Consider the following 57,671-nt stretch of genomic DNA (forward strand, 5'->3'; position numbering starts at 1 on the left):
ATCCCTTAAAGCAGGAAGAGCACTCCAACCTCTAAAGCCAACCCAATCCGACCAAATGAAAGGAGTTGAAAGATAAATAATGCCAACAGCCTACGTTCTTTTGAACACTGAGATTGGATCAGAAGACGAAGTTTTGAGCGCAATAGAAAAAGTTGAAGGCGTAACCGAAGTCCATTGCCTTTGGGGCGTCTATGATATTATCGCGACCGTTGAAGCAGAAAGCATCGAAAAATTAACCCACATAATCACCAAAAACATCGGAAACATCAGCCATATAAACTCAAAACTAACTATGCTAATCCACGACGAAACATCCACTCTGCGAGACGGCTTATTGGAAGAAACACCGCTTATCCAATAAGGCCCACAAAATTTTTTTAGTCCCCCCGTACCCTTCTTTCTTAATATCTTAGGAGCAGCCACCCTTGACAAGCCATCATACAATGCATATTGGACTCGACGACACAGACTCAACTAAAGGCGGCTGCACTACCTATCTTACCGCTTGCCTAATCGAAAAACTCGAACCGTTCCACGTTAAATTTCTTGATTATCCACGACTTATCAGACTAAACCCCAACGTTCCTTGGAAAACCCGTGGCAACGGAGCTTTATGCCTAAGCTTCGCCTACAATCCCCAAGACGAAGAAGCCATTAAAGAAACAGCCTACAACTTCTGGGAACAACATGCCGCCGTAAAAATGAGGGGCACCGACCCGGGAATCGTCATTTACCAACAGGATGAAATTCCCGCGGAACTAAAAGCATACGCCAAAAAAACTGAAACCACCGTTATCAAACTCAAAGAAGCTATGGCGCTCATCAAACGTTTGGGCGCGGAAGCTTGTGGATACAACACCTGCCGGGGCATCATTGGCGCATTGGCAGCCATCGGCGAAACTCTCGAAGGCGACTACACTTACGAACTCATCGCTTATCGTACCCCCGAAAACTTGGGCACGAAACGTCGCGTCGATGAAGCATCGATTTTTGAGATGGACAAACAGACCACGCCATACACGTTCAATAATGTTGACACAGAGAAAGGTCGTGTTATCATTACTCCGCGAGGACCTGACCCAATTCTCTTTGGAATCCGAGGCGAATCCGCAGATATCGTGAAGAAAGCCTTTGGTATAGTGAAGCCTCAAGAACCCGTGGAGCGCTGGGTAATTTTCCGCAGCAACCAAGGCACCGACGCCCACCTCACCCCCCTGCCAACTCTCTCAGAGCTTGCCCCCTATTGTAGCGTTATCGTCAAAGGAACTGTATCTAAACCTCCCCGAATTGTTCCAGTCCGCCATGTAATCTTTAGCATCAAAGACGCAACAGAGGAAGTTGACTGTGCCGCCTACGAACCAACGGGCGACCTCCGAAAAATTGCGCGAGAACTCCAAATCGGCGATACCTTAGAAGTAACGGGTGCCGTCCACAAAGCCACCGCTACTAAACCCCAGACAATTAACCTTGAAAAAATCCGTATCCTCACCCTAAAACAGCAAACAGTCGCCTCAAACCCGCTGTGCCCTAACTGTGGGAAACGCCTCAAATCCATGGGCAAAAACCAAGGCTTCCGCTGCGACCGCTGTGGCGGCAGATATACCGAACTTAAAAAAACCGAGGTGCCGCTACCCCGAACCCTTAAACCTGGACTATATGTACCTTCTACTCGGAGCCAGCGCCACTTGACTAAACCTTTGCGGCGTTATGGACAGGAAAAAAGCTGCAACAACACACCTCGTCTGATTAATGAGTGGCATTTGCCATAAGCTGCCGTTAACAGACAAGATTTGTGGTTTTTTGACTCACTATAAGTGAGTGAGGCTTATTACGGTGGGCAGAAGGTTCTTTGAGAGAATATCCTATGAGAGGAGAATAGGGAAAGTGACCGTGAAGAGTAAAATAACGCCGATAGAAATCGGGAAATTAAGCAACGTGAAATGCTCTATTTGCGGTCGTTTTCTTTCTGAGTACTCCATCAAAGGCAATGGCAAGTATCCGACTATGTGTACCCGTTGCGTCCTGAATACACCTGCAGTAAAAGAAATCGCCAGCACAGGCAATAACGAGCGAATACTTGCAGCATTGGTTAAACAATGGGACATCGACTACGAAAAAGAGCTAGAAAAAAAGTTTGCTAAGATTATCAGGCGCAAACCCACCGCTGTTGAACCACAATAATTCCAATTAATTGAAATATCCTGATAAGGTTTGAGGCGACGTGAAACTGTTACCATTACTTGTGGTGAGCGTTAACGAGTAGCCTCCCCCATAAGAGAGCGCAACATTGTTTTGGTTGATTGTGAGTTTTTTTACGGTTCCATCCGCGGGAAGGATGCTTTGGACTGTCGTGTCGGTTGCTAGGGTTTTTCCGTCTGCGTCCTTGAGCGTCAACTGCGTCACAATTATTTCTTGCTCAGACTCTGAGTAGGCTTCAACCGACAAAGCACTGCTACTGTCGACGCTCACTGATTTGAAGGCAATGGTCTCTACGGGGGTAGCCGTTGGTGTAGGCGTAACTTCAGCAGTAGGAGCAGGAGAGGCAGAAGGGGTTGCGGTAGGGCTGGAGTCTTTTTGGGGAGCCCAATCAATCTGGGAGGCGCCGACAAGCACCAAAATCACTACGATTAACGTGGTGGCGACAGCTATTACAGTTTTTTGTTTCATTTTAACTCAAAGCAGTTATCAACAATCTTTGTATATTAAACTAATTAAAAGAACAGCACACAAACGATTCAGGATATATTCTCAAGTTTGATTTCTATCGACTTGCATTCGAAAAAGTTATTGAAAGTCTTTAAATCCGACAACCCCATAAACCCCTTTCACAACAAATCAAACTCCAACGACTAGAGGCAAGCTCACATGGTTGAAAAAACGTTCCCAGCAGAAGCCTACCAGCTTCCCTTCTTCAAACAAGAAGGCTTCATACGTAAACATTGCCCAAAATGCGGCGAATGGTTCTGGACGCAAAACGCAGAGCAGGAAACCTGCGGCGAATCAGGCAGCGACGAATGCGGCTGCTACAGCTTCCTTGGCAACCCCGCCACATCCAAAAAATTCACTCTCAGCGAAATGCGCGAAGCGTTCCTGAGCTTCTTTGAAAAAAACGGCCACACCCGCATAAAACCCTACCCAGTTGTGGCCCGCTGGCGCAAAGACATCTACCTAACACACGCCAGCATAATCGACTTCCAGCCCTATGTCACCGAAGGCATTGCACCTCCACCAGCGAACCCCTTGGTGATTTCACAGCCATCCATTAGGCTAACGGACATATCAAACACGGGTCCAACTTTTGGCAGGCACTTAACCATTTTCGAGATGGGAGGCGCCCACGCTTTCAATTACCCTGATAAAGAAGTTTACTGGAAAGACGACACGGTACGCTTCCACCACCGCTTCGCAACCGAGTGTCTGGGCATTAAATCTGAAGAAGTCATTTACAAAGAAGGCGTCTGGGTAGGCGGCGGCAACGCTGGTCCCGATGTGGAATGCATCTGCCGCGGACTCGAAGTTGGTACCCTTGTCTTTATGCAATACAAAGTAGTCGGCGACGACTTCGTAGAGTTGCCTATCCGTACAGTCGACACAGGCTATGGCATTGACCGCTTCACATGGATTAGCCAAGGCGTCCCAAGCCTATTTCAAGCCATCTACGGTAACCTGCTTGACAAAGTCATGAGCATGGCAGGCATAACTAACATAGATAACGACTTCTTGTTTCAAGTCGCAAAGTACTCTGGGCTGGTCAGCGTGGATAAACGAGCTAACCGTATGGTTGCCCGTCGACGCGTCTCCGAACTAACTGGCATAGACCTCGCGACACTCGAGAAGGTCTTGGTCCCGATCGAAAACGCGTGGGCAGTCACCGACCACACCAAAACCCTTAGCTTCATGCTATCTGAAGGCGTGGTGCCCTCAAACATCCAAGAAGGCTACCTCGCAAGGCTCCTCTTCCGACGCGTCTACCGCCTCATGCGCACCCTCAACATTGAACCCGCCAAACTCTACGACATCATCGACATGCAAGCAGACTACTGGGCAAAAGACTTCCCTCACATAAAAGAAATGCAAAACGAAATCATCGAAATGCTCAAAGTCGAAGAAGAAAAATTCGTAGAAACCCTCAACCGCGGAGAAGGCATGGTTAAACGCATCGCAACGGACCTTAAATCCAAAGGCACAGGCAAACTCTCCAACGACCTGCTTGCCGAACTCTATGACAGCCACGGATTACCCCCAGAAATCGTCAAACAAGCCGCAGAAAAAGAAGGCGTCGAAGTTGATGTCCCAGAAAACTTCTATGCACTAATAGCGAATCGTCACATGGCGGCATCTAAACCTGTTGAGGAAGAAGAGGCAAAAGCAGAGAAGACGATTGAAGAAGTCGTCGAGCAACTTCCCCAAACCGAACCTCTCTACTACACTGACGTTTATCAGCGTGAATTTAACGCTACAGTCCTCAAAATCGTCGGAGGCATCTACGTCGTGCTGGGCAGTACCTGCTTCTATCCTGAAGGCGGCGGCCAACCCAACGACCTAGGCAAACTGGTCTACGACCACACTGCCTACGACGTTGTGGATGTTCAGAAAATCGGCAAAGTTATAGTCCATAAACTAAAAACCCCCGCAACATTCAAAGAAGGCTCCACCGTGCATGGCATACTGGATTGGGAACGACGATACAGTCTCATGAAAGCTCACACCGTCACGCACCTAATTAACGGCGCAGCTCGACGCGTACTGGGCGAACATGTCTGGCAAAGCGGCACCCAAAAAGGGCTAGAAACCTCACGCCTCGACATATCCCACTACCGCAGATTAAGCCAAGAAGAAATCCACAAAATCGAAACCCAAGCAAACCAAGCCATCGCCGCCAACATGAAAATCGAAACCAAATGGTACCCCCGCAACGAAGCTGAGAAACTCTACGGATTCCGACTCTATCAAGGCGGCGCCGTCCCAGGCAAAGACATCCGCGTCGTTAAAACCGGCGATTGGGATGTGGAAGCCTGCGCGGGCACTCACCTTGGCAGCACCAGCGAGGTCGGATTGGTCAAAATCGTCTATACAGAGCGTGTTCAAGATGGCGTTGAACGATTGGGCTACGCGGTCGGCTTAAAGGCGCTCAAAGCGGTGCAGGATCAAGAAAGTCTGCTTTGGAAAGTCAGCGAAACCCTCAGCGCACCAATCGACAAGCTCGATAAAACCGCCGAAAAAATGCTCTGCGAACTCAAAGACGCCCGAAGCGAAAACAAACGCCTACTAAAAGAACTCGCAGCTAAAGAAAGCGACCTCGGCCAAGCTCAAGCAGCAGAAGCCGCAGTTGAAATCAACGGAGTAGCCCTCGTCAAGCGGGATTTCGGAGATTGCGTCGATACTAATCGCATGGTTCAGACCGCCTCAGAAGTACTCAAACGCAACCCCGCAGCTGTCACGCTGTATTATGGCTGTGATGGGAAAAGCTGTCGGCTTATGGTTATGGCTGGAGAGGCTGCTGTGCAAAAAGGCGTCCACGCAGGCAACGTCGTCAAAGAAGCAGCGCCGATTATGGGAGGCGGAGGCGGCGGAAGACCTAACTTTGCGCAGGGCGGCGGCACTCAATGCCAAAAACTCGCGGATGCAGTGGCGGCAGCGCTGGACGTTGTCAAAAAGCAGCTGAAAACTTAGCTGGCTTTCTTTCTCTTTTTTTGGTTTCTCTCTTTGTGTGGGTGTAGCGGTTTACGGGGTGCCACAAGACTGCCAAAGGTTTAAGCCCTGTTTTGTTGCTGCATTGTTTTTCTGCGTCTGTTATGGTGTGGGGTGCGGCGTGTTCCTTCACATCCTGCATGGTTTCGGTTGATTTTGCGTGTGGCGGCATGCAGCGACCGCACAAAACCATACAAGAATTGCAGCTTCCTTGGGCATGCATAAGGGAAGGCTTCTTGACGAATCCAAGCTAAAGGTTCTTGACTACCCCGCCGCTTTACTCGTCCCTTTTTGCCTGCGTGTAGGCTTCTTGGATGACTGAAAAGTTTTTCTCCGCCAAGTCAACTCGGAAACGTTTGTGCAGCGTTTTTTCCATGCCCTCGAGCGTGACAATGTTGGTTGCTTTGGCAACAACAGCCAACAATGCGGTGTTAGTGATGGGGACGCCGAGGATTTTTAGGGCAATTTCGGTTGCTGGAACGGTCCAGACTTTTCCTTTGTTGACTCCGAGGGCTTCTTTTAAGACCGCGGGGTCTTTATTTGAGTTGATGATTAAGCAGCCGCCATTGTGTTTTAGCCCCGCAGTCACTGGTAAATTCTTGATTAGCGTGTTATCTAAAACAATTACAACATCAGGGTAGTAAACTCCGCAATGCAGCCTTATGGGTTCGGTGCTGATGCGGGTGAAGGCAGTTACGGGTGCACCCATGCGTTCAGTTCCAAACTCGGGGAAGGATTGGATGTATTTGCCTGTTTCGAGGGCGGTACGTGCCAGCAGGTCACTTGCGGTCCAAGCTCCCTGCCCCCCTCGTCCATGCCACCTGAACTCTACCATTGTTTTCAAAGGTACAATCGCTCCGCTGAGGGCATCACTGACATGTTACTAAATACAGAGATATACATTTTTCCGTAAAAATTCCCAAAAAAATAAGCCAATGTAAATTCAAGTAGGAGCAAATGGAAAACTAAAATTTACATAATAATTTATTACGGAAAGCATTTGACTTAGAAAACGCCAGAGGTCAAAAAAGTATCCTAGCAAACAACACCTCATAAGATGCAGCCATACTAGATGGTGAGGTTGGGCAGCATGGTTTTTTTTATTGTAGTTTGTTCATGGTTTTATGCATATTTTTTAGGCAATATATTTTTAAGCGAGCATGCACAGGTGTGCTTAAGGTGAAGCGTGCATGAGCACGCGTACACAGGTGAATATGAGTGCGTAGAAGTTTAACCGTAACCCCAGAAAACGACAAAAAAATCCTACTCACCAAAGGCCTCTTCCTAACAGGAGACGACCCCTTCGACATAGACTACACCACACTCGTCAACATCTTTCTCGAACTCGGACACAAAGTCATGGCCAGCGCCCTAAACGAACCCAACAACCCCACCTTTACCATGAACAAAAACGAAGTCTTCGAAGTCTTCAAGAAATACGCGTTCAGCAACGAACTAAAAGAAGACGCTGTCGGAGACCAATTCGCCGAAATCGTCATACGCAAACTCATCGAACAATACAACAAATCTGTAACCCAAGCCCTCAAACAACCCCAAAACCCCGAACTATCACCCCAACCGCCCCAAGAGGAACCACAACCCGACGCCGCCCAAGCAGAAACCAAACACCACGTCTACATAAGATAAACCGAGGAAAAACAATGCCCACCACAAAAAATACTCCAGCAAAAACCACAATATATGCAAAAAATCCATCCCCCTCCCAAAGGTTACGTAAAAAATGCAGTTCCGCCACAGAACAAATTTTAATTCCCCGACGGGTTTGTTCTGTTATAACTGGAACTGGAGGGCAAATGTGACATGGTTGAAGACCAAGTGCCCGCGCCAGATAGTTTTGAGCAGCTTCTTGAATGTGAGAAGAAGCGTTCCCAAGATTATCTGACTCGGCTAAAATATATGCAGGCAGACTACGAAAACGCAAAGAAACGCTTTGAACGTGAAGCTGAACAAATCCGAAGTCACTGCAACGAACGCATAGTGTTGGAGTTGCTTGATGTCGTGGATGAGTTAGAATTAGCCACAAAAAACGGCTCTGATTCGCCTTCTACGCAGTGCCTCATACAAGGGGTCGAAATGACTCTCAAGAAATTACGGAAAGTTCTTGAGCAGGAAGGAGTCAGCGAGATTCCTAACCCAGAAGGCAAATGCTTTGACCCCAAACTCCACAACGCCATATGTGTTGTGGAATGTGACGATAAAGACGAATCCACAGTCATGGAACAGATCCGTAAAGGATACCAAATGAGGGACCGTGTGATTCGACCAAGCATCGTCAAAGTTTCCGTAAAACCAAAAAATCAAAGTAATCAAACGGAGGAAAAACAAAATTGAGTAACCAAAAAACAAATGAAAAAATATTAGGAATCGATTTGGGAACAACCAACTCGGCAGCCGCCATCTATGAGGGGGGACACTCAACCGTTATCCCCAGCGCGGAGGGACCAACGATGGCTGGAAAAATGTTCCCATCCGTCGTTGCCTTCACAAAAGATGGACAGCTCCTCGTCGGTGAACCCGCTAAACGCCAAGCAACCACCAACTCAGAGGGCACCTTCTTTGAAATAAAACGCAAAATGGGCCAAGACGTCAAGGTATCCGCCTATGGCAAAGAATACAGCCCCCAACAAATCTCAGCATTCATACTACAAAAAATCAAAAAAGACGCAGAAACCTACCTCGGAGGCACCATAAACAAAGCCGTCATCACCGTCCCAGCCCACTTCAACGACAACCAAAGACAGGCAACTAAAGACGCTGGCGAAATCGCAGGCTTCCAAGTCATGCGCATCATCAACGAACCCACCGCAGCCTGCCTCGCCTATGGCATCGACAAACTACAGCATGAAATGAAAATCCTCGTCTTCAGCTTCGGCGGAGGCACCCATGACGTAACCCTCATGGATTTCGGCAAAGGAGTCTTCCAAGTACTATCCACAAGCGGCGACACCCAACTCGGCGGAACCGACGTGGACAAAGCAGTCGTAGGCTACCTCGTAGAGGAATTTAAACGCCAAACTGGCGTAGACATCTCCAACGACCGCATGGCTATGTCACGGCTCAAAGACGCGGCAGAAAAAGCTAAAATCGAACTATCAACCTTGATGAGCACCGACATCGACTTACCCTTCTTAACCGCAAATGCCTCAGGACCCAAACACCTACACATGACACTTACCCGAACCAAACTCGAAGCCCTCGCCCAACCCATCGTTGAGAGAACAAGACCAACCTTACTCAAGGCGCTTGAAGACGCTAAACTCACACCCCAACAGGTCGACAAAATCATCCTCATCGGCGGCATGACCCGCATGCCAATGGTTCAACGCTTCGTAGAGCAGCTCCTTGGCAAAGCCCCTGAACGTGGAATTGACCCTATGGAATCCGTCGCTATCGGCGCAGCCATCCAAGGCGGAGTCGTCACAGGCGAAGTCACTGACCTCTTGCTCCTCGACGTTACCCCCCTTAGTCTAGGCGTTGAAACTATGGGCAGCGTCATGACCAAAGTCATCGAGAAAAACACCACCATACCCACCAAACGCAGCCAAGTCTTCACCACCGCAGCCGACTTCCAAACCGCAGTCACCATCCACGTACTACAAGGCGAACGCGCCATGGCAAGCGATAACGTGTCTTTAGGCATGTTTAACCTCGTAGACCTACCCCCCGCACCTAGAGGTGTACCTCAAATCGAGGTTACCTTTGACATTGACGCAAACGGCATCCTAAACGTAACCGCCAAAGATCGCGGCACAGGCAAAGAATCCAAAATCACCATAACCGCATCCACTAAACTCTCTAAAGAAGAAAAAGACCGACTCATCAAAGACGCAGAGCAATTTGCTGAGCAAGACCGCAAGAAGAGAGAAGAAGCCGAAACCCGCAACACCGCCGACAGCCTCGTCTACACTGCTGAACGCACAAAGCAAGATCTTGCAGGCAAACTCTCGGCAGAGGAAACAGGCAAAATCGACGCAGCAGTTACCGAACTTAAAAACGCCCTGGCAAGCAATGACATGGCACAAGTGAAAGCCAAATCTGACGCGCTACAAAAGGTGCTCCAAGAAGTCGGAACCAAAGTCTATCAGCAAGCAGCCGCAGAAGCAGCCAAACAGCAACAGGCCCAAGGCCAAACAGGCCCCGGACCCCAAGGCGGCGCGGGACCCACCATGCCCCCAGGCGGAGAATCTGGACCTCAAGGACCAGAAGGCGACAACGTCGTCGACTCAAACGACTACAAAGTAAAGTAACCCAAGTCTGCCCCTTCTTCTTTTTTCTTTTTTAATATAACTCGAATACTCAATTTTTCTTTGTGCACAAATTATTAACTTCTCACTTCAATAGTTTGTTTTATAAGCGCTATCTGACGAAATTTTTATTTTTTTAACAATTCAAAAAGTATTATTGCATCAGAAATGCAAACCGTTAAATATTGAGAGCAAGCGATAAGCCTCTATAAGGAAAAGGTTGTTATGTCACAAAGAAAAACCAAATTGCCAAAAAGCATGCTACTCCTATCTTGTCTGCTTCTGTTACTTGTTTGTCTTGTGCCATCTGTGCAAGCAGCACCAGTTTGGGTTATTGAAACTGCGGACTCAACTTCAGATGTTGTTAGTTCCGCCACGTCACTTGCATTGGACTCAAATGGTGACCCACACATCAGCTACTGTAACGATCCACATGATTTGTTATACGCAAAAAAAACAGGCAGTAGTTGGACGATTGAAACAGTTGATTACCTCAAGGTTGTAGGTGAAGACTCGTCTATTGCGTTAGACGCTGCTGGAAATCCCCACATAACCTATGTCATGAGTTCGCCTTCAACTAACATCTCTTATGTAACAAAAACTGGCTCAGGTTGGCACCATGAGACAATCGCTGCACGCGGCAGCCTAATGTATACATCACTTAAGTTGGATTCAAGCGGAAGCCCACACGTGGTCTTTCTAAACAATACCGACAGCGTCTTGAAATATGCAACTAAATTAGGCGGCGGATGGACCATTGAGAACGTTGACACCAATGTTATGTCTAGTAACTCGCTTGCGTTAGACTCATCAGGTAATCCACACATAAGCTACTTTGACCAAACCGGCAGGGCTTTGAAGTATGCCACCAAAACATCCACAGGATGGATGATTGAAACAGTAGACGATACGGGCTATTCAGCAGGCCTATACTCTGGCATAGCCATAGACTCATACGATAATCCACACATAGCCTACTACTTCACGGAAGGCTCCACAGCTTGCTTAAAATACGCCAACAAAACTGCAACAGGCTGGACGACCGAAACAGTGGACAACCCTGGCAGTGGTAAGAATGTTGGTTGGTACATTTCGCTTGCCATCGATTCGGCAGATAGACCGCATATCAGTTACTATGATTCGTACAACGATGATTTGAAATATGCCACCAATACGGGCACCACATGGACTAAAACAGTTGTTGATTCAACTGGAAATGTCGGGATGTTCAACTCGATAGCAATTGATTCTTCGAATAAGCCACACATAAGTTACTTTGACTGGGACCACAGCTACCTAAAATACGCAAGCCTATGTGACCGTGAAACAATATCAACGGCCACTGGAACAGGAATCGCGGCCCTAACCACAAGCGTTGGAGAAATAACAAGCCTCACCGCAGTCTCAGAAGACTCTTTACCCGAGACAGGTAAACCAAGCATGGATTTCCCACATGGCTTCTTCTCCTACAACATTGAAGGGCTAACACCCGGACAATCCGTAACTGTCGAAATAACTTTGCCAAACAACGTACCCGTAGGTTCACAATACTGGAAATACCAAAACAACCAGTGGATCCAAATACCCATCGGCAGCGACAACGGCGACAATGTCATCTATATAGTCTTAACTGACGGCGGCCTAGGGGACTCAGACGGCTTGGCCAATGGGGTAATTTCCGATCCAGGCGGAGTAGCAGTCAACGGAGGCTACTTCGTCGTTCCCGAGACACCCTTTGCCACAGCTCTCATAAGCATGTTTGCGGCGCTGTCCATCTTTGTTCTCTTCAAACGGCAAAAACAGAAATCTCTGCTAGCTTAGAGCCAGCTAGCTCATTTTCCTTTTTTTAGCTCCATGAATCTTAGCGGATAGTTTACTTTGCTTTTTGGGGGTCTTTGGGCTGTATGGGCAACTGGATTTGGATTGTGGTTCCTAAGCTGGGTACGCTTTCGGCGCGGACTGTACCGTTGTGGGCTTCAACGTTGCGTTTACAAATCGCTAACCCAAAACCCATCCCCTTAGCCTTCGTCGTAAACAACGGTCCCCACAACTTTGAGAGCGTCTCCGCGGTCATCCCATGACCAGTGTCCTTAAACGTGAAAACCACTGATTCCCCAATTTGCTGCGACGCAATTTCTAGTGTGCCACCTTCGGGCATGGCGTCAAAGGCGTTTTTTATGATGTTAGCAAAGCCCCGGCAGATACGGCTCTCATCCACCCGTAGCGTCGGTACGTCTTGGGTGTGGTTTTCTACAGTTACGTCTTGTGGAATTTCGTTGTAGATTAAGGCGTCTCTGACAAGGTTTCGAGGCGTGGTTGTTTTTAGGTCCAGTTGGATTTCGCTTGAATAATCAACGAGGTCAGTGATGATTTTATTCGCGTAAACAATGCTTTTATCGATGCTTTCAAACATGGCTTCGTCTTCTTCATCAAGAATGTGGGCGTTGACGTATTTCTTTTTAAGAAAATAGGTTGCTCCCCTGATCCCTGACAACGGGTTGCGCATGTCATGACCTAAAATACCCGCTAATTCTCCAATCGATGCCAGTCTTTCCGTGTTAAGAAGTTTCTGTTCCATCTCCTTGTGGTCAGTAATGTCATGCAACACAAAGGAAGCCCCGACGTCTTGACCGTTGCTGTCGGTAACCATCGAGCAAGAAACCATCCCCGATTTCCGTTCCCCCGCCTTTGTGGTGAAGGTTATTTCTCGGTTCTTTATTTCCCGCTTTATCTTCAAATGCGCAATAATTTCTGGCCGCGCGTTATCTTTATCCCGGACCGTAGCTTTATACAGCATTGAACTTACGGATTGACCAAGGATTTCTTTTTCAGTATAACCGCAGAGTTCCGTGAGGGAAGGGTTGATTTTGATAATAGTGCCCTTCAGATTGACGAGTATGATGGCGTCGGGCATTGTTGAGAATACGTGTTCTGCCGCGAATTCTGACCTAAAGGTGAAAAGGCTGTATTTAGACATTGCATAGAGAACAAAAAAGGCAGTTGCGCTTCCTGCAATGTGACCAAGTACCGGAAAAGATATTCCCAAAAGGGCAATGAAGGAGTCTGTTACTATTGATGTGATTATGGGAATACAGAATCCTAGGGCTACGAATTCAGTTTGTTTCTTGCGAGTTTTATCTAAGACATTTCTGTGATAATTGATAAAGAGAAAAACCATTAGTAAACCCAGTGTGCATGCCCACAGAGCGCCAATGGCAGACACAATTGACGACTGGAAAGGAGCTGAGTATCCCCAGGGCTCAAGCACAGGAGTTGCTGTAATCCCGCCAGCGGTCAAATCAATTAAAGAGAACACTACCGCGGGCAAATAAATGGCTAGATAACTTAGTCTATGTCTTGAAAAGTCGCTTTCTGTGAAGACCAATGTGAAGTGCAGCATTAGCGCAACCAGAAACGGCCAAAATGAAAGAACCTTAGTCCACAAAAACGCATCAGCCACAGTGTGAGCTTGAGAGATCATTAATTGGCAAAACGCCCAATACGCATTTGCAGCCATAGTCAACAAGAAAAGTTTGTTCAGGGTGGCTTTTCGGTTGAGAAAGTACACACTTAACCCTAAAGCGATGGAGATTGCGCTGGCACATAGGGATACTATAGCGTAGATGTTCATAGTTCTCCTCGGTTTTTAGGCAAGTTACAGGTTTAAGTGAGCACAAATTTACTGGCGGTTTTAGTCATAAAATGGTGTGTGTGAATTTTTCGGTATAGACACTTTTAGCAGAACACTAACAGCCCTCAACGTGTAAGGTGTTGCTGAATCAGCACACTTTTATTGGTGACCCACAAACTACACTTAACAACATTCACACTGGTACCACGAAGGTTACATGTTATGGTTGAACTCCGAGCGCAAGAACAACAACTCCTCACCAGCCTACAAAAATTAAACGGCAAAGCCTCAGTCGAACAACTCATGGAAGCATGCCAATTTCCCGACGCCGCCGTTATGCGCTCTGGACTAACGCTGCAAGAAAAAAACCTGCTAACCATACATGCCGATACCCAAAATCTCATCAAACTCACCCCCGAAGGCCAAACCTACGCCCAAAACGGTCTCCCCGAACGAAAACTGATACTGGCAACGGCAGAAATGGGCGGTTCCGCAGACCTGCGCCAAGCCGCTGAGAAGGCGGGGATTCAGCAGCAGTTTATTCAGATTGCTTTAGGCTGGGTTATACGCAAAAAATGGGCCCTCTTAAACTCCCAAACAAACACCCTAAACATCTCCGAAACTCTACTTCATCAAACCGTAATTCCCGAGGGTTGCGACGAAACACTCCTCAAATACCTCTACAACAAAGAAACAACGGCGCTTGATGATTTAAGCAAAGACCTCAAGGACGCCGCTGAGCAGCTTAAAAAGCGTAAGCTCGTAACCATAGAACCCAAAACCAGCCGTGTACTCCAAATTACCGAAGAAGGCAAAATAGCCGCTTCTGAAGCAACCACCGCACCTCCAGAAGTCACCCAACTCACCCCAGAACTAATAATTACAGGCAAATGGCGAAACATCCGCATCCAAAAATACAACATAGAAGCACCCGTCGCCAAAACCTACGGCGGCAAAAAACATCCCTACCTTCAATTCCTCGATGAAGTCCGCGAAAAACTTGTCCAGTTGGGTTTTCAGGAGATGACGGGAACAGCGGTGGAAACCAGCTTCTTCAACTTTGACACGCTCTACGTGCCACAGGACCATCCCGCACGGGAAGATAGCGACATTTACTACATAAAAGACCCCCCGCTCGGTGATATAAACGAACATAAAAAAGCCGCCGAACACGTCAAGACAACTCACGAGAACGGCGACGCAACAGGCTCTACGGGCTGGGGTTACAAATGGAGCCTTGACGCCGCCCGACGCCTTATCTTGCGAGGCCACGGCACATGTCTTAGCGCCCGCACGCTCGAAGCACACCGCTACGCTGTGCCAAGCCGACACTTCAGCATAGCCCGCGTGTATCGCCCCGAAATCACCGACCGCACGCATCTTAGCGAATTCAACCAAGTTGAAGGCATCATCATCGATCAAAACCTAAATTTAAAAGACCTCTTAGGGGTACTTGGCAAATTCGCGCGTGAAATCGCTGGTGCCGACAAAGTGCGTTTCAAACCCGACTACTTCCCATTTACTGAACCCAGCGTTGAACTCTCCGCCTACAAGGAGGGGTATGGCTGGATAGAATTTGGCGGTTCAGGCATATTCCGTCCTGAAGTCACCCAACCCTTAGGCGTTAAGGAACCCGTCATCGCGTGGGGACTAGGCGTAGACCGTCTGTTTATGATGCGCGCGGGGATAGAGGATATTCGGATGATTTTTAGCCAAGATCTTGCTTGGCTTAGGAGTAAACAGGTGACCTAAATGCCCACAATCGACGTTGACTACAAAGAACTTGAAAGCTTACTCGGCGTGCAGCTTAATGGCGACATGGAAAAACTCGACGATATCTTAGCCTTCGTGAAAGCTGAAGTGAAGGGTCATGACCCCAAAGAAGGCACCGTAACCGTAGAGATGAAAGATACCGCACGCGCCGATCTCTGGAGCGTTGAGGGACTAAGCCGCGCCCTTCAAGGTTACATCGGCAAGGCCAAAGGCATCAAACCCTACAAGGTGGGCAAATCTGTTATTGATGTTTACGTGGACGATGACCTGCACAACATTCGTCCCTTCATCTGCTGCGCCGTCGTCAAGGGCATCCATCTAAGCGACGAAGTCATCAAAGGTATCATGCACCTACAAGACAAACTTGACCAAACTCATGGTCGAAGCCGCCGCAAAACCAGCATCGGCATCTACAACCTCGACCTCATCAAACCCCCAATCCAATACAAAGCCGTCAACCCAAGCGACGTGCGGTTTGTGCCGTTGGGCTTTACTGAGCAAATGGGACTTGATGAGGTTCTGGAGCGGCATCCTAAAGGCCTCGAATACGGGCACATCGTGAAACGTAACCCGCTCTACCCAATGCTTTTTGACAGCGAAGGCAAAGTCCTCTCCTTCCCGCCTATCATTAATTCCTGCGATTTGGGCAAAATCACCGAAGACTCCCGCAACCTCCTCGTCGAAGTCACAGGTACACTGCACAAAACTGTGCTGGACGTCCTAGACCTTGTAGTGTTGGCGCTCATAGACCGAGGCGGAGAAGCGTTTGGAGCAACCATCCACTACCCCCAAGGCAAATTCTACACCCAAGCAACCGTGCAAACCCCAGATTTCTGCAACCGCCGATATCAACTCAGCGTACAAGAGACCAATAGTCTCCTTGGATTAGATTTGTCAGTAGAAAAAATCCGCGAGTTGCTACTGGTTGCGGGTTTAGACACCGAAAAAGTCGAGGGCGACTGCCTCAACGTCTTGGTGCCCTGTTATCGCGTCGACGTCATGCACGCCGTGGACATAATCGAAGACGTTGCCGTCGCCTATGGCTACAACAACATCGAACCCGTCTGGCGTGAACTCGCCACTACTGGGCAGGCGAAACCCAGCCAACGCCTCATAAACGTCGCCCGTGACCTTATGGTGGGTTTGGGTTATCAAGAAACACTCAATACCACACTAACCAACCCCGAGGAGCTCTTCACAAAAATGAACGCAGAGCCCACGCCGTTTGTTGAGTTGGCTAACCCCAAAGTCGTCACCATGACCTGCCTACGAAACAGGCTCCTACCCAGCCTCATGGAGTTTCTCAGCATTAACCAATCCGTAGAGTTTCCTCAGAAAATCTTTGAACTTAGCAAGGTCACCATACCCGACTCTGAAGCAGAGACGAGGACACGCGACGAAGACTGGCTCGCAGCCGCTACTAGCCACCCCAACGCCAACTTTACCGAAATCAAATCCGCATTGGACTCATTCATGACCAACATGGGCGTACAATGGACCATAAAAGAAAACACTGACCCCAGCTTCATAGAAGGACGTGTCGGCAAAATCCTCGTCGGCGACGTCGAAGTCGGCTTGGTTGGCGAAATCAGCCCCGCAGTGCTGGAAGCATGGAAACTAGAAAACCCCACCGCAGCCTTCGAACTAAACTTCCAAACAATCCTCAACAAAAAACAAAAACAGCCATAGCCGACGCAGACTTAGAACCATGAGAGGGTTCCGTTTTTTCGCGCTGTTTTCAGACACCAAGCATACACCCCATACCCCAAAGGCACAATGATTGCGCATTCCAGCGCCAAAATCAGAATGTACGGCAGCACTGCGCCAATTGTTGAGCCTGTGAGCATGAGTCGTATTGAGGTGAAGAAGTAGTATTGGGGTATGATGTAGGCGATGGCTTGCAGAAAAGGCGGCATAATCTGCGGTGGAAACAGCACATTGCCAAAGAGGCTGGTGGCGAGGGTTATGAATGCGGTTACAGGGTCGCCTTGTTTGGTTACAATGAGGATACCTGCGCCTATCATGCTGAAACCGAGGAAGGTTCCGATGCCGAGCGCCAAAACAAGTAGGGTCCCCACAATGTTGACGCTTAGGTTTACTCCAAAGACCAGCACACCGATGGCAAGGTAGACTATGACGACGGCGGTGCTCCAAACGAATCCCCAAATCGAACTGCCGATGATGAATGTGGAGAGGCGCGTGGGGGAGACCAGCACCTCTTCGAGCGCCCAGGGATTAATGGTTTTCTGCACCAAAGTCAATGCCTGGTTGAGGTAGGTGCTAAACGCCACGCCGATGATGAGGTACGTGGTGAAGTTCATGCCATACAGGTCCATAACGGTCTGGCTTGTTGCGCTGGTGCCCAAAAAGGCAAAGGACAACGCGCCGAAGAGCGCGGTTAGGATGAGGATGGCGATGTTGGTTTTGTAGGTGGAGAAGCTAATCATGTCCCGTTTCATGAAGTACCAGATTTTTTCAAGTTCCGCCCCAAATCCCACCTCTAAGACCTCCGCGTAAGCTCGATAAATGCATCTTCAAGCGTGGGTTCAACCCGTCGAAAGTTAACAAGCTTAATTTTTTGCTCAAACAAAAACCCAAACAGCACCGGCAACTGGTCTATGTTGCGTAGTTTGATGCGCACGCCCGTCTGGCCGGGCAGGACGTTCTCGCTATGTTCCACGAGTCCTGTCACGCCTTGAAGCCCACTTATAGCTTCAACCTGTTGAGGTGTAACTGCCTCAAGGACGAGGAATATGCGTTCTTCTTGCTTAATTTTCTCAATTAGCGCGGCAGGGGTATCGCAGGCTATGAGGTGACCGTGGCTGAGGATGCCGATTCTGTCGCATATCTGCGCTGCTTCCTCGATGTAGTGGGTTGTGTAGAGCACGGTTTTTCCTGTTTCTTTGTTGACGGTATTCTTTACGAATTCACGTACGTTGCGGGCTGAAATGGCGTCTAAGCCAGTGGTGGGTTCGTCGAGGAGCAGAACTGCTGGGTCGGGAAGAAGCGTACGTGCCAAGGAGAGTTTTCGTTTCATGCCGCCGCTGTAGCGTTGATAGAGGTCAAAGGCGCTGTTTTCTAAGCCCACCAACTTGAGGACGTCTAGGATGCGTTCGCGGCGTCTGTGGCGGGGCACATTGTAGATGGCGGCGAAGAATTCGAGGTTACGGTACCCTGTTAGGCGCCAAAAAAACCCGCGCTCCCCGACGCTAAAAAGTGTGCCCAAAGACTGTTTGACTTTCATGGGTTGACTTTTTATGTTGTAGCCATTGATGAGGGCGGTTCCCGAGTCGGGGGGTAGGAGAGTGCAGAGCATTTTGACGAGGGTGGTTTTGCCTGCGCCGTTAGGTCCCAAGAGCCCGAAGAGTTCGCCGCGTTTGATGTTTAGGTTGAGGTTGTCTATGGCGTTTATGTGGACTGTTTTTTTGAGGTTCCAACGTGAGGCAGTGGGTGGTCTGGTTTTGTAGGTTTTGGTTAAATTGATTATTTGGATTGCGTTTACTTCCTGCACGCCTACCCCTCATTTTTTTGACGGATAAATTGTGTATTTTTCATCATTTTATGCGCTTTTATGGCTCAATTAGACGCTAACTTGCTCAATAAGCTTGAAATATCGAGCTCTCCAAAGTATGGGTATGTTGCCAAAAGTGGTTTTGTATAATTCTGTTAGCGTAGACGGCGCAATTAAGGATTTCGACGTAGACATTGGTTTGCATTACCAGTTGCTGGGCAAGCTGGCTGCGGATGCGTTGCTGGTGGGTTCTGACACTGCAAAAAGCGGGATTACCCTCTTTAACAAAGAGGTCCTACCTGAAGAAGCCAGCGACTTCAACAAACCCGTCAGAGCAACCGATGACACACGCCTCTTCTGGGTAATCGCTGACAGCCAAGGCAAACTCCAAGACCTCATGCATGTCCACCGCAAATCAGGCTACGCCAAAGACATCATCGTCCTCGTCTCCAAAACCACCCCCCAAACATATCTTGATTATTTGACGGCGCGGCACTACGACTTCATAATGGCAGGCGAAGACCATGTTGACTATCGCTTGGCGCTAGAGCAGCTAAACAGCCGTTATGGCATGGAAACGGTTATCACGGATTCTGGCGGTGCCTTATCGGGGGTTCTTTTGGAGGCAGGGCTGGTCAATGAGGTACAACTGCTGATTGCCCCCGAGATTGTTGGTAAAAAAGCTGTTAACCTGTTTAGAAACGTTAAAAACAAGGTTAAACTTAAACTGACAAAATGTTTTGTGGTCGACAAAAACCATGCTCTGCTGGTCTACACTGTGATAGGCAACTAGTGAGTTGAAAATAGGCTTTTTTTTAAAATCATTTTGCCATATATTGTTTGTTTATTCGATAAGGGCTTGGGGCTGGAATTTTGAGAAAGAGTATTATGTTACCATATCAGAATTGTGGGTATGGGCAAATTGCGTCTCACTCTGATTATACTTACCACATTACTCGTGGGGGTCGTTGCAGGCGATAACTTTAACGTCGGCGCCCAAGCCGAGACCGAGCCAAACGTGTACGTAGGCATCGACATATCGTATGGTGACGTCCCCGAAGCCAAAGCAATGATTGACCAAGTCAGCGGCTACACCAACCTCTTCTGCGTCGGAACCACACGCATAACATGGTACCCCCAATCCTTAACCGACACTTTCCAATACGCTTACGACAAAGGCATGTACCTTATGAGCATACCCACAGGTTTCTTCTTTGACTCTGAGCGCCAACAATGGTATGCAAACACCAATAGCACTTTTGGCGACAAATTGCTCGGATTCTATTGGATGGATGAGGTCGGCGGCAAACAGCTTGACAAACGAGAATCCGCGCTAACCAGCGACAACTCCAGCTTAGAAGCCGCCGCAGAAGATTTTGTGCACCAACTCTCCATGAGGGTAGGTAACTCACAGACCGAAAAATACGGCTACAAAGCCTACACATCCGATTACGGTCTTTATTGGTTTGATTATAAAGTGTTTGACACTGTTTTTGCGGAGTTCGGCTGGAACTATAGCCGCCACATTAACATAGCTACGTGCCGAGGCGCGGCAGAAGCCCAAAACAAGGATTGGGGCATGATAATCACCTGGACCTACACCCAACCACCATACATCGAGTCAGGAGAAGAACTCTACAATGATATGGTCTTAGCCTATGACAACGGCGCCAAATACATCCTCATCTTTGACGGCAACGAAGGCTGGACAGGGGGAATCCTGCAGCAAGAACACCTCGACGCCATCCAACGCTTCTGGACCTACCAACAAACGCATCCCCCCAAAACTACACCCAAAAGCGAACGCACAGCCTTTGTGTTGCCTAAAGATTACGGGTTTGGCTTCCGCGGACCAAACGACCACATCTGGGGACTCTGGGCACCTGACGAATTCGCATATAACATTAGCATCACCGTTAGCAACCTAATCGAGCAGTACGGCGATAAACTCGACATTATCTATGATGACGGGTTAGCAAGCGGCAACAACGGATACCAGCAACTCCTCTACTGGGACACCTACACCGCATCTTCGACGCCGCAGCCCACAACTGAATCCGACGAACCCCTAACAGCCAACGGACACTCTACTTTGCTTATAGTTGCTGCAGTCGTCCTCGTTTCCGCCGCCGCCCTAACTGGGGTTTTTTTGGTGTATCAAGGAAAACAAAACAAACCCAACAAACCTAAAATCGCCTAACGCAACATGCCACAAACTCGCCTGAGTCAGGATACTTTTTGGCAAGCGGTACCTCTAGGTACGAGCCGTATCGGTTGTGGTAGGGGGCGCCTTTGCAGGAAAACAACGTTAACACCCTGCCGCCATGGTTTAGTTGGTAGCCTCGTTGGTTTGGTTGGTGTCCCCGAATCAGCATACCTACATTCAGAGTCTCCAGAACGGTTTGGGTAACATCCGCCCCGAACAAGTGCCCAAATCCCCTAGGCGACGCCTCTATACCCCGCAGCGAATCGTCAGGGTCGCTCCAGAGCAAATCCACCAGCATCGTACCCTTTGGGTCTGCAAGGTCTTGGATACTACGAATTTTTGGGGACACACCGCCATGCACCATCAAGTATTGTCCCTCTACCAGCACCGCGTTTGCCAGTTCTGCCCATAGTTCCCAGAGGGCGTCGTAGGCTTGTTCCCAGTCGTCGTCAAAGTGTCGCCGAAATTCGTAGGGCAGATCATGCGGAGAAGCCATCATGCCCCTCGGGGCTTCATGGTTGCCTCGCAGCAGTACAACCTGATCAGGATATGCGACTTTGAGGCTTAGCACGATATGGTAGACTTCGGCTGAGTGTCTGCCGCGGTCGCCGTAGTCGCCCAAAAACACCATCGTTGCCTCTTTGGATTGCAGTTTTTCTGTGGCGCTGCTTTTTTGGAGAATGGTTTGGAGGCTTTTGAGGTCGCCGTGTAAGTCGCCAATCACTATGCCGCTGCCTTCTGGCTTCAACTGCACCAATCCTTTTCGGACGCCCTTTCGTTCTTTTAGGAGCTGATGCGTCACTTTCTGAGTTAGCTCTACAAAATCGGGGGTCGCCGCCGCTTTGGCTCCGCTAACAAGACTATCCACATCCAAAAATTTTGCCTCTTAGAGAAGTTGGATTTTTAGGTTAAGAGAGGATGCAACGTTTTTTTCTATGGTGCGTTTAAGGGTGCTTATGCGGTCTACGGTTTCGTTATAGGTGTTGACTTTGACGGTTTCGTGGGTTTCGACGCTGGTTTTGCGTGCTTTTAGCTGGTCAACTTGTTCTTGGAACTGGCTAAGATGCTGTTTTATCTCATCCATCTTCGATGACTCCACGAGTTGGTTGCGGGTGTTGGCCATTTCTAGGCAGCGCACCTGTAGCTGTGCTAGGGAGTTGTTGTGGAGAATTTCTTTGATGGATTGGTCAGCTTTACGTGCCTTGTCTGGTTTGAGCTTTAACTTGTCCTCGGTTAGCATGACTTCGAGTTTTTCAAGTATCTCCTTTAACACTGGATACCCCTCGGGTTCTATAACCAACGCTTCAAAGGGTGTGTCGAGATATTGGTTGATTTTGGTTAGCTCGTCTGGGGTTATGCCTGCTCCACCACCGGAAGTCGCCAACGCCTGCATCTTAATAAAGGGTTTTTGCAAATGGCGTAGTGTATATTTGAGTTCGTTGCTTAACTCTTCGATTTCGGAGTTGACCAGGTTAAGTTTATCGATGGGACCGCGGCTTGTGAGCGCGTCGATTTTTGCTTCTAACTCGCTTATTTCTTGTTCGATGGGTAAGCGTTCGTTGCGGATTTGTTCTTTGTCTTCGACTATGGTGTTTAGTTGTTTTTCTATGGTTTGAATTTCGTTGAGGAGTTGGAACGTTTCTTGCAGGGTTTTGGTTTTGACGTATTCTTTGTTTATGAAATCGTTTAGGGTGTTGTAGGTTTGTTTGGCTTTTTCGTATACGGCGAGGAATTTGCGTCGGTCCATGATGAAGAAGGGGCTGATGCGGGGGAACCAGTTTTTGATGTCGATGTCGGTGACCATGAGCACCTTTTGGGTTTCCTGTGCGTATTTGCAGAGTTGGTCGTAGGAGATGTCGTCGGGTGCGGGAAGTTTTTTGAATCTGTCCATGAAGAGGCGGGCGAGTTTGTTTAGTGCGCGGGCGCGGTTGTAGACTTTCATGTTGCGTTTTTCGATTTCTTTGCTGCTGGTGTCGAAGAGTTGTTTGCTGATTTCGCCTATGCCTTGGATGGCGAAGTTCATTTCGTCGCGGAGTTGTTTGGCTTGGTTGCGTACGGGTGTTAGTGTAGTGTTGGTTTGGGTTTCGAGCCAGCGTTTGGCTTCTTGCGAACTTGTGAACTGGGTGGGTGTTTCCGACAAGGCAATCACTGGTAGTAGGTTGTTTTGGTTGTTTTTTAATTTTGGGTTAAAAACGGGAAGAACAAATCATACTCGTTTTTGAGTAGTTACTCTTAAATAGTTAGCGAAGGAAAATAACCAACCAAGGACTCAACCATGAACACCAAAAACCTCACCTTCGCAGTAATGATGGGCGCACTTGGAACCGCCCTATTCGCCATATCATACACCGTCGCCCCACTCGCCCCCTCCCTCGCCGTTGACCTCAGCCTAATCGGCGTACTGGTCGCAGGCTACTACGGCGGACCCAAAATCGGCTTCATAACAGGCCTAATCGCCGGCATCGTCCCCGGCATAGTATTTGGTCCAATGGGTTCGGGTGGCGTATTGGGTCTCATCGGTTTACCCTTCGGCAAAGCCCTCACAGGCATGAGCGCCGGTTTACTTAGCAACGCAATGGGATTTAAAGAAAACAAACATTCACCTCTGTTTGCTATCCCCGTCACATTTATCGCGTACATACCTGAAGCGCTCTTCACGTGGGGCTACTTCATGCTGGTAACACAAGACATAACCACGGGAACCGCAATCTACTCAACCATCATCGTCAAAGCACTCATCGAAGTAGGCATAATGAGCATCATCATGGTTGCATTGCTAAGAAACACTGGCTTTAGCTGCTACGTCCGAAACCACTTCTTCACCGAAAAACCCAAACAACAACTTCCCCCAGTTTCTATCTAAAAAACAAAAAGATATAAAAAAAATTTAGAAGCCTAAGGCTTGCGCAAGCACCTTAGGATTTATTTGCCCTGCCTTGAAGGTTCGGCCAGTTTTAGCGTTATTAATCATGAGCACCGCGGGGGCAAATAGTCCGCCGTCGATTTTGTAAAAGTCTTTACCGGCATCTAAGAAGATTTGTAGGAACGGTTTGCCGTAGTCTTTGGAGTTGATTGAGGGGGCATCTTTTACTAGTTGCTGGAGTTTGGCTTCATCGTCGTAATCGACGGTTAAGTAGACGGTTCCGCCGTATAGGATGACATCGTTGGTTCTTGCCATTGCGACTTCGAAGTCTGGTCCGACTGGCGGGATGGGCGCATAACCCGTGGCGTAGCGGATGACTTTGGGGTCGAGTCCGAGTGTTTTGAGTTTGTGAATACCAACCTCGACGACGCGTCCTGTAACTTGCGTTAAGCCAGCGACGCTTGCGGTTGGAGCAACAACTACAATTAAGTTTTGGGCGGAAACGTTGCTGCAGTTTTTGAGGACTTTCTCTATTAATACGTCGGAGGGTAGAACATTGCTTTCCAATGTGATGACTGCTTTGTCAGATTGGTCGATGTAGTCTATTTCTTCGTAGACTTCTTTTGGTTTGAGTGCGATTGCACGTGCAGGTCCGGAGCCGATGGCGATTTGGTCGCCGTCTTTGATTCGCCAGCCAGCGAATTGGCTGCCTAACATGGCTACTGCGGGGTGGTCAGATGTGATTGTTACGGATGGGAACGTGTAGTCGCCGTAGCTTTTGAAGCCCAACTCTACTGTGGCAGCAGCGCCTAAGCAGAGTTCAGTGAAGAGTTTGCCTGCCGCAAATCCGCCGGGGGCTTTGACGCCTGCATCAATGATGGTTGCGCCCGCCGAGGACTTGCTGATGGCGACGCCGTATAGGTCGGGGTTATCGAGGAATTTCTGGGCTTTTTGCCAAGCTAATTGGTTTACGCTGATTTTACCCATTTACACTTTCACCTTAAGACAAACAGACAGGAAACAACACTAAAATATTAAAGCTAACGCCTTCAAACCGTAAATTTCGGTATTACATATACCAATTGATAGCAAAGGGGTTCTAACGTTTGAATAATGTGGGACATGTGTAACCTTTCAGCAAGAAACACAAAATTGCTCAAAAAAGGCAATTTTGCCCCTATTAAGCAATTTGTTGTATCACGGGTGAGACAACATCAATTCATATAGTGTAGTGGTTGAAGTATGACCCTCCAAATGTGGTGCTGGATGGCTGTCTGCCCAAACTGCGGTAATGCCGTAGACAAACCCTTGCGAGAGATAGAGAACGTCGTATTTTATGCGGCGATCTTCGTTTGTCCTAAATGCGGCTGCGAATTTAAGGTTCAGCGTTATCGGGATTCTTGGCTTAAGAAAAAGTGATTGGCAGCAGCCACTTCCAAAAGTTGCTCTGTTAAAGCAATTTTGCTATTTTAAAGCAATTTGTTGTTGCTTTGCTGAAACAACATTCTTTCTTATTTGGGTGTGAGGTTGTGTATGAGTCATCTATTTCAGACGTGATGTTGGATGACCGTTTGTCCTGAATGCGGGCATACCGTAACTGTCCCTTGCCGAGAAATCAAGAACACCATGTTTTATGTGGCGCTATTCTATTGCCCAAAATGTGGATGCAGCTTCCGAGTTCAACGCTACAGCGACTGCTGGTTCATAAAACAATAAACTACAGCCTCAGACTTTCTTGCAAATTCTCTAACAGGGTAAACCGGTAAGCATCTAAACAAATCAGAAACCCTTGAAATCTACGTTAAATAAAGAGGGGGTACCTCGAAAGAGTTATCAGAGCCAGCAAGCGCGCTAATTTTTGCAGAAAAATAGCAAGATACACTTAACTTGGCTCATGAAAGCATTTATGTATCGTCTCTGTTTTTTTAGATATTGAAGAGAGTTAAATCAAATATGTCCGAACAAATTAGGAGCTTCATAGCTTTCGACATCCAAAACGACAGCGTTATGAGCAGGATCGCCGCGGCACAGCGCCTTCTTATTCAGACCAACGCTGACCTAAAACTCGTAGAACCCGTCAATATTCATGTAACTGTTCGTTTCTTGGGAGCCATCAGCCCCGAGATGGTGGAGAAAGTTTATGCAGCCATGAAAAACATAAAATTCAGCCCATTCACCATCCGACTAAACGGTTTAGGAGTCTTCCCGACACTCAATTATCCCCGAGTGGTCTGGGCAGGCATCAAAGATGGAGCCGAACAACTCAGAAGCATCTTTGAGCAACTCGAGCCCCAAATTCACGATTTAGGATTCGCACCCGACCCCAACGGTTTTAGCCCGCACTTAACCATCGCGCGGGTACGGTCAGGCGCAAACAAACAGAGACTCGTCGATTTGGTGCAACGCCAAGAAGACTATGACTTCGGCGTCATCAGAGCAGACTGTCTGCGGCTTAAAAAAAGCGAACTGACACCCCGCGGCCCCACCTACACTACGCTTAAAGAATACTGCCCATAAAGCCAGGCGAATCGGATGGAGAGCGTCACCCAACAAATCCTCAAAAAAATAACGCCCACACCAGAGGAACGCCAAAGGGTTGACGCATTAAGCCGCCGACTTCAGCAACAAATCATAGAGGCTTGCCAAACCGAAGGGGTGCCCGCAAAGGTGCGCGTGGAAGGTTCCGTAGCCAAAGACACTTACCTTAACGAAAACCCCGACATCGACATCTTCATCCGACTACCCAAAAGCATTCCCCGCAAAAACCTCGGTGAAGTCGGCTTAAAAATCGCCAAAAAAGCCGCAGGAGACGCTGAACAACTCGAACGCTTCGCAGAACATCCTTACCTTGAAATCATCGTTGACGATTACCGCGTAGATATCGTTCCCTGTTACGATGCGGCACGTGGAGAGTGGCAAAGCGCAACTGACCGCACACCGTATCACACTGACTACATCAAAACTCACCTCTCGGAGCCGCTTCATGGCGAGGTGCGGTTGCTTAAGCGGTTCATGCAGGGCATCGGAGTGTATGGCGCCGAAATCAAAGTAGGCGGATTTAGCGGTTATCTGTGTGAGCTTTTGGTGATGCATTACGGCTCCTTTGCAGGCGTCATAGAGGCGTTTGCCGCGTACAGCGAACGAGTGGTCATTGACCCCGAAGGCTACTATAAAGAAAGACAAACCGAACTACCGCTACTGTTCCCCGAACCCTTGGTTATTGTAGACCCCGTGGATAAGGGTCGAAACGTCGCGTCCGCGGTGCAGCCCCAAAAACTCTACAGCTTCATCGCCGCATCCCGAGCCTTCCAAACCAAACCATCCGAGCAGTTCTTTTATCCGCCTAAAACCCACGCCGTCTCACCTGACATCATCCAAAAACAACTTACCAACCGCGGCTCAGCATTTGTGTTTCTGTTTGTAGGCGAAGCAGCGGCTGTTCCAGACGTGTTATGGGGGCAACTTTACCGTAGCAAACGCTCGCTGCGTAGACTACTCGAAACCAACGGCTACACGGTTCTGCAGGACGCCGTCTGGAGCAACGAACGGTCCATGACTGCGTTTGTGTTCGAGTTGGAGCAGCAGTTGTTGCCTAACGTTAAGAAGCATCTTGGGCCACCCTTGGAGCGGGGTGTGGAGTGTGAAAAGTTTCTCGCCAAATACGTCTCCGACAAGTCTGTGTTGGCGGGTCCCTATGTTGAAGAGGGGCATTGGGTGGTGGAGTTGCCCAGAAAAAGCACCAACGCCGTTGCGTTACTTTATGAGCGGTTGGCGGATGGCGGCAAAAACGCTGGCGTCGCCGATTTAGTTGCCCAAGCCGCGCGGGAGCGTCTGGAAGTGCTGGTTAATGGTGAGGTGCTTAAAGTTTATGTGGAGCACTCGGATTTTGCGGTGTTTTTAACAGAGTTCCTCTCGGGTAAGCCGTTTTGGTTAGAAGCCCAGTAGGCTCAACACGATTAGGACTGCGCCCATTGCAAAGCAGTAGATGGCAAATAGGTAGAATTTGTTGGCGGTGAGCACTTTCCAGAGGATTTTTAGCGCCACAAAACTCACAGCAACCGTGACGGCTAGGGCGGCGACTAATTCAAGCATGCCGATGCCCGATGTTAGGAGAACGCCGCTGCCTTCTTGGTAGAGTGTGACGCCTAATGCTCCGATGATTGCGGGGATTGAGAGCAGGAAAGAGAATTTGAAGGCTACTTCTTTTTTGATGCCTAAGAGTAGGGCGGTGGCGATGGTGAATCCGCTACGGGATATGCTAGGCACAATTGATAAGCCTTGCATGATGCCGATGAGCAACGCTGCGAGGGGGCTGATGGTGCTTTTGGTTTCTTTGGTGAAGCGAGTGGCGAGCAGAAATACTCCGCTGACTATGAAGCCTACACCCAAAAAGAGTAGGGTACTGAAGTAGATGTCTAAGTCGTTGCCGACGAGTAGGGCTATGGCGCCGGTGGGGATGGAGCCGATGATTATGGGCACGATTAGTTTGCCGTCTGGGCTTTTTAAGTCTCGGTGCCAAAGTGCAGTTAGCACGTTTTTGAGGTCTCGGCGGAAGTAGAATAAAATGACAAACAGGGTTCCCACGTGCAGGGTGACGTCGAAGAGCAGGGGTACGCTTAAGCCAAAGAAGATTTCGGCGAGACGCAGATGCCCCGTGCTGGATATGGGGAGCCACTCAGTGGTGCCTTGGATGAAGCCTAAGATGATTGATTGAAGTAAATCCATGGGAACCGCTGTATCTGGTTATGGGCTGATATATTTAAATCAACCCTAACTCCGAAAAGACAAGTTAGCCAGCTTTTGTTGTGGCAGGCTAAGACGCATAAATGCAGATACCTAAACCTAACATAACATTAGTGAGGCAAACCAATGAGTGCACCATCAGCGGTTACAAACAAACCCAACCACACAAACCGATACATCGCTTTAGGACTCATCGCCATCACAGTACTTGTCATTTTCGTCGCGTTAGGAACCATGATGTCCATATCAGCAAGCACCGCCCAATCACAGAACAACCCTGCTCTAAAGGAGCACACAGAAAACAACCTAACCCCAAAAGGCTACATCGACAGCCCAACATGCAGCAGAACAGCTACCCCGCCCTCTCTTGAATAATCAGGGGCTTTCTACTGGTTTTCAACATACTAATGAGCCTGTTTTCAGCCAATAGTGATCTACCCCTCTTAGGATTCTGCAATGAGTTTCTAATAGCCTCCAAATATACAGGCGTCGCCTCCCCCTCTATCGTTTCTGCATACCTTGGATATTAGGATCCAAATAGACGCCAAATAGGTTAATGACCCGATTCTGTCAAGTCTGTGTCTATTTGGGGGTTCATGAACTTTCGTCTGTTCATGGGTTTGGTGATTTGATTTCTGAAAAGAATGCTAATTACTTTTATTTTTCTCAAGCAACGAAATGGTTGAGAAATGATATGCTTTATGCGTGTGAAAGATTTTAAATTCACAGGGAATTTTCTCAATGATTTCTTTTATTTCATCAGAATAAAAATCAAACCAGATATAATCGGTAATTGTTTGACAAGCCTCAGCCTGAACTCTGGCTGGTTCGTTGTCTTCCAAACGCATAACATTCCTTATCTCTTTATTAACGGAATATTTTTTGCCTTTGTGTAAAAAAGTTAACTGGATTTCATTAAGCGTAGTTGGTCTGTTGCCTTTATTACTTAGTAAAAATTCAAAATGAAATTTAATTACTGATGGATTGATTCCTTGTTCATGTGTTAAACTCTTAACTTTGACCTTTAGTATAGGTTTTTCTTGAGAATGAGTCCAATAAGATATGAAGAGAGCGATAACCCCTGTTATGGTGCCAATTATTCCTAGCGCAAGGTTGATTATAGGATATTCGCTCATGCTTTTTGTAAGCACTGAAGACATATTTCTTTCTTGGGGTAACTATAGAGGGATAGCGGAACTCTGTGCCTTTACCGCACCCTTACGGGTGTTTCGCAATACTGTCCGTTAAGCTTATCGCTATCTTTTTCTATCTTCGGCTAAGCGCTCGAAGGTCTTTTATTGCATTACGTTGATTATTGGGAACTATAGCAGCAAGCTGGCTTGCGTTTGGGTGATGGTTGTGGTTTCGGAATCTGTTTGGTTTACTGTTAAAGAGCGGAAGTGGAAAATCGGCTTCTTCGGCAGATTCTTCTGGACTGGCAGGAAGGAGTTGTGGGACTCTGACAATTGCACCATCGATTTTGCAAGAACACTTGACAATAAGTGTTTGATTGTGGTTCGGAGTAGCCAGACCAAATACAGCAGTTACATGGAAAAGGACGTTTTGCTTCGGTACATGTTAGCCTTTGAAATTTCAAGTAAGCCTATGGAACCCCAAACTGAGCTGTACACTGCCAGAAATAACCGTCCCAAACGGCGCGAAGGACCCAAAAAGCGCTGGGTGATGCAGCTTGACAATAAGCATTGGGTCTGGGAGTGGGCGCAGACAGGCAAAGACATCACGCAATCCACAGTTTACGGTTTGTACCGTGCCATAGTCAGCGAGTTAGAGCATCCCACCATCGCTGGCGATAGCATCATCAAGGCACAAATCACTGAGCAATCCGACGAATTAATGCCCGTAATTTACCAGCCCAGTGTGGATGCGCTGAAGAACTTTGTCCGCGAGGTTCACTGCGCCAAAGGACCACAAAACCCAGACGGTTCCTACGCTGTGGAGGTTTCAGTTCTCTTTAACAATGAGCGTCTTCGTCAGCACGGCTTTTGGAATTTCATCTATGAAGCCTTCCGCAGATTACGCTATGGCAGGGTTATGGACCTTGAGTCTTTCAAAATATTGGTAGGTAAGGATGCTGATAGTGACCGCTTTGTCTTTGAGGGCATTTACAGTAACGATGAGCAGATGAATGCTGATTCAATCCATGGCGATGCGCCGCCTGCACCCGAGCGTCCAGTGAAGTATTATTTTTTGGACCGCAACCATCCTGTTGTGTTTGTTAATACGTCGAATCATGCGATGGCGGAGCGTGATACGAACCTTAGGCTCTGGAAATGGGAGTATGTTGCGTGGTTGGGTGATGCTCCGATAAAGCGTGGAACTTTGTCAAGAAAGGAACTTGAAGAACGCCTCAGAAAACGGTAAACCCCCGCCACATGTGGGCGAGACTTTAAAAGAATAACCCGCCATCTTTAGCACTATCTAGGAGCAGACTGCATATGCCTACGTTCCAAACTGTCCGCGGAATGCGCGACCTCATCGGAGAAGAAGCCCAAACCTTCACCTACATCATCACAAACGCCAGACAAACCGCCTCCCTCTATGGCTTTAGAGAAGTCATCACCCCCCACGTCGAACCCCTCGAACTCTTAAGCGCCAAATCAGGCGAAGAAATCCGCCAACGCATGTTCATCTTCGAAGACCTCGGCAAACGCCAAGTAGCCCTACGCCCCGAATTCACCGCCTCCATCGCACGCCTAACCACCACCGCCCTCAAAAACGAACCCAAACCGCTACGCCTCTTCTCAGTAGGCACTGTCTATCGCTACGATGAACCCCAACGCGGCAGATACCGAGAATTCTGGCAATCAAACTTCGAAATAATGGGCTCCCCCAGACCCGAAGCAGACGCCGAAATCGTGCTCCTAACCAACAACCTGATGTCCAAGCTGGGCTTGCGGGGGTATGCGTTTAAAATCGGTCATATCGGCGTCATCCGTGGCATCCTCACCCAAGAAGGCGTGGATGAGAAAACCCAAAACGCTGTGTTGCAGCGGATGGACAAAAAAGAATACGAAGCCGCCCAAAAGCTGCTTGAATCGCCAAAGGCGCAGCAGATGCTCCAAGGCTTAATCGCAATAAAAGGCGCAGACTGGCAAGACACCCTTAGCCAAATTAAATCCTTGGTCGCAGGCTACACGGCAGCCACAGCAGCCGCAGACAACCTCGCCGAAATCCTAACCCTCATAACTCAAAGCACGGAACTTACCCTAACTGTAGACCCTGCGTTTGCCCGTGGACTCGAATACTACACAGGCATGATTTTTGAAGTCTACATCCCTCAACTCGAAATCGCGTTGGGCGGCGGCGGACGCTACGACAAACTTATCGAAGCCTTCGGCGGCGACCCCACCCCCGGAGTCGGATGCGCACATGGCATCGACCGAGTCGCCATCGCATTGCAAACCCAAAACGCAGCGATAACCGATAATGCTATCAAACGTGTCGCTGTGCTTGCCATCACCGAGAACCTTAAACCTCAATCCCTAAAAATCGCCCAACAACTCCGCGCAGAAGGCTTATCCGTTGAGTTTGAGGTTATGGGTCGTAAAATGGCGAAGGCGCTTGAAGATGCGGATAAGCGGGGTGCGGACTTTGCGGTTATTGTCGGTGAGCGGGAACTCAAAGAGGGCGCGGTTATGCTAAAAGACCTTGTGGGTCGCCAGCAGAGTGTGGTGCCCATAGCTGAGTTGGCTCAAAAAATCAAAAATTAAAGTAAAGAAAAATTTTTGCCCCAAAAGGGGCTTTTTGGTTGGGTTTAGAGTCGTTTGATGTAGCGGTTAACTTCCCATTCGGTGACTTGTAGGCGGTAGAGGTCCCATTCGTGGCGTTTCTCTTTGAGGAAGTTATCAAAGGTCACTGGACCCAATGTTTCGCGCATTAATTCGCTGGTTTCAAGTTCATCTAGTGCTTCTTTGAGGTTCTCTGGCAGTGAGACGATTCCGCGTTGTTTGCGTTCTTCGTAGCTCATGTGGTAAACGTTTAGTTCCACTGCTTCTCCGGGATCAATCTTGTTCTTGATACCGTCTAAGCCTGCGGATAAGAGCACTGCGAACTGGAGGTATGGGTTGCCGGCGCCGTCGGGGCAGCGGATTTCCATTCTTGCAGCGTTCTTTCTTCCGCCGAAGTTAGGAACGCGGATAAGTGGACTACGGTTTTTGTGTGCCCACGCCAAGTAGACTGGTGCTTCATAACCTGGGACTAAGCGTTTGAAGCTGTTTGGCCAACTGTTGAGCACTGCGCACATTTTTCGTCCATGTGCTAGTTGTCCACCGATGAAGTTGCGAGCAATGTCGGAGAGGTAACCGTTCTTTGCGTCTTCGGCATAGAACAAGTTCTGGGTCATTTCTTTGTTCCAGAGGCTCTGGTGAGTGTGCATGCCTGATCCGTTGATGCCTTGGAATGGTTTAGGCATGTATGTGGTGATGTAGCCTGCGCGTGCCGCGACAACTTTGCCGCACATCTTCATGGTGATTGCGCGGTCAGCGGTTTCTAGAGCTTCACCATATTTGAAGTCGATTTCGTTTTGTCCTAGTGCGACTTCGTGGTGGCTGATTTCGATATCTATGCCGAATGCTTCGGCTGTGTCTGCGATTTCGCGGCGGAGGTCGTCGGTTAAGTCTCCGGGGTGGAAGTCAAAGTAGCCTGCTAAGTCGATTGGGGTTGGTAACCCGCCTGTTTCGCTTTCTTTAACTATGAAAAACTCTAGTTCTGGTGCGCATATGAAGGTGTAATTTGCTTTGGTTGCTTTTTCGATGGCGCGTTCAAGGATGTAGCGGGGGTCACCTTCGAAGCGTTTGTTTTGTGGAGTATAAACGTCACATATTAGTCTGGCGCTGGATTTTTCTTTTGGTCTCCAGGGCAATACTGCGAAGGTGGTTGGGTCTGGGTAGAGAACCATGTCGGACTCTTCAATTGGCCTGTAGCCAGTGATCGAGGATCCGTCGAAGGATTGTCCGTTTTCGAAGATGCTTTCCATGTTTTTGGCGCTAACTGCCAGATTCTTTAGGAAACCGTTAATGTCGGTGAATTGCAGCCTAACAAATTTTATGTCTTTTTCTTGAATTTGTTGGATGACTTTTGTTACCTGTTCTTTCCAGGTTGGGTTTTTGAAATTTTTCATTTCTTTCCATGCCTCGCTATCATACAGGACATTCAATTATTGGATAGCATTTGTGTTCGAATGTATTTAAGTTTATGTGAGAGTACTTATGAAAACTGCATAAGTATCCACATCGTTGCTGCAGCATTGAAAATTTAAACAAAAAAAGGATAAAATTTTAAACAATAGTGCCAATCATGGCTGATTGGGAAATAAAAAAGATGTGCAAAAATGAGATTTTACCCCAGTTTTATATTCATTTGTTCAGTAGCTTCAGCACTTAATCATGTCTCCAGAGCACTATATGGGAGTGGGCTCGATGGGTGTAAAGGAAAAATTTTCACTCGCTGGGAAAAAGACGCAGCCTAACTCAATTCTTGGGTACGCTTGGCTACTTATTTGCAGTAACTTCTGACAAAGGAACATATCAAGCGGATGCTTCAAGAATGTCAGCATATTCTGGCTGTCGAAGCTATGCTTGGTGACTACGCCGCCGAGTCCTGCTTGGTTGGTATGAACCCTAATACATACGGCGTTCGCGGCGCAGAAAATCCCCTACATCCACAACATTCCGCAACGCAACCTGCTCCTGAGTCGCTTCAGTTTCTAAACCGCCCAAAATTCTTCCAAAACCCAGACAATCCCCAAACTCGTTAAGAACCAACGTAGCCTCTCCTTTACGTTTAGCGCCCATCACTTTAATGATGCCTGAGGCGAAGACGTCTCTGCCGCAGATAAACAGCCAAGCGGCTTTGCGTTCCAAAATTACCTTATTTGCGGCAGCTGGGACTAGCATATCTAGTAGGTTAAAGCTTGGGAAGAATACGCCATTTTTCATTTTGCCCAAATATAATCCTGCATAGAAGTAAACCCGTGATCCCGTATACTTTCGCAATTGGGCGTTTAGGAGGTAATATCTGTTGCCTCGCTCCACGATGGATTCGGGGTTGAGGCTGATTTTTGCCCCTAACTGTTCAGCAAACCGCAAAAGCTGCTTCATTTTTGGGTCCTCCGAAGTTTAGCTACAAAGAACCCCTGCGTTTCGCCAGGCCAAAACCGCTTACACCGCGCGACGGTTGGGTCTAACTGTTTGCCAAACACGTTAACTAATCCCGAAGCTCCGTTGCAGATGACTTCTTCAAGTTGGACAGGGAGATTTTTGATTGCCCAATCCATATTCAACTCGTCTTCTTCGGGCTCCAGCGAACACGTTGAATACACTAATTCCCCATCAGGGGAGAGGCAGTCAACGGCTTTTGCGAGAATTTCGCGTTGCACTCGAGCGTTGCGTTCGACGTCTGTGAGGGTGCGGTTTTTGAGCCAGTCGCGGTCAGCAGCGAAATTCCCTGAGCAGGGCGCATCGACGAGTACGCGGTCAAATTTGGCGTTTAAGCTGGGGGCTTGGCGGGCATCAAGCTGATAAACCACAGTGTTGCTTATGTGACAGCGTTCAAGATGGTTGGATAAGGCTGCGAGGCGCCGTTTATCCACGTCTATGGCGGTTATTATGCCTGAGTTTTCCATGGAGTCGGCGAGTTGGATGGTTTTGCCGCCGGGTGCAGCAGCCGCATCGAGTACACGTTTGCCCCTTAAGTTAGAGAAAAGCGTCACGGGAAGTTGGGCGGCGGCTTCTTGAATTGAATAATAGCCCAGAAGGTACTCAGCGGTTGCGCCGGGGGAAACCTGCGCGTCAAGTACCCAGTAGCCTTCTTTGAGCCATGAAATTTTTTGGAGATGGATCCCTATGGCTTCGAGTCTGCCGGGGATGTTTTTGCCTTTTGCGTTGGAGTTGTTGAGGCGAATAGCCTGCCGTAGTTTAACGGTTTGGGGTTTCCATCCTAATTGTTCGTAGCGACTAAAGAAGAAATCTTTGCCCGACATCAGCCATAGATTCTTTACGGGTCGATAAAAACCTTTCAAACCGTGCGCTGACTTTTTTGGTCTGCAAGGGGGCTGGTGTGATAAAGCCTTTTAGGGAGAAGAGGCAATCATACAACGTGACTTATAATGTCAAAAATTGTCCGCGTAGGTGTAACTTTTCCTCCTGACTTGCTCCAAGACTTCGATGAGATCATCTCAAAAATGGGGTATGAAAGCCGCAGCAAAGCAATCCAAGACGCAGTGCGGCTCTACGTGTCCGAGCGGAAATGGGTAAAAGAAGAAAACTCCACCCAAACAGGCGTCATTTTAATGGTTTATGACCACGACACCCGAGGACTCGAAAGCGAATTAACCGACTCCCAACACCACCACACCGACCTCATCTCCTCCACCATGCACATTCACCTAGGCGAACATGACTGCCTGGAAGTAATCGCTGTAAAAGGAAAAGGCTCAGAAATCCGACACCTAGCCGACGACTTAACCCGACGAAGAGGAGTAAAAATCCTCAAAACAATGATAGCAACGGTCTAAGCTTTTAGCTGAATCATCCGTTCCAGCGAAGTCCGCGCCTTGTCAGCCACGTCAAGCGGGATTTCCACTACATGCTTTTCTTCTTTAAGTGAGGCGTAGAGGCGTTCAAGCGTAGTTAATTTCATGTTGGGGCAAATCGCGCCGTCATAGGCGAGGTAGAATGCTTTTGTGGGGTTTTCTTTCTTGAGTCTATGCATAATTCCCTCTTCAGTTCCAACAATGAAGCTTTTCGCATTCGATTCCTTTGCGTAAAGACACATCTTTGAAGTGCTGCCGACGAAGTCAGCGATTTTACGCATTTCACTACTACATTCAGGATGAACCATGACAACAGCGTCAGGATGCTGCAACTTGAGGACTTTGACATCTTCAGGTTGGAACAACAGGTGCGTGGGGCAGAAACCGTTGGCGGGTATGGGAATTATTGTTTTGCCAGTTTTTTCCGCAACAAATTCGGCAAGGTTCTTGTCGGGGCCAAACAGCACTGTATCCGCGTCAAGACTCTTTACGACTTCGACCGCGTTGGCGCTGGTGCAGCAAATGTCGCTCTCAGCCTTGCAGGCAGCCAAGGTATTAACATAGAGAACAACGGGAGCTTTGGGGTACTGTTTTTTGGCGCGTTTAATCTCGTCCACAGTTAACATTTGCGCCATGGGGCACCTTGCACCCAGACTAGGTAGAAGCACTTTTTTGTGAGGGTTCATGATGACTGCGGATTCTGCCATGAAATCAACTGCGCAAAACACAATCATTTCCGCGTCTTTGACTGCGGCGGCTTTACGGCTCAATTCAATGCTGTCGCCGACGTAGTCTGCTAACTCTTGAATCTCGGCACGCTGATAATTGTGCGCTAAGATGATGGCTTTCTTTTCTTTTTTAAGTTCAAGGATTTTTTGGGGTAAATCCATATTTTCGCCTTGTGCCCGCTAAAGTGAAAAAATACAAGGAAAACTAATGAAATATATTCTTTTACCTCAAATAGAGGGTCTTTAACCTTAAAAACATATAAAACAAAACCACTAAACCCCTGCGTTGGCTGTTCGCGCCCATTTTTTGGCGGTAAACCCATTTAAATCCTCAGGGCATATAGAACTATAACACGGAGAAGCCTCCCATGCCTTATAACGAATTACGAAAAGATTACTTGCTAAATCGCTGGGTCGTAATTGCCACAGAACGCGGTCGCCGACCAACCGATTTTAAACCCAAACCCAGCGCAGCCTCAAATGCTGTTTGCCCGCTTTGCGTAGGCAATGAACATATGACGCCGCCTGCCGTACTGCTCTACCTCAAAGATAACGATGGCATCAAAAAAAGCCACGACCCCCCTGAAGGCACGCGCCCCCAGAATTGGCTCCTCCGCGTCATACCCAATCTGTTCCCCGCTTTCACACCGCCTAAACAGCCCCAAGACGCCGAGCACATGGCCAAGAATGATTGCCTTTGGGACGCAATTGGGCACCATGAAGTCATCATTGAATCACCCATCCATAACGATGGACCCGCAGAAGCGTCTCTATCCCAGTTAGAACTCGTCATAAACGCCTATCTTGACCGTTTTCACGCCTTAGCAGCTGAACCCTACGTGAGATACATCTCGATTTTTCGCAATTTCGGCATTGAAGCAGGCGCGTCTCTTTCCCATCCGCATAGCCAAATCATCGCCACCCCGATGGTTCCCACGATTTTGCAGGCTGAATACGATGCAAGCAGAACTTACCATCAAGAGCACGGCAGCTGCATGTTCTGTGACATCATCAAACGAGAACGTAACGGTCCCCGTTGGATTACTGAAACCACAGATTTCGTGGTCTTTGCCCCCTACGCCAGCATTGGACCAATGGAATTTTGGATATTGCCTAAAAAACACGCAGCAAACATCGCTGAATTAAGCCCCGCAGAGATAGCTGCGTTTGCAGAGACCCTAAAAGATAGTCTTAAGGCTCTAAAAGAGGTAGTTTCAGATCCGCCCTACAACTATGGTATCCACCTCTCCCTTGATTCGCAGGATAAGGATAGTTATCATTGGCATCTGGAGGTTTACCCCAAGTTGGCGACTTGGGCAGGGTTTGAGAAGAGCACAGGTGTCTACATTAACACGGTGACGCCTGAAGCCGCTGCTGAAAGCCTAAAAAAAGCCATTAGCACCTGAGCAGGACATCCTTTGGAGGGTACCTGTTTATGTGTATTCTCTGAATGTGTAGCCGCATTTTACGCAGCGTATGAACTGCGTGGACGATTCGTCGCTGCCTCGTGTCTGAACCTGCCACACGTTGGCCGTGTTGTTCCCGCATTTCGGACAATCGGAGCGTATAGTAGGCAGTATGTGAAGGTCTTGTTCTTCTCGGCTTATAACGGCGACTAACTGTTTAGGGCTGTGTTCGATGACTTTTCCGTTAACTACTTCGCTGGGGTCGATTGTTTCTTGCTTTTTGCTTCCACATTTAGTGCAAGTCAAAATCAGAAGAACTTGGTCTTGGGAACGAATTTTTGTCGGTTGAAGTCGTGAACCGCATTCCGCACAAAATTCCATTCTTTTTTCCACCTCAAAATCGGCGAATCCTCGGTTAACCTTGGCGTAAACGAGCGGTTGGGGAAGAGGGGGAAACAGATAATCGTCCACGTTGCAGTTAACCGTTGATTCAACTGACGCTTTGGTTGTTTATCCACAGCGTAGTTAATCCCAATAGGGCGCTTGTTTGATAAAAAACAATGTGACTGTACGAACACTACAACAAATAGCGAATAAGCGTTAACAAGATTTTTTAAAAACCAAAAAAAGGAAAGGGGAAATTGATTTTTTTTTCTCAGCTTTCAGCTTATGGTCGTTTTCTGAGCACTAGGATTATTACTAATCCGATGAGTGCCATAGCGACTATAATGCCGATGACGGCTGGGACGAAGTATTGTTCAACCATTGAGGCTGGTGCTGGTGTTGGTGCTGCTGTTGCTGCGGGTGCATCGCCTACATTTATGTAGGTAGTTCCGTAGGATGAACCATATGCATTGGAACCTCCGAAGGTTGCAATGATCTGGTAGGTGCCTGGAACTTCTGGAGTGTATGCGAATGCATAGTTGCCTGTTGCGTCGCTGGTTGTGTCGCCAATGTGGACGTAGTTGCCGTTGGGGTCAACTGTGTCTAAGCTGACTGGTACACCGGTTGCATCTGCTGGGTATGCTTGCTGCATGAATTTGTATTCCATCCATGCTTGCATGCTTTCATCAGAGATTGCTGGTGTGCCTTTTAGTGGTTCAACTAAGACGTTGTTGGTGTCGCGTCTGCCTGTTGCTGTTTGGTCAGTGACGGTGCCTTTGAGCATTATGGTGTTGCCTAAGGTTGACACGTCGTCTGAGCATGTAACGGTGGTTGCGCTTGGGCCTCTGCCGAATGCGTAGAGTTGGTTGTCGAAGAGGTTGAGTCCTACTAGGATGCCATCAGCCATCAGGATGTTTGATGTCGTCGGGGACATGCCGCCGAAGAATCCGAGTATCTTCCAGACTTCTTCGCCTGTGGTTGCGTCGATGCAGCGTAGGTTAGGTCCTCGCATGAGTGGCTGTGTAGGTGAGTGTTCACCTGTGACTGTGTAAAGTCTGTTGTTGCCAACCATAACGATGCCACATGGGTAGTTACCGCCGTATGCGGATTCTGTGCCTATGCTTGTTGCATCGTACTTCCACAGTACTGCGCCGGTTTTAATGTTGTATGCAGTGATTTGGCCACCGTAGCCTGAGGTGTACATTGTGCTGTTGTAGACTTGTATGCCTGTTCCGTAGTATTGGAATTGAACTTCTGGTTCGCTAATCCATGCTTGGGTCATAGTGTCGAGGTTGTAGGCGATCCATTGGAGTGTGGTTGCTTTAGCGAAGATTACAATGTTGTCTTCAGGGTAGATGCCTGATAGAGCGACAGTTTCACGACCTGCTGATGATGGTGGTGTGAATTCTTTGCGGTAGATTACTTGACCGATTTCTCCAGGTTTGAGGCTGATTTTTTCTATGTAGCCAGGAACTATGCCTGCTTCGTTGTTTATGCCGTTGGCTTCAACCAGAAGGTAATCATCTTGGCGTACTGCCACGATGCTGCCTGTTTGGTTGGAGATTGAGTTGCGTGGGCCTTGTAAGACGTTGCTGGGTAGTGAAACGTTTGCTGAGAAGAATAGGCTGCCATCATGTACGTTGTTGTAGTCCATTGCAGCGCTTAAAGTGAACATGCCTGTGCCGAAGTATGGGTCAGATGCGCCGAAGTCTCCGCCTGCTGGTCTCCATTGCCAGTAGCCAGTTCCGTTCTGGCATGCAACCATGGTTCCAGCGGAAGAGTTCCAGATTTGCAAGTAGGGTGCACCGTTAACAGATGCAATGTTGTATCTTAGTATGCTTCCGTCGAGTCCATAGACTGGTATGCCGCCTGAACTAACGTTTGCAATGTAGCAGACTGTTTTTCCTGTGTAGCCATCAAGCATTTCCCAAAGGGTGCCAGTTTTTATTGAGGAGCTGCTTACTGTTTCGGGTCCTGCGGTTCTTATTACTGCGCCATCAGGCATAAGTTTTGCATGAGCAATCTTTACTTGGCTTGGTAATTGTACGCCAGAAGTTCTCCACAAGTAACTAAAGCCACCGTGTTGGTTAGGTGATTCGTAGTTATAGATTTGGCCTTGTGAAGGTGCAGTTTGGTTATAGTCGAGTCTTAGGATTTCACCAGTGTATAAGTCTAATGTTTCCCATCCTTGTGTTCCGTGTGCTGTTATGCGTGGCGAGAAGTGTAGTTGACCGTTAAGGACAACACCTGAGAAGCTGAGACCTTGGTAGTGTGCGGTTTGGAAGCCAGTGCCGCCATCACGTTCATCCATTAGACCTCCAGCATAATACTGGTTTGTCCAGAGGATGTGTGCTGTGTCGGTAGTTTGACCCCATGCATAGTTGGTAGTGACTGATGCGCTGCCTGGACCGAACATTGCAGCTGCACCACAGCCTGTGCCGACTGGGTAATAGTTAGCTGCGCTGCCTAGCCAGCTGCCTGCCAAGACAAACCATTCTCGGTTGGCACTGTTTAAGGGGCGAGTCCACCAGTCAGTAGTGAGTGGTGTTTCTATCCAGTTGGGTGTTGCTTCTTGTTGGACGGTGAGGTTCACTGGTTGGCTCCATGCGGGTTGCCAGTAGGTGTGTGCAGCGGTTGTGTTCTTCCATTCGCCTGGGAAGTAAACCTGTATCATGTATTCGCCGACTGCATCAGGGGTATATCCGATGTAGGTTGCGCCGACGGGGTCGGTGCGTGGCAAGGTTTTGGTTTCGTTTGTACCGTCAGGTTTCACGATGTTGACGGTCATGAGGTTGTTCCATGCGGCGCGGCCGTTAGGTGCAGAAACTGTTCCTGCAGTTTCGCCAACGTCCGTGGGCATGTCTGCTGTCCAGGCTACAATGAGTGTCTCTTGTCCGAGACCAATAGTGTGTGGTGAGACGCCGACGTAGAGAAATGACCTGTTGGATGCTTCTGTTGCTGCACTAGCTGCGGGTAAGCTAATTGCTAGTGGAGCGGCCATTGATGTCAACAGCAATAACGCTAACAATATAGTGGTGTTCTTTTTCATTTTTTTTCATTTTCCTTATGTTTTTTGAAGGAAAGCTTACGCCTTCCTTCCTCAGCCTATAGCAAACAAGGGCTATATAAAATTAACTTGAGAACCCTTGACTTGAAAACCCCCTATTGCATCTAATTTGCATTATTTATTTAAAAAGCGATGTTTGAGATTACAATTTGTTGAAGTGTTTATTGCATTTATGTTAATAAAAAGTCGTCTATTGATTTGGCTTTAACACTTAACTATGGGGGCAAACAAAAGAAGGTTTACTTCTTTTTTTTCGTGGGCTTAGGTTTTGTCATGGACGCAGCTTTTTTGAGGTCCAGCGGCGAATTTACTCTAAAAAACGTGCGCAAATCTGGGTCTATCTGCTCAATAACAAGCGTAGACACATAGCGCACTCCACGAAGCTTCTCAACAATTACTTCTACATCAACCTCGCCCTCATCAACAGCCTCCTTAGCTGCAATTAGGGCTTGCTTCACATTATACACGGCATGTAGCGCTTCAATTTCGCTGCTGGTGCGTCTTACAACAACCGCTGATTTGCCACCACACAATTCTAAAAGCAAAGAGAGAACTTCACGAGATAGAAATGGGCTGTTTTCGGGTAAGAGCAATGCATATTCTCCGCTGGCAACTTGGAGTCCAGTGACGGCGCCAACTAGGGGGCTGCCTGAATTGGACGCATCAACTGCGAATTTTACTTTAGCCGGTAGCAGCCCTGCATATGCGGTTGAGTGTTCCTCCGAAGTGGTCACCACAATGATTTCATCTACTAAGTCTTTAACTGCATCTACAACGAGTTTTATGAGGGGGTTTCCATCAACATCGCCGTTGAAACCCTTGGATGAATTGCCGGCTAAAATAATTGCTGACTTATCCAAATCAAATCACACAAGGCACTCAATCCAATCGGAAAGTTTAAGGCTTTTGCACTAGAAACCACGAAAGCATTGCCTTAGCGTCCCCTGCAAAAGCCAAAGGGCAAACCCCTTAAACAAAGAATGCTAAACAAGCAGTTTTTCTATCTGCTCACATAACGCGCGCAATCTTGAGCAAGCCAATTTTCTGCGTGAAAAAATAAGGGTAGCCTACATGGATTCACATGCACACCGCGACGCTTCAACATAGATGCATGTTGGGCGTGTGGTGAAATTTGCTTATGCAACACCGAAACAGGCGCAAAGAAGCATTGCAAATTAGGTTTGCAACCGCTGCTGGTTGCAGTCTTGTGGCAGCCGTAGAATCGCCGCACGCACATAAAGAGAGAAACCCAAAAAGGGTGGGTTTAGGTGACTTCGTTGTTCTCTATTTTTCTTGCCATATCTTGAAGTATCCTGTTTAGCGGGTGGTCTGGTTTATCTTGTACAAAGATAAAGTTGCCTTCCGCTCTCAAGATTTCACAGAAGCATGGCACAATGCCCAGTAAAGGCACCTGATAGGTTTCTTTAACTCGGTTTTGGATTTCGTTTTTCTTAGCCGCTGCCGTGGGGTCTAAGACTTTGTTTAACACTAACCCCGTCTTTTTCTCAAAGAGGTTGTAGAGTTCAGCAAGCATTCGTTTAGTGCCATTCACGTCAGAACGGTCCCCGGTTGTTGCAACCACAACAAAATCCGCAGCCACAATGGCGTTAATGGATGAATACTGGAGTCCTGGGCTTGTGTCAAAGACCAGGTAGTCAAATTTTTGTTCTTTAATCATCGTTTCTCTTAGAGCCAAGATTCGGCCCAAAGCACGCATTTCCCATTTGCGATCTTTGCTGGATATATCACGGATAGCTTCGGTGGCTGGATTAGCAAGTGCAGCGTAAAAGTTGTTCTTTCCGCCTACTCTGTCGCTAAGGTCAACGAGGACTTTGTTAATTTCACAGTTGTTGTTGAGATAGTCGTTAAACCAGGTTTCGGTGTTCTCAGCTTTTAGTATTGCAAAGAGGCTTGGGGCTCGAAAGTCTAAGTCAAAAACGCAGACTTTTTTACCGCTTTTAGCAAACGTCGCGGCAAGGTTCACTGACAGTAATGTTTTGCCTGTTCCGCCTTTATACGAATGGACTGCTATAATTTTTCCCATAATCATTCCTCTCCTCTAAGGGTCTCTATCCACGTAGAAGTATGCCTTGCGGCCCTTACGTTCCTTCTTAAGATACCCCATAATTACCAACTGATTAAGATAAGCGCTCTCCACTGCGCGGGCACGATTCGTTTGCTCAGAGATCTCTTCAGCTGTCGCTCGCCCGCTTCGACATATTGTCATGGCCGTTTTACGCAAATGGTCGGGCATGGATAACAATGTCATGACATCTAGGGATGCATCAGGTAAAGCCGGTGAAGCTTTGGTCTCTCCCCCGACAGACTTCTGCAGCTCAATCATGACTTCAACTTTCTCATTGAGCTTCTCAAGACTGTCTTCTATGCGTTCCAAAACACTCAATGGCTTTTTGTTCAACGTTTCGTCTTTAATCAAGATGATTTCCCCCGACTTGTTTTTCAGGTGTACAAGTGGCTTGTTAAAGCAAAGTGTTTATTAAATCTTGCGACATAGCACTACATATTTTGTTTGACGAAAAATAACGAGGATTCAAAATAAAGATAAAACAAAAATAAACTTTAAAGGCTAAAAGTGAAGATTGAAGAAGGAAGTTTAGTAGGGGATGGGTGCCTGGTTTCTAGCTTCCTCTACAATTGGCAATACTTGTTTTAGTTCTTTGAAGTACTTCAGAACGGTGATGCCACGCTGGGTAACAGCAAAGACAACACGTTTTTTCCCTACGGTACGTTCTTCAACAAGGCCTTGCTTGATGAGGAAGTCTAAGTATTCTTTTAGAACACTGCAGTTGACGTTTGCTTTGTACATGACGTGCGTTAGCTTTAGGGGGCCTCGGTGAGCGAGCACTGTGAGGATGTCTACATACATTTCGAGTTTTGATCGACGCACTTTTGTTTTCCTCTTGGTTGTGTCTTATTTCTTGCATCTTTATATAAATCATTTATGTATTACTAATCAGTATTATTGACCATGTATTGGTTTAGTTGGCAGTTTTATCGATGGCATTATTTAACACGTTTAACCTACTTTCGAAGGCCGTGACCATGTCATCTAGCAATATTTCACGCAATTCTGTCGACAATCCTTTGATTTCTTTGCCGAAAACATCCGCTAATTTCTCTTCTAATTCTTTTCGAGCTTTATCCGCAATTTGCTTCAAATATTTTCACCCAATTTGTATAAACTCACAATGCCTGAAGCGATATAACTCATTTATGAAGCCAACATGTGTATTACTAATCAATACCTGAAACCCCAAAAAACCGTATTTTAATAAAGAATCGCCTGCATACTTTGTTACTCTTTATTGACCCGCGGGACTTTTTGGTTGAAAATATTCAAAAACGTAACTGCATAGACGCAGTCACAAATCCATTTAAGGTTACTTCTATATTGCATCAACGGAAAACCTCAAGAAATAGAATGATTGTTTTTCAGGAACGGCTATTTTTTAATGTTGCAAGCACCTAAAGAAAAATCTTGGAGCGTATTACTCGTAAAAGGTTACGTCTTAAACGATCAAGTGCGTGCGAAACGATGTCAAAACTGCAAATCAACAACAGAGGTATTGACTAAGAACTACAACAACCCTAACCTTTTGCTCTATGGGTGTAAAGATAGTAAATGTAGGCATAGACTGTTGCGTCTTGATTTTGAGGCTGTTATGTCTCCTGAATACGCCTCTCGTAGTGGATAATTAGACGGCGGAATTTCGAGTGAAGGGTGGCTTACTATATCGAGATTTATAGTATTTCACGATTCGCAATCTCTTAAATAGACAACCGCTAATACCTCCCATATAGGGAGGTAAAAAATTGAAAAAACCAGTAAAGATCATACTAGCATTAGCTCTCCTTGCCACGTTCTGTCTGATTTCTGTTGCAGCAGCTTCTACACCCGACCCACATTTCTACTCTGTCGATAAGACTTCGCCAGTCGACCCCGTTAAACTTGGTGACTCAGTCGTTATAACCGCAACCACAGACAACCCCAAAGTCAATAGGGTTGAATTCAAATGGTGGGCTCCAGGCAGCCCTCTTGATGGTCTCGCAGACTACTCTGAAGTTGACATAACTCCTGCTGATGGCTTCACTTCTAGTCACATAGTCAATAAACCCGGCGAATGGACTATGACTGCTAATTTCACTAACGTTCAAGCTAGCGGTGAATACAAGTACATATGGTCAGGCGATGCAGTATGGACCGTGACGAAGGACGGTAACTTCTTTGTCGTTGCTGAATACCCCTTGATCGGCGCTGCAGGTGCATCCATTGCTATGATGTTTGGTCTACTAGTCTTCAAACGCAAAGAAATCGTTAACCAACTTTGATCTTGATCAAAGGTTACTTTCGTTTGTTTGGTTCTATCCCTTTTTTTTATAACTTGATACTTTATACTTTATACAGAGCTATTAAGTAAATTGATAACCGAAATAAACTTTTTAAGCATCGATTAACCGCTTGTTTTCTGAAGGGAGAGAAAAATGAAAAATATAAAGAAAACTCTATTACTCTTATGCCTCATCTTACTATCAACCACAACTGTACTAGCAACAACAAAAGGCGCAACTTGGCCAAACTTGCCTTCCGACCCCGTAAAAATGCAACTCGGTTCGGGAAGTCCGAACTCATATCTTTCTGTCACTTTAACTGAAGTGCCTTCAGGCTACAGCGTTCTCGATGGTGCTATATATGCCGGTTGGTGCGGAGATGTTGATCTCGACCAAGCTACGGATATATACGTAAATTTGTATTCAACCTTGAGTGCATCTTTACCTGCTTCTTTAGATTCAATTGACTGGAATGCGGTTAACTATATAATCAACCATCCTGGTGACTTCAATAGAGTGCAAATTCAAGAAGCCATATGGTACATTACCGACGACACTGGACCCAGCGATGCAATTAAAGCCTTTGCGCAGACTGCTCTTGATGCAAGTGCTGCCGGTTATCAACCCGGTCCAGGCGACAAATTAGGCGTATTCTGTATTCCAAGCGATTCGAATTCGGCTCAGCCAATTATAATTGAGCTCCAACCACCAGCAACCCCAACCATCCGAACGGAACTATCCCAAACAACCATTACCATAGATACTGGCTGCTCACACAATTACGGCTGCCATTTCCACTACTCTTACTGTCACCACTCTTACTCTAATTGCTACTCTGGCTATTCTAACTGTTACTCTGGATACAGTAGATGCTCCACTGGTAGCTACAACTGCCCATCAACAACCGATTCAGTAGTCGATACAGCTTTCGTAACTGGCGTTAGCGGTTTACCAACACCAACAGGCACAATCACATTCCAAGTCTCCAAAGACAACGGCGTCACCTGGAGTAACTATGGTAGCGTCAAAACGCTCGTTGATGGTGTCGCAACTTCCGATAGCTATGCAATCACTGCGGTGGGAACCTACTATTTCCGTGCCATCTATTCAGGCGACTCTATCTACGTCGGCGTACAAAGCGGTAACTTTGAAGAACCTCTAGTAGTTACATACGAACTGAAAACAACCACTACAACCACCTGCCTTTCTGATGACTCAATAACCCTCGGCAAATCCGTCTATGACGTCGCATACGTAACTAGCGGTGCAACGGGAAAAGTCCGATTTGAAGTTTCAACCGACGGCGTCAACTTCGTGCAATATGGCGAGCTAAAAACACTTTCATATAGTTGCTACAAAAACTCTGCAACATCCGATTCCTACACTCCAGCAGCAACCGGCACCTACTACTTCCGAGCAGTTTACCTTGGCGACTCAACTCACAGTGGGTCTCAAAGCGGCAACACCGACGAAGTCTTAAAAGTCACAAGTTGCAACTGGGGCTGCGGCTCTTGGGGCTGGGGATATAACCCATGCGGATACTATAACGGCGGCTGCGGCAGCTACGGCTGGTACGGCGGCTGGTCAGGTTATAGTTGGTGTCGCTAAGATAGTTGACAAATAACTCAATGGCATATTGAGTCACCCTTTTTTCTTTTTCAATTATTTTTTTTACATCTGTAAAAACCAAATTTCTTTCTTGTCCGGGTATCAGAGGAATCCCTCAAAAGTTAAAAAGCGCTCACTTGTTTGAGGGAATTGCATCACACCCTTGAAATGCCCAGTTCAAAATCGTATCAATTTGCAATAAAATAAGGTTTGCTTTTTTGTTCTACAAATAATATTTCGGCGCGATTTTCTCAAGTCTTAAATAGTAATATGAATAATATTACCCATTCAAATTGAGGAAACAACATGTCAGCCCTTTCAATTGGAACCGAACTAGCAAATGTCCCCTTCGATCAGATGATAAGAAACTTGCTATTAGCAATGGTTTCAGCGCAAAACGACGCAAATACCTCCTTCATCGCAGGTGTACAAGAATTAGTTGACACACCAATTAATCTCAGCTACACAAAAGCAGGCGACTCCTCCAGCACCAAGACCACCATTAGCGGCAACGCCTTAGCCTTCGGAATACTCCCCACACTACTACAGATACAAACCGGAACCATACAAATCAAAATGGTCATCACAATGCAGAAGACAACTGAGGCAGAAGTCAAGATGCATGCCAAAGGCGGATGGCTATTCTTCTCAGCCACAGTTGACGCAAAATACTCCAGCAAATACTCCTACTCGGTTGAAGCATCAAGTTTCATTGAAATTAAAGTTGCCCCAGCACCCCCACCAGCGCCACTGATGAAAGCTATCGAGAAAATCACAGAAGACACAACTCCAAAAGCCGCTGCCTCCTCTTCGTCATCCACACCGGCGTAAAATAAAATGGCAAGTTTTCTTTCTTTTTTTTCTTTAATATCGGGATTAATTAGCGAAGCAAATAATGGGCTGAACCAAGCATTGGAAGCAAGCGCTGACCAGCCATCCCAATTTATAATTCCAAAAATTGAATTAGACCTCAAAGGCGTTGTTATTAACGATCAGGGTTTAAAACTTCTCTCTTCCGATGCTCAAACACTTAATTATTATGGTAATAAAGGAGAAAGCACAATTAAACTAACGTTTAGGCTTAAGCCTTAACATACATTAATGGGTGATCAAATGTCAAGTAACGAGAAAAAAGTTGAAACTAAGGTATTGTTTCCTTCCAAAATAGACTCCGCGACTCTAATAACTAATATCCAGAGAGATTTGATTCGCGTTCACGATTATGCCATGGCTCAAGACACTTCAACAACCTTTGTGCTCGCCGACTTCACAATGCAGCTAAAGGCGGTTGTAACCCAAGAGGGCGAAAAAACATTATTCGCACTACCCACAAAGGACAAAGAACTTGACCCCAACCTGATGAGCACGGTAAACATAACGCTTCGACCCATACCGCTAGAAATTAAACCATCCAGTAGCAGAAAACCAGTTGAAGCAATCGAAGGCATAGGAACCGTTATTGGTGAAAGGTTACGCGGTGTCGGAATTGAAACAGTTGCTGATTTGGCAATTGCATCTAAAGAAGACTTGGTCAAAGTAGGTGTAACTCCCAAGAAAGCAGTTGAATTCATAAGCATGGCAAAATTGATGACCAAAAGCAACGTAGCAGGCGTTGAAGGGGTTGACGAACAAGTCGCGGAGTTGCTTGTCGCCAGCAAAATTGATTCAAAAGAGAAACTTGCTGAGCTATCCCCCGAAGGACTAGTAAATGTGATAAATGAAACGATAAATTCGGGAAAAGTAAAAGTGCCCAAATCCTTCAAACTAACCGTTGACGACACTACCCGGATGGTTACCTCAGCTAAAACAATCCTGAGCAGAATACGCGCATAACAAGGGAAAACCGCCAATGTCTGATGTCCCCGAAAACGCGACTCTATGCGATATAATTCGAGATTTACTGCTCTCGTTGGTTTCTTCTCAAAATGAAGCAAACAAAGCCTTCATAGAAGGCATCGAAGAGTTAGCCGACACAGACGTAACGATAAGCTACACAAAAAATGTCCAAGGAAAAAAAGAAAAACAAGAAATCAAAGCCAACGCCCTATCTTTGGGCCTTCTACCAACTTGGCTAAACATTCAAAGCAGCACCATTGAAATACGCACCGCTCTCTCAACAGCAAGCAATCCTTCATCTTCGGGAATAAACGCAAAAAGCCTACGTGACCGCTCAAACACTCTATTCAAAATAAACCCCGTGGACGCAAAATACCAAAACGCTTACTCATATCGTGCAGCAAATTCAAGCGTAATTAAATTAACTATTGTGCCTCTTCCTCCCGACCAATTGTTAGAGGCTGCAAAATCGCAGAACCCAAAAATCGACACTACAAAAAAATAAAGGATTACTTGTTCCAGAAGAAGTCGACTAATTCGCTGTTTATGAATTTAATCGGTTCCAAAATAAGTCGCATGCCTATTGCCCGAAGATGTGGCGGCATCGAATCAATTTTTGATAATCCCGAACCTGGAACTGTGAATGTAACTTCGAGGTTGCCGTCTTGCTTTTTGATTTGTTGATCTTGGGTTTTTTTGAATTTTTCGAGTTTTTGCCGCAGTTTTTCGTTTTCAGGTAATAGATTTAGGAACGCGATTCGTGCGGGGTCAAAATAGAATTCGGCTATTTCGTTGAAGAATTCTATTAGCCAATTGTAATCTTCGGCCGTAGGCTTAACAGCGATAAGTAGCATTTGGAAGAATTCCTGAAAACCTGTGGTTGTGAATTCCTTAAAGACGCTCAAGTAGCTGGGGGGAACTGGGCTTGTGGCACGTAGTAGTTGCCGGTAAGAATACAGCAAAGACTCCGCCGCCATAGCGGGGGCGGTGTTTTCTAATCTTGCTCCCTGAGATGCATATCTGCAAAGCGCCTCATAGACGGTTTCGGGTTTATTTGATGAGAAACCAACCACGAGTAACGCATAGGCTAAGGGGTCATTTTTCTTTTCAGGAACAGCCAAAGCCGCCTTAATTTTATTCCAATCCCGAAATTCAGCAAAAGCAGTCAAAGCAACATAACCCGCGGTAGTGGCTTTGTAAATGGTTATTTTGCCCTTTTTTTCTCCTTCTACAAGTGATAAAGCCAATAGTTCTTTTAATGTTCTATTCAATTCGGGCCGGGTAATGCCTGTTTCTTTTAACAAATCTGCCAGTTGGGCATGTCCTTGTTTGCCGATTGCCTTTAAACAAGCTATGCGTCTGCGGGAAATCGTTTTGCTATCGTTAACGTCTATGGTGTTGAGGAAATTTAGGCTTGGAAATAACTGCAGAATTTTTGGATCTGCTTTTTTTGCGATTGCTACAAGATTGCTGGCTTTTGGTCTGTTAGTGTTGGTTTTCATTTTGGATCGCTCTGGCGAAATTCGGTTATGTATGTTATGCGAAACTCTTCTTTAAGCTCTTCTAACATCCATCCAATCTGTAGGTCGTCTATGTTTAACTTCGTCATAACCGAAAACCCTAAATCAAGCCCGCTTCATTACCTATTCAAAGATATTTTTTGTGCATAAATAAGGTATAACGGAGGTTTTTTGTGGCCGTCTTAAATAGCGACATCGCCGATCACAAAAAAGCAGAGTTACCGATAGCTGATTCTGGAGAGGATTTTAAGTCTTATGTTGAGTATTCTCCTGTTGCAGTTTTTGTGGCCAATCTCGATGGAAAATTTGAGTATGTAAATAAAGCTGCTTCCCACCTCATCGGTTATTCAAGAGAAGAAATATTAGATCTAAAAATTTATCAAATGGTCTTCGAAGAAGATATTCCAGAAGCCTTCAAAAAATTAGCTGAAGTTAAAGCAAAAGGTCAAATTTTGGACGAATTTATTTTTAAGTCTAAAGACGGCCAGCCAGTGAATATACGGGTGAACGGATTCAGGATGCCCGATGGAAAACTTGTTGCTTTCTGCGAAAACGTAACAGAACGGAAAAAAACTGAAGTTGCGCTAAGGATGTCAGAAGCAAAATTGCGGAGTATTGTTGAAAATTCAACTGACCAGATATTCATGATAGACGAAAATAGCAGATATTTATTTGTAAACAAGAGCTTGGCAGATAGTATAGGAAAGCGTCCTGAAGATATTATTGGCAAGTCAATATCTGAAGTGTATCCTCCGGAAACTGCCGCCCAATTCAAAGGTAACACAAAAAATGTTTTTGCTACTGGCAAAAGCCTACTTGTTGACGAAAAGATGGTCGTTAACAATCAAGAATTGGATATCAGTACCGTCTTGAATCCTGTCTTAGATGCTCAAAGAAATGTGATAGCCGTCACCGGGATTGTTAGAGACGTAACTGAACGCAAAAAAATAGAAAAAGAGCTGCATGAGAGCGAAGAAAGATTTAGAATAATCTTTGAGGGCGCAACCGACGGCATTCTTGTTGCTGACATTAAAACACAGCGATTTGTTCTTGCAAATCCCAAAATGTGTCAAATGGCGGGGTACCCACTTGAAGATTTGTTGAAGCTGAGTGTACCTGACATACATCCCAAAGAATTTCTGTCTACTGTAGACGGTGAGTTTGAAAAAATGGCGACGGGTGCGAAAGTGACTGCCCAAGACGTTCCTCTTCTTAGATCGGATAAACAAATACTCGATTGTGAAGTTAGTTCAGCAATCTTAGAAATCTGGAACCATCAATGTTTGGTAGGATTCTTCAGGGATGTTACGGAACGAAAGAAAGCGGAAAAAAAATTGGCGGATTCTTACCTTGCGCTTGAGAAACAGTTGCACGAGATCAATATGCTTCAAAAAGAACTGGAAAACTCCAATAAACTCCTTGGACAATCAAACGTTGACTTGGAAAACTACACCTATGTAGTTTCCCACGATTTGAAAGCACCTCTACGTGCCATCCGGTCCTTTAGCACATTCATTCTTGAAGACTATAAAGAAAAACTCGATGATACAGGGAAAGATTACTTCCAAAGAATCATCGACGCATCAACGCGCATGGACGCACTGATCGAAAACTTGCTTCTTCTCTCAAGAGTCGGACGCAAATTCATGGAGGTCGAGACAGTTGACCTAAACCAACTTTTAGAAGAGATTGTGGCCGACCTTGAACCAACACTTAAGCAAAACAATGGAACAATTGTTTTCCACGATCTTCCAAAAGTCACTATTCCGAGAACTTGGATGAAACAGCTTTTCATGAACCTGATAGATAACGGGCTTAAATTCAATAAATCAAAGGTGCCCAAAGTCGAAGTAACCTGTGAAGATCGAGATACAGAATTTCTGTTTAAGGTATCTGACAATGGCATAGGTATCGAAGAAAAGTATTTTGACCGTTTGTTCACTCTTTTCGAAAGGTTGCATACCCAAGAAGAATACCCTGGAACAGGAGCGGGATTAGCCATATGCAAGAAGATAGTTCAACAGTTTGGTGGCAGAATCTGGGTTGAAAGCCAAGTAGGCAAAGGAACTACCTTCTTTTTCACTCTATTAAAAAATAAAAATCCCCCCTCAGGAGGCAACTAAATATGTTGACAAACACGAACTCACAACACGCGCCACCGGAATACCCCATTCTTTTGGTGGAGGACAACTTGGATGACATTTTGATAACCCAGAGAGCCATGGCAAAAGGCCGAATAAGAAACAAACTCTACATAGTCAACGACGGCGAAGAAGCTCTTGACTTTTTCAACAAACGTGGAAAATACGAAGGCGCGCCTACGCCGACTCTTGTTCTGTTAGATCTGAAAATGCCGAAACTTGATGGTTTCGAGGTGTTGAAAGCGGTAAAAAATGACGAAAACCTCAAGAGCATACCGATAATAGTTTTAACCTCTTCTGAGCGAGACAAAGACATAGACCGTGCCTACAAGCTTGGCGCTAACAGCTACATTATGAAACCTGTGAATTTTGACAACTTTATTGAGACCATACTTTCGATTAAGTATTATTGGCTGACAATTTCCAAGGTGCCTGTATTCTAAAAAAACTCAATTAAATGAAAAATATTAAGAAGAGAAAAAAATTGAAACTCCATATACTGTATGTCGAAGATGAACCGAACGATCAGTTAATTATGAAACATGCCCTAAAAAAACTGCCAATAGACTACGACTTGACAACAGTCAGTACTGGCCGAGAGGGTTTAAACGAGGTTGAGAAGAAAAAATTTGATTTGTTACTGCTTGACTACATGTTGCCCGCAATGAGCGGTATTGAACTCCTTAACGAGCTGCAGAAACGTAAAGTTTACACTCCAATAATTTTTGTCACTAGCAAAGGAAGCGAGAAAGTAGCAGTTGAAGCTATAAAACTCGGGGTAATTGATTATATTGTCAAAGATGAGATCGGTACAAATCGTCTGACTGATAGCATAACCGAAATAATAGGCACACGAACTAAGGCGATTAAGTCTTTTAACAAAAGATTCATCTTCTACTTGGTGTTCGCTGTCGTTTACGGATTGGTTTTTATAAATTATATAGATGTAATTACGGGGGGTTATGAAGGGTACCACCTTTGGCTTGTTATAATGTATTTTTTCCCATTCGCCACCCTAACCATGATATTTCCCCGGAACTTGCAATTAACCCTCGGGTTGGGTCTTTTGGTGTCGCTTATGAACGACGTTTTCTATGGGGTTATTAGGAGCATGATGGGGTTACCGCTTGATTTAGGCTGGTATTACCATAATTGGCTCGTTCCGACAGATACTCTTCTATTCACGTTAAACCTCGGCTTCGCGATTATACCTGTCTATTCATGGATGATGGCGCTCACCATTTACCTTAGAATAATCCTAGTATTCATACTGTTAAGAATGTGGTACATCCCAGCAAAAATCAGATACATAAATCAAGCGCAAATAATAAAAAAGGATAAGAAAGCTACAACAGCAAGCGTGTAAAAATTTCTCAGTAATCTATAGTGTGGGCGAAGGATGCCACGGACCGTGATATCAAGGTTTCAACCAAAATATTGTTTGGTAACCGCGATTTGAAGCGTGGTAAAGCACTGGTTTTCAACATACTAATGAGCTGTTTCCGTGCCAATACACACCTCCCCCCTTAGGGTTTTCTGCATAGCTTGGCTATTAGGATTTTTTTCTCATTCCTAAAAAATAGCTAAATAAAAATCATCTGTCAGGGTTGATAACATAATACACGAAACATGAGAACTACTGAATCATGTTTTTCCAGATAGTGAGAAGCTGTTCCTTGTTCGCCTCTAACCATTTTGCCTGCTCTAAGTTTCCTTCCATGAATAAATCCAGCACCTTTTCAAATGAAATGGCGTAAAACAATGTTGGATGTTGCTGCACTGAAGTAACAATGCATTTAGCAATAAGGGTTTTAAGGCAGCGGTTTAATTCAGGCTTGGTTTTTTTTAGTGCAGTGACTAATTTTTCTGCTTCACATGGTCCTTTTTTGGCTAGAAAGATATAGATTTGGGCTTCGGCTGTAGTAAATCCCAATATTACGAGCTTGTCTAGTATGCGTTTTAATGCCATTAAGCCACTTCCTCAAGCAAGTAACTAAAAAAAGAAGAGAGGAATGTTGGTTGTTGCTTGCTATGTTACGCGTGAGTTGCCACTTGTTTGACGTTAAAGCCCATTGTTGTATCGCCGTCGCCCACTGGTCCATAATAGTTCCACGTTGGGCATACGAAGGTTGCATGCGCATCAAAAACCATGCTATCCATTGAAAGGGTTACGCCGTTGGGTAGATTCCAGACCACATTGTTGCTTTCAGCGTTGCCGTATCCTCTAAACATCAGGCCTCCTGGCGGCAGAGTCACCTGAGGAGTAACCACAGATATTCCGACAATTGGGTCACTCCAGTATGCAAAGACCATTCTGCCGACCCGGCACACTTGTAGGTCGCATGAGTCCACTAATATTATGTTCGTTGCAACAGGTAGTCCTTTGTATACGAACTCTCTAAGGAAAGTAGCTGTTACCTCGCTATCAGTTACTATTGCCACTGGTACAAGCATCTTCATGATGGGCGAGTAGGTGTCAACTTCTAGATAATCTGCGACTCCGTTGTCCCCTCGGTCATAATGCAGCACGGCAACGGTGATGGCTGGTTGATGTTCTGGAAGGTTAATCGTGGCAAATCCTGACCTAGTTGCGTGATCGCAATAAGTTACTGCGGCAGAGGCGGGAGCTAGAAAAGTGGCGGATAATATGACGGCAAAGCACAATAGGGAAATAGTTATTGAACGTATCTTCCTTATCATCTTTCTTCTCCTTCTTTTCAATAAAAAAACAATACCCTCTACACATACAAATTGTCAAGGTAGTCGAAAAAAATACGACTAACCCTTCCCGCAATAAACTTAAAGTAAAAAAAGCATAGATACCAATGAGGCGAAAAAATTGAGCGAAGAACAAGTGCTCAATACGCTTACAAACCTTGGATTCGATGCAGTAGATGCAAAAGTTTACGTTTTCCTTGCAAAGAAGGGCACTAAAAAAGCAAGTGACATTTGCAACGCATTAAAGTTAACCAAGCAACAGCTCTATCCAAGTCTAAAGCGACTTCAGGGAAAAGGGATTGTAACTTCAACTCTTGAGCATCCTGCTATGTTTGAGGTTTTGTCCTTCGAAAAGGTTTTGGACCTATTTATCAAAGCTAAAATCGAGGAAACACACAGTCTGGAGCAAAGTAAAGCTCAAATTCTCTCTGATTGGGCGAGCCTCAAACTTGAAGATAACCTGTCCGCTAAGTTCACCGTGCTTGAAGGAAGAAACTACATTTACTCAAAAATCCACCAAATAATTCAAAATACAAAAAATCAGCTTCTGGCCATAACTACCGTTCCCGCTTTGTCCCAAGCCAATCAACGTGGCATTTTCGAAGTCCCCTTCTCCCACGGCAAAAGTAAAGTCCACTTCAGTTTTTTAGTTAAAATAACCGACGAAAACGCTCGCTTTCTGAACGTTTTTCTTAAAGAAAATGCGAACGGGCTGTTTATTTTTGAGGGAAGGAGCCCAGACTTAGGTCAAACGTTATTCCCACAGATGTTCGTCAGAGACAATGAAGAAGCATTGTTTTTTGTTAAGCCAAGAACCGAAGCGTCAATCATAGATAAAGAGGACGTTTGCCTTTGGACAGACTGCGGAACGCTCATACAAGCTCTGACTACGATTTTTGAGACCTTATGGCTCAACTCAACAAGTATTGAAGAAAAAATAAGTGAGCTTGAAACTGGCAAGTTAACTCCAAAAACATCGATTTTAACAGATCCCGAAGTTGCAAAGAAGAAGTATAGTGAACTGCTGAAATCTGCTAAAGAATCGATATTAATAATGGCTTCCTTGGGCGGTTTTAGTGAACTCTCAGAAAACGTTTCGCAGTTCAACGAGTTGGTTCAGAAGGGAATTACTGTTAGGGTTATGGCGCCAATAATGAGTGAGAATTTGCAGGCTGCTCAAGCATTCTCAAAGTTTTGTTTAGTAAAGCATGTTGCACCAAACGACGTTGAAACAATCATAGTTGATGGTAAACACTTATTCCAATTCAAGACTGCCTCTGCAGAAGCACAATCAATCGATTCTCAAAATCGATTCAAGAATACCTTCTACACAAACAACGCAGAGTACATCAAGAAAACCGAAAAAATGCTCAATGAGGTCTGGAATAACTCCAATCCCCCGTCTGCTGATAATCTTGAAACGATATTCGGAACAGGTGCTCGTGTTCAGTCTAGCGCTTATTTTCCCGGAGCTATCCGCAGCCCCGGTCCACATGGTATGTATTACCCTTTGCCACCTGCCCAAACCACGAAGGGCAATTACCCCCTCATTCGGATTATCGATGATGACCCCGCTAAAAAGTTAACCGAGCAGGGTGTGTTGAATGAATTTATATCGCTAAAGAAAAATTTGCCAAAAAACCAATTATGGAATGTTTACTCCAGTCAAGCAATAGCC

The 57,671-nt window shown here is 46.5% G+C and carries 56 protein-coding genes (1 of these 56 only partly in view); 31 read left to right on the forward strand and 25 right to left on the reverse strand.

All coding sequences use genetic code 11. The features are described 5' to 3' along the window. The first annotated feature begins 79 nt into the window (after positions 1-79). From NWE92_11460 to NWE92_11470, 3 genes are all read left to right on the forward strand, one after another. The gene (locus NWE92_11460) at positions 80-361 is read left to right on the forward strand and encodes an Lrp/AsnC ligand binding domain-containing protein (GenBank protein ID MCW4030250.1); all 282 of its coding nucleotides are present in this window, start codon (positions 80-82) and stop codon (positions 359-361) included. A gap of 64 nt (positions 362-425) precedes the next feature. Further along, positions 426-1,769: a tRNA(Ile)(2)-agmatinylcytidine synthase gene (locus tag NWE92_11465; protein ID MCW4030251.1), complete on the forward strand. Its 1,344-nt coding sequence runs from the start codon at positions 426-428 to the stop codon at positions 1,767-1,769. 121 nt (positions 1,770-1,890) lie between these two features. Continuing rightward, positions 1,891-2,181, forward strand: a complete 291-nt coding sequence (locus tag NWE92_11470; protein ID MCW4030252.1) for a hypothetical protein — start codon at positions 1,891-1,893, stop codon at positions 2,179-2,181. A 6-nt stretch (positions 2,182-2,187) separates the two neighbouring features. Here NWE92_11470 and NWE92_11475 read toward each other — a convergent pair whose 3' ends face one another. Beyond that, entirely contained in the window at positions 2,188-2,667 is a 480-nt protein-coding gene (locus tag NWE92_11475; protein MCW4030253.1) for a hypothetical protein, read from the reverse strand. 198 nt (positions 2,668-2,865) lie between these two features. Here NWE92_11475 and alaS point away from each other — a divergent pair, with 198 nt between their 5' ends. Then, positions 2,866-5,673 carry an alanine--tRNA ligase gene (alaS, locus tag NWE92_11480; GenBank protein ID MCW4030254.1) on the forward strand — a complete coding sequence of 936 codons (2,808 nt, stop codon included), beginning with the start codon at positions 2,866-2,868 and terminating at the stop codon, positions 5,671-5,673. Here alaS and NWE92_11485 read toward each other — a convergent pair. Further along, a complete protein-coding gene (locus tag NWE92_11485) occupies positions 5,651-5,863 on the reverse strand; it encodes a hypothetical protein (protein MCW4030255.1) in 213 nt (70 codons plus the stop codon). The genes alaS and NWE92_11485 overlap by 23 nt on opposite strands. 105 nt (positions 5,864-5,968) lie before the next feature. Beyond that, positions 5,969-6,526 carry a 2-oxoacid:acceptor oxidoreductase family protein gene (locus NWE92_11490; protein ID MCW4030256.1) on the reverse strand — a complete coding sequence of 186 codons (558 nt, stop codon included), beginning with the start codon at positions 6,524-6,526 and terminating at the stop codon, positions 5,969-5,971. A gap of 383 nt (positions 6,527-6,909) precedes the next feature. On the opposite strand from NWE92_11490, the gene NWE92_11495 reads away from it, so the two are divergent. From NWE92_11495 to NWE92_11510, 4 genes are all read left to right on the forward strand, one after another. Continuing rightward, the gene (locus tag NWE92_11495; protein ID MCW4030257.1) at positions 6,910-7,338 is read left to right on the forward strand and encodes a hypothetical protein; all 429 of its coding nucleotides are present in this window, start codon (positions 6,910-6,912) and stop codon (positions 7,336-7,338) included. A gap of 174 nt (positions 7,339-7,512) precedes the next feature. After that, positions 7,513-8,043 carry a nucleotide exchange factor GrpE gene (locus tag NWE92_11500; GenBank protein MCW4030258.1) on the forward strand — a complete coding sequence of 177 codons (531 nt, stop codon included), beginning with the start codon at positions 7,513-7,515 and terminating at the stop codon, positions 8,041-8,043. Next, positions 8,040-9,959 carry a molecular chaperone DnaK gene (gene dnaK / locus NWE92_11505; GenBank protein MCW4030259.1) on the forward strand — a complete coding sequence of 640 codons (1,920 nt, stop codon included), beginning with the start codon at positions 8,040-8,042 and terminating at the stop codon, positions 9,957-9,959. The genes NWE92_11500 and dnaK overlap by 4 nt, the downstream gene beginning before the upstream one ends. A 222-nt stretch (positions 9,960-10,181) precedes the next feature. After that, complete coding sequence (locus tag NWE92_11510) at positions 10,182-11,777, forward strand: hypothetical protein (protein MCW4030260.1); 1,596 nt, start codon at positions 10,182-10,184, stop codon at positions 11,775-11,777. Between the two features lie 52 nt (positions 11,778-11,829). Here the strand turns inward: NWE92_11510 and NWE92_11515 are convergent, their stop codons facing one another. Next, on the reverse strand, positions 11,830-13,587 hold the full coding sequence (locus NWE92_11515; GenBank protein MCW4030261.1) for a PAS domain S-box protein: 1,758 nt from the start codon (positions 13,585-13,587) through the stop codon (positions 11,830-11,832). 222 nt (positions 13,588-13,809) lie between these two features. On the opposite strand from NWE92_11515, the gene NWE92_11520 reads away from it, so the two are divergent. Next, positions 13,810-15,339 carry a phenylalanine--tRNA ligase subunit alpha gene (locus NWE92_11520; protein MCW4030262.1) on the forward strand — a complete coding sequence of 510 codons (1,530 nt, stop codon included), beginning with the start codon at positions 13,810-13,812 and terminating at the stop codon, positions 15,337-15,339. Further along, positions 15,340-17,049 carry a phenylalanine--tRNA ligase subunit beta gene (gene pheT / locus NWE92_11525; protein MCW4030263.1) on the forward strand — a complete coding sequence of 570 codons (1,710 nt, stop codon included), beginning with the start codon at positions 15,340-15,342 and terminating at the stop codon, positions 17,047-17,049. 11 nt (positions 17,050-17,060) lie between these two features. On the opposite strand, the gene NWE92_11530 is transcribed toward pheT, so the two are convergent. Then, positions 17,061-17,858 (reverse strand): ABC transporter permease, encoded by a 798-nt coding sequence (locus NWE92_11530; protein ID MCW4030264.1) that lies wholly within the window; start codon positions 17,856-17,858, stop codon positions 17,061-17,063. 2 nt (positions 17,859-17,860) lie between these two features. Next, positions 17,861-18,871: an ABC transporter ATP-binding protein gene (locus NWE92_11535; GenBank protein ID MCW4030265.1), complete on the reverse strand. Its 1,011-nt coding sequence runs from the start codon at positions 18,869-18,871 to the stop codon at positions 17,861-17,863. Between the two features lie 94 nt (positions 18,872-18,965). On the opposite strand from NWE92_11535, the gene NWE92_11540 reads away from it, so the two are divergent. Beyond that, positions 18,966-19,664: a RibD family protein gene (locus NWE92_11540; protein MCW4030266.1), complete on the forward strand. Its 699-nt coding sequence runs from the start codon at positions 18,966-18,968 to the stop codon at positions 19,662-19,664. A gap of 120 nt (positions 19,665-19,784) precedes the next feature. Beyond that, the gene (locus tag NWE92_11545) at positions 19,785-21,071 is read left to right on the forward strand and encodes a hypothetical protein (protein MCW4030267.1); all 1,287 of its coding nucleotides are present in this window, start codon (positions 19,785-19,787) and stop codon (positions 21,069-21,071) included. On the opposite strand, the gene NWE92_11550 is transcribed toward NWE92_11545, so the two are convergent. Then, a complete protein-coding gene (locus tag NWE92_11550) occupies positions 21,058-21,945 on the reverse strand; it encodes a serine/threonine protein phosphatase (GenBank protein ID MCW4030268.1) in 888 nt (295 codons plus the stop codon). The two genes, NWE92_11545 and NWE92_11550, sit on opposite strands and share 14 nt — an antisense overlap. 18 nt (positions 21,946-21,963) lie before the next feature. Then, the gene (locus tag NWE92_11555) at positions 21,964-23,217 is read right to left on the reverse strand and encodes a hypothetical protein (protein ID MCW4030269.1); all 1,254 of its coding nucleotides are present in this window, start codon (positions 23,215-23,217) and stop codon (positions 21,964-21,966) included. Between the two features lie 135 nt (positions 23,218-23,352). Between NWE92_11555 and NWE92_11560 the strand changes: the two genes are divergently transcribed. Further along, on the forward strand, positions 23,353-23,940 hold the full coding sequence (locus NWE92_11560; protein ID MCW4030270.1) for a hypothetical protein: 588 nt from the start codon (positions 23,353-23,355) through the stop codon (positions 23,938-23,940). A 24-nt stretch (positions 23,941-23,964) separates the two neighbouring features. Here the strand turns inward: NWE92_11560 and mch are convergent, their stop codons facing one another. Further along, positions 23,965-24,927, reverse strand: coding sequence for a methenyltetrahydromethanopterin cyclohydrolase (gene mch, locus NWE92_11565; GenBank protein ID MCW4030271.1), 963 nt, complete (start codon positions 24,925-24,927; stop codon positions 23,965-23,967). A 576-nt stretch (positions 24,928-25,503) separates the two neighbouring features. Here mch and NWE92_11570 point away from each other — a divergent pair. The 3 genes from NWE92_11570 (at position 25,504) to cca (ending at position 27,885) form a co-directional block, all read left to right on the forward strand. Beyond that, positions 25,504-25,656, forward strand: coding sequence for an anaerobic ribonucleoside-triphosphate reductase (locus NWE92_11570; protein ID MCW4030272.1), 153 nt, complete (start codon positions 25,504-25,506; stop codon positions 25,654-25,656). A gap of 237 nt (positions 25,657-25,893) precedes the next feature. Then, positions 25,894-26,457, forward strand: a complete 564-nt coding sequence (gene thpR / locus NWE92_11575) for an RNA 2',3'-cyclic phosphodiesterase (GenBank protein ID MCW4030273.1) — start codon at positions 25,894-25,896, stop codon at positions 26,455-26,457. Positions 26,458-26,472: 15 nt separating this feature from the next. Beyond that, on the forward strand, positions 26,473-27,885 hold the full coding sequence (gene cca, locus NWE92_11580; GenBank protein ID MCW4030274.1) for a CCA tRNA nucleotidyltransferase: 1,413 nt from the start codon (positions 26,473-26,475) through the stop codon (positions 27,883-27,885). On the opposite strand, the gene NWE92_11585 is transcribed toward cca, so the two are convergent. After that, positions 27,871-28,665: an undecaprenyl-diphosphate phosphatase gene (locus tag NWE92_11585; protein MCW4030275.1), complete on the reverse strand. Its 795-nt coding sequence runs from the start codon at positions 28,663-28,665 to the stop codon at positions 27,871-27,873. The two genes, cca and NWE92_11585, sit on opposite strands and share 15 nt — an antisense overlap. A gap of 144 nt (positions 28,666-28,809) precedes the next feature. Here NWE92_11585 and NWE92_11590 point away from each other — a divergent pair, with 144 nt between their 5' ends. Continuing rightward, a complete protein-coding gene (locus NWE92_11590; GenBank protein MCW4030276.1) occupies positions 28,810-29,058 on the forward strand; it encodes a hypothetical protein in 249 nt (82 codons plus the stop codon). A gap of 272 nt (positions 29,059-29,330) precedes the next feature. Here the strand turns inward: NWE92_11590 and NWE92_11595 are convergent, their stop codons facing one another. Further along, positions 29,331-29,819 carry a hypothetical protein gene (locus tag NWE92_11595; protein ID MCW4030277.1) on the reverse strand — a complete coding sequence of 163 codons (489 nt, stop codon included), beginning with the start codon at positions 29,817-29,819 and terminating at the stop codon, positions 29,331-29,333. A 223-nt stretch (positions 29,820-30,042) separates the two neighbouring features. Here NWE92_11595 and NWE92_11600 point away from each other — a divergent pair, with 223 nt between their 5' ends. After that, positions 30,043-31,065: a hypothetical protein gene (locus NWE92_11600; GenBank protein ID MCW4030278.1), complete on the forward strand. Its 1,023-nt coding sequence runs from the start codon at positions 30,043-30,045 to the stop codon at positions 31,063-31,065. Between the two features lie 74 nt (positions 31,066-31,139). Next, positions 31,140-32,414 carry a histidine--tRNA ligase gene (hisS, locus tag NWE92_11605; GenBank protein ID MCW4030279.1) on the forward strand — a complete coding sequence of 425 codons (1,275 nt, stop codon included), beginning with the start codon at positions 31,140-31,142 and terminating at the stop codon, positions 32,412-32,414. 44 nt (positions 32,415-32,458) lie between these two features. Here the strand turns inward: hisS and glnA are convergent, their stop codons facing one another. The 3 genes from glnA to NWE92_11620 form a co-directional block, all read right to left on the reverse strand. Beyond that, the gene (gene glnA / locus NWE92_11610) at positions 32,459-33,823 is read right to left on the reverse strand and encodes a type I glutamate--ammonia ligase (GenBank protein ID MCW4030280.1); all 1,365 of its coding nucleotides are present in this window, start codon (positions 33,821-33,823) and stop codon (positions 32,459-32,461) included. Positions 33,824-34,322: 499 nt separating this feature from the next. Further along, positions 34,323-34,802, reverse strand: coding sequence for a hypothetical protein (locus NWE92_11615; GenBank protein ID MCW4030281.1), 480 nt, complete (start codon positions 34,800-34,802; stop codon positions 34,323-34,325). After that, the gene (locus NWE92_11620) at positions 34,799-35,683 is read right to left on the reverse strand and encodes an RsmB/NOP family class I SAM-dependent RNA methyltransferase (GenBank protein MCW4030282.1); all 885 of its coding nucleotides are present in this window, start codon (positions 35,681-35,683) and stop codon (positions 34,799-34,801) included. Before NWE92_11620 ends, NWE92_11615 begins: the two co-directional genes overlap by 4 nt. Positions 35,684-35,809: 126 nt before the next feature. Between NWE92_11620 and nikR the strand changes: the two genes are divergently transcribed. Continuing rightward, positions 35,810-36,217 carry a nickel-responsive transcriptional regulator NikR gene (nikR, locus tag NWE92_11625; protein MCW4030283.1) on the forward strand — a complete coding sequence of 136 codons (408 nt, stop codon included), beginning with the start codon at positions 35,810-35,812 and terminating at the stop codon, positions 36,215-36,217. On the opposite strand, the gene nadA is transcribed toward nikR, so the two are convergent. Next, a complete protein-coding gene (gene nadA, locus NWE92_11630) occupies positions 36,214-37,125 on the reverse strand; it encodes a quinolinate synthase NadA (GenBank protein ID MCW4030284.1) in 912 nt (303 codons plus the stop codon). The two genes, nikR and nadA, sit on opposite strands and share 4 nt — an antisense overlap. A 206-nt stretch (positions 37,126-37,331) precedes the next feature. On the opposite strand from nadA, the gene galT reads away from it, so the two are divergent. Next, positions 37,332-38,369: a galactose-1-phosphate uridylyltransferase gene (gene galT / locus NWE92_11635; protein ID MCW4030285.1), complete on the forward strand. Its 1,038-nt coding sequence runs from the start codon at positions 37,332-37,334 to the stop codon at positions 38,367-38,369. Between the two features lie 27 nt (positions 38,370-38,396). Here the strand turns inward: galT and NWE92_11640 are convergent, their stop codons facing one another. From NWE92_11640 to NWE92_11670, 7 genes are all read right to left on the reverse strand, one after another. Further along, entirely contained in the window at positions 38,397-38,750 is a 354-nt protein-coding gene (locus tag NWE92_11640; protein MCW4030286.1) for an RPA12/RPB9/RPC11 RNA polymerase family protein, read from the reverse strand. Positions 38,751-39,036: 286 nt separating this feature from the next. After that, complete coding sequence (locus NWE92_11645) at positions 39,037-41,802, reverse strand: PQQ-like beta-propeller repeat protein (protein MCW4030287.1); 2,766 nt, start codon at positions 41,800-41,802, stop codon at positions 39,037-39,039. Positions 41,803-42,059: 257 nt separating this feature from the next. After that, complete coding sequence (locus tag NWE92_11650; GenBank protein ID MCW4030288.1) at positions 42,060-42,680, reverse strand: NTP transferase domain-containing protein; 621 nt, start codon at positions 42,678-42,680, stop codon at positions 42,060-42,062. Positions 42,681-43,084: 404 nt separating this feature from the next. Further along, the gene (locus tag NWE92_11655; GenBank protein ID MCW4030289.1) at positions 43,085-43,864 is read right to left on the reverse strand and encodes a MinD/ParA family protein; all 780 of its coding nucleotides are present in this window, start codon (positions 43,862-43,864) and stop codon (positions 43,085-43,087) included. Positions 43,865-43,879: 15 nt separating this feature from the next. Next, positions 43,880-44,257, reverse strand: a complete 378-nt coding sequence (locus tag NWE92_11660) for a helix-turn-helix domain-containing protein (GenBank protein MCW4030290.1) — start codon at positions 44,255-44,257, stop codon at positions 43,880-43,882. 177 nt (positions 44,258-44,434) lie between these two features. Further along, a complete protein-coding gene (locus NWE92_11665) occupies positions 44,435-44,728 on the reverse strand; it encodes a hypothetical protein (protein MCW4030291.1) in 294 nt (97 codons plus the stop codon). Positions 44,729-44,819: 91 nt separating this feature from the next. Next, the gene (locus tag NWE92_11670; GenBank protein MCW4030292.1) at positions 44,820-44,999 is read right to left on the reverse strand and encodes a hypothetical protein; all 180 of its coding nucleotides are present in this window, start codon (positions 44,997-44,999) and stop codon (positions 44,820-44,822) included. Positions 45,000-45,654: 655 nt separating this feature from the next. Here NWE92_11670 and NWE92_11675 point away from each other — a divergent pair. The 6 genes from NWE92_11675 (at position 45,655) to NWE92_11700 (ending at position 50,119) form a co-directional block, all read left to right on the forward strand. Next, positions 45,655-46,170, forward strand: coding sequence for a hypothetical protein (locus NWE92_11675; protein ID MCW4030293.1), 516 nt, complete (start codon positions 45,655-45,657; stop codon positions 46,168-46,170). Positions 46,171-46,323: 153 nt separating this feature from the next. After that, positions 46,324-47,778, forward strand: a complete 1,455-nt coding sequence (locus NWE92_11680) for an Ig-like domain-containing protein (GenBank protein MCW4030294.1) — start codon at positions 46,324-46,326, stop codon at positions 47,776-47,778. Positions 47,779-48,084: 306 nt separating this feature from the next. Further along, on the forward strand, positions 48,085-48,609 hold the full coding sequence (locus NWE92_11685; GenBank protein ID MCW4030295.1) for a hypothetical protein: 525 nt from the start codon (positions 48,085-48,087) through the stop codon (positions 48,607-48,609). A 6-nt stretch (positions 48,610-48,615) separates the two neighbouring features. Further along, positions 48,616-48,870, forward strand: coding sequence for a hypothetical protein (locus NWE92_11690; GenBank protein MCW4030296.1), 255 nt, complete (start codon positions 48,616-48,618; stop codon positions 48,868-48,870). Positions 48,871-48,891: 21 nt separating this feature from the next. After that, positions 48,892-49,611 (forward strand): DUF4332 domain-containing protein, encoded by a 720-nt coding sequence (locus tag NWE92_11695; protein MCW4030297.1) that lies wholly within the window; start codon positions 48,892-48,894, stop codon positions 49,609-49,611. Positions 49,612-49,627: 16 nt separating this feature from the next. Beyond that, on the forward strand, positions 49,628-50,119 hold the full coding sequence (locus tag NWE92_11700) for a hypothetical protein (GenBank protein ID MCW4030298.1): 492 nt from the start codon (positions 49,628-49,630) through the stop codon (positions 50,117-50,119). A gap of 4 nt (positions 50,120-50,123) precedes the next feature. On the opposite strand, the gene NWE92_11705 is transcribed toward NWE92_11700, so the two are convergent. Next, positions 50,124-51,116: a hypothetical protein gene (locus tag NWE92_11705; GenBank protein MCW4030299.1), complete on the reverse strand. Its 993-nt coding sequence runs from the start codon at positions 51,114-51,116 to the stop codon at positions 50,124-50,126. Positions 51,117-51,307: 191 nt separating this feature from the next. Between NWE92_11705 and NWE92_11710 the strand changes: the two genes are divergently transcribed. Genes NWE92_11710 through NWE92_11720 form a run of 3 tightly spaced genes read left to right on the forward strand, consistent with a single transcriptional unit; the run spans position 51,308 to position 54,641 of the window. Beyond that, positions 51,308-53,257, forward strand: a complete 1,950-nt coding sequence (locus tag NWE92_11710) for a PAS domain S-box protein (GenBank protein ID MCW4030300.1) — start codon at positions 51,308-51,310, stop codon at positions 53,255-53,257. A 2-nt stretch (positions 53,258-53,259) separates the two neighbouring features. Then, on the forward strand, positions 53,260-53,718 hold the full coding sequence (locus tag NWE92_11715) for a response regulator (GenBank protein ID MCW4030301.1): 459 nt from the start codon (positions 53,260-53,262) through the stop codon (positions 53,716-53,718). Positions 53,719-53,732: 14 nt separating this feature from the next. Continuing rightward, positions 53,733-54,641: a response regulator gene (locus NWE92_11720; protein ID MCW4030302.1), complete on the forward strand. Its 909-nt coding sequence runs from the start codon at positions 53,733-53,735 to the stop codon at positions 54,639-54,641. A 270-nt stretch (positions 54,642-54,911) separates the two neighbouring features. Here NWE92_11720 and NWE92_11725 read toward each other — a convergent pair whose 3' ends face one another. Continuing rightward, positions 54,912-55,244 carry a helix-turn-helix domain-containing protein gene (locus NWE92_11725; GenBank protein MCW4030303.1) on the reverse strand — a complete coding sequence of 111 codons (333 nt, stop codon included), beginning with the start codon at positions 55,242-55,244 and terminating at the stop codon, positions 54,912-54,914. Positions 55,245-55,309: 65 nt separating this feature from the next. After that, positions 55,310-55,975 carry a hypothetical protein gene (locus NWE92_11730; GenBank protein MCW4030304.1) on the reverse strand — a complete coding sequence of 222 codons (666 nt, stop codon included), beginning with the start codon at positions 55,973-55,975 and terminating at the stop codon, positions 55,310-55,312. A gap of 139 nt (positions 55,976-56,114) precedes the next feature. Here NWE92_11730 and NWE92_11735 point away from each other — a divergent pair, with 139 nt between their 5' ends. Then, on the forward strand, positions 56,115-57,671 hold the 5' portion of the coding sequence (locus NWE92_11735; GenBank protein MCW4030305.1) for a hypothetical protein. 639 nt of this gene lie beyond the right edge of the window; only the first 1,557 of its 2,196 coding nucleotides appear in the window; its start codon is at positions 56,115-56,117; its stop codon lies off the right edge, out of view.

The sequence above is a fragment of the Candidatus Bathyarchaeota archaeon genome (genome assembly GCA_026014745.1).
In the GTDB taxonomy this organism is placed as follows: domain Archaea; phylum Thermoproteota; class Bathyarchaeia; order Bathyarchaeales; family Bathycorpusculaceae; genus Bathycorpusculum.

Coding starts and splice junctions, on each gene's coding strand:
- NWE92_11460 (MCW4030250.1), top strand. CDS start 80: ATGCCAACAGCCTACGTTCTTTTGAACACTGAGATTGGATCAGAAGAC.
- NWE92_11475 (MCW4030253.1), bottom strand. CDS start 2,667: ATGAAACAAAAAACTGTAATAGCTGTCGCCACCACGTTAATCGTAGTG.
- alaS (MCW4030254.1), top strand. CDS start 2,866: ATGGTTGAAAAAACGTTCCCAGCAGAAGCCTACCAGCTTCCCTTCTTC.
- NWE92_11485 (MCW4030255.1), bottom strand. CDS start 5,863: ATGCCGCCACACGCAAAATCAACCGAAACCATGCAGGATGTGAAGGAA.
- NWE92_11490 (MCW4030256.1), bottom strand. CDS start 6,526: ATGGTAGAGTTCAGGTGGCATGGACGAGGGGGGCAGGGAGCTTGGACC.
- NWE92_11500 (MCW4030258.1), top strand. CDS start 7,513: ATGGTTGAAGACCAAGTGCCCGCGCCAGATAGTTTTGAGCAGCTTCTT.
- NWE92_11510 (MCW4030260.1), top strand. CDS start 10,182: ATGTCACAAAGAAAAACCAAATTGCCAAAAAGCATGCTACTCCTATCT.
- NWE92_11515 (MCW4030261.1), bottom strand. CDS start 13,587: ATGAACATCTACGCTATAGTATCCCTATGTGCCAGCGCAATCTCCATC.
- NWE92_11520 (MCW4030262.1), top strand. CDS start 13,810: ATGGTTGAACTCCGAGCGCAAGAACAACAACTCCTCACCAGCCTACAA.
- pheT (MCW4030263.1), top strand. CDS start 15,340: ATGCCCACAATCGACGTTGACTACAAAGAACTTGAAAGCTTACTCGGC.
- NWE92_11545 (MCW4030267.1), top strand. CDS start 19,785: ATGGGCAAATTGCGTCTCACTCTGATTATACTTACCACATTACTCGTG.
- NWE92_11560 (MCW4030270.1), top strand. CDS start 23,353: ATGAACACCAAAAACCTCACCTTCGCAGTAATGATGGGCGCACTTGGA.
- mch (MCW4030271.1), bottom strand. CDS start 24,927: ATGGGTAAAATCAGCGTAAACCAATTAGCTTGGCAAAAAGCCCAGAAA.
- NWE92_11570 (MCW4030272.1), top strand. CDS start 25,504: ATGACCGTTTGTCCTGAATGCGGGCATACCGTAACTGTCCCTTGCCGA.
- thpR (MCW4030273.1), top strand. CDS start 25,894: ATGTCCGAACAAATTAGGAGCTTCATAGCTTTCGACATCCAAAACGAC.
- cca (MCW4030274.1), top strand. CDS start 26,473: ATGGAGAGCGTCACCCAACAAATCCTCAAAAAAATAACGCCCACACCA.
- NWE92_11585 (MCW4030275.1), bottom strand. CDS start 28,665: ATGGATTTACTTCAATCAATCATCTTAGGCTTCATCCAAGGCACCACT.
- NWE92_11590 (MCW4030276.1), top strand. CDS start 28,810: ATGAGTGCACCATCAGCGGTTACAAACAAACCCAACCACACAAACCGA.
- NWE92_11595 (MCW4030277.1), bottom strand. CDS start 29,819: ATGAGCGAATATCCTATAATCAACCTTGCGCTAGGAATAATTGGCACC.
- hisS (MCW4030279.1), top strand. CDS start 31,140: ATGCCTACGTTCCAAACTGTCCGCGGAATGCGCGACCTCATCGGAGAA.
- glnA (MCW4030280.1), bottom strand. CDS start 33,823: ATGAAAAATTTCAAAAACCCAACCTGGAAAGAACAGGTAACAAAAGTC.
- NWE92_11615 (MCW4030281.1), bottom strand. CDS start 34,802: ATGAAGCAGCTTTTGCGGTTTGCTGAACAGTTAGGGGCAAAAATCAGC.
- NWE92_11620 (MCW4030282.1), bottom strand. CDS start 35,683: ATGTCGGGCAAAGATTTCTTCTTTAGTCGCTACGAACAATTAGGATGG.
- nikR (MCW4030283.1), top strand. CDS start 35,810: ATGTCAAAAATTGTCCGCGTAGGTGTAACTTTTCCTCCTGACTTGCTC.
- nadA (MCW4030284.1), bottom strand. CDS start 37,125: ATGGATTTACCCCAAAAAATCCTTGAACTTAAAAAAGAAAAGAAAGCC.
- galT (MCW4030285.1), top strand. CDS start 37,332: ATGCCTTATAACGAATTACGAAAAGATTACTTGCTAAATCGCTGGGTC.
- NWE92_11640 (MCW4030286.1), bottom strand. CDS start 38,750: ATGGAATTTTGTGCGGAATGCGGTTCACGACTTCAACCGACAAAAATT.
- NWE92_11645 (MCW4030287.1), bottom strand. CDS start 41,802: ATGAAAAAGAACACCACTATATTGTTAGCGTTATTGCTGTTGACATCA.
- NWE92_11655 (MCW4030289.1), bottom strand. CDS start 43,864: ATGGGAAAAATTATAGCAGTCCATTCGTATAAAGGCGGAACAGGCAAA.
- NWE92_11680 (MCW4030294.1), top strand. CDS start 46,324: ATGAAAAATATAAAGAAAACTCTATTACTCTTATGCCTCATCTTACTA.
- NWE92_11685 (MCW4030295.1), top strand. CDS start 48,085: ATGTCAGCCCTTTCAATTGGAACCGAACTAGCAAATGTCCCCTTCGAT.
- NWE92_11690 (MCW4030296.1), top strand. CDS start 48,616: ATGGCAAGTTTTCTTTCTTTTTTTTCTTTAATATCGGGATTAATTAGC.
- NWE92_11695 (MCW4030297.1), top strand. CDS start 48,892: ATGTCAAGTAACGAGAAAAAAGTTGAAACTAAGGTATTGTTTCCTTCC.
- NWE92_11700 (MCW4030298.1), top strand. CDS start 49,628: ATGTCTGATGTCCCCGAAAACGCGACTCTATGCGATATAATTCGAGAT.
- NWE92_11705 (MCW4030299.1), bottom strand. CDS start 51,116: ATGAAAACCAACACTAACAGACCAAAAGCCAGCAATCTTGTAGCAATC.
- NWE92_11715 (MCW4030301.1), top strand. CDS start 53,260: ATGTTGACAAACACGAACTCACAACACGCGCCACCGGAATACCCCATT.
- NWE92_11720 (MCW4030302.1), top strand. CDS start 53,733: ATGAAAAATATTAAGAAGAGAAAAAAATTGAAACTCCATATACTGTAT.
- NWE92_11725 (MCW4030303.1), bottom strand. CDS start 55,244: ATGGCATTAAAACGCATACTAGACAAGCTCGTAATATTGGGATTTACT.
- NWE92_11730 (MCW4030304.1), bottom strand. CDS start 55,975: ATGATAAGGAAGATACGTTCAATAACTATTTCCCTATTGTGCTTTGCC.